54 protein-coding genes, 1 pseudogene and 2 riboswitches (2 of these 57 cut by a window edge) are annotated in these 54759 nt (G+C 66.1%); of the genes and pseudogenes, 27 read left to right on the forward strand and 28 right to left on the reverse strand.

The features are described 5' to 3' along the window. The 5 genes from ACYJP6_RS11415 to ACYJP6_RS11435 form a co-directional block, all read right to left on the reverse strand. Nucleotides 1-69: the 5' portion of an ATP-binding protein gene (locus tag ACYJP6_RS11415; RefSeq protein WP_459475091.1), read on the reverse strand. It extends 1278 nt beyond the left edge of the window; only the first 69 of its 1347 coding nucleotides appear in the window; it begins with the start codon at nucleotides 67-69; its stop codon lies off the left edge, out of view. After that, on the reverse strand, nucleotides 66-731 hold the full coding sequence (locus ACYJP6_RS11420) for a response regulator transcription factor (protein ID WP_459475093.1): 666 nt from the start codon (nucleotides 729-731) through the stop codon (nucleotides 66-68). The genes ACYJP6_RS11415 and ACYJP6_RS11420 overlap by 4 nt, the downstream gene beginning before the upstream one ends. Further along, on the reverse strand, nucleotides 732-1088 hold the full coding sequence (locus ACYJP6_RS11425; RefSeq protein ID WP_459475094.1) for a PepSY domain-containing protein: 357 nt from the start codon (nucleotides 1086-1088) through the stop codon (nucleotides 732-734). It abuts the gene before it with no gap. Next, nucleotides 1028-1336, reverse strand: a complete 309-nt coding sequence (locus tag ACYJP6_RS11430; protein WP_145003166.1) for a PepSY domain-containing protein — start codon at nucleotides 1334-1336, stop codon at nucleotides 1028-1030. The genes ACYJP6_RS11425 and ACYJP6_RS11430 overlap by 61 nt, the downstream gene beginning before the upstream one ends. 74 nt (nucleotides 1337-1410) lie before the next feature. After that, nucleotides 1411-1668 carry a DUF3253 domain-containing protein gene (locus ACYJP6_RS11435; protein ID WP_459475095.1) on the reverse strand — a complete coding sequence of 86 codons (258 nt, stop codon included), beginning with the start codon at nucleotides 1666-1668 and terminating at the stop codon, nucleotides 1411-1413. A gap of 81 nt (nucleotides 1669-1749) precedes the next feature. Between ACYJP6_RS11435 and ACYJP6_RS11440 the strand changes: the two genes are divergently transcribed. From ACYJP6_RS11440 to ACYJP6_RS11455, 4 genes are all read left to right on the forward strand, one after another. Then, the gene (locus ACYJP6_RS11440; protein WP_459475364.1) at nucleotides 1750-2847 is read left to right on the forward strand and encodes a DNA topoisomerase IB; all 1098 of its coding nucleotides are present in this window, start codon (nucleotides 1750-1752) and stop codon (nucleotides 2845-2847) included. A gap of 273 nt (nucleotides 2848-3120) precedes the next feature. Then, nucleotides 3121-3855, forward strand: coding sequence for a zinc ABC transporter ATP-binding protein AztA (aztA, locus tag ACYJP6_RS11445; RefSeq protein WP_459475096.1), 735 nt, complete (start codon nucleotides 3121-3123; stop codon nucleotides 3853-3855). Beyond that, a complete protein-coding gene (locus tag ACYJP6_RS11450; RefSeq protein WP_459475097.1) occupies nucleotides 3852-4721 on the forward strand; it encodes a metal ABC transporter permease in 870 nt (289 codons plus the stop codon). The genes aztA and ACYJP6_RS11450 overlap by 4 nt, the downstream gene beginning before the upstream one ends. Nucleotides 4722-4732: 11 nt before the next feature. Then, nucleotides 4733-5647, forward strand: a complete 915-nt coding sequence (locus tag ACYJP6_RS11455) for a metal ABC transporter substrate-binding protein (RefSeq protein ID WP_459475098.1) — start codon at nucleotides 4733-4735, stop codon at nucleotides 5645-5647. 235 nt (nucleotides 5648-5882) lie between these two features. On the opposite strand, the gene ACYJP6_RS11460 is transcribed toward ACYJP6_RS11455, so the two are convergent. The 4 genes from ACYJP6_RS11460 to cobW form a co-directional block, all read right to left on the reverse strand. After that, nucleotides 5883-6464: a vWA domain-containing protein gene (locus ACYJP6_RS11460; RefSeq protein ID WP_459475099.1), complete on the reverse strand. Its 582-nt coding sequence runs from the start codon at nucleotides 6462-6464 to the stop codon at nucleotides 5883-5885. Nucleotides 6465-6547: 83 nt separating this feature from the next. After that, complete coding sequence (locus ACYJP6_RS11465) at nucleotides 6548-7591, reverse strand: ATP-binding protein (protein WP_459475100.1); 1044 nt, start codon at nucleotides 7589-7591, stop codon at nucleotides 6548-6550. A gap of 1 nt (nucleotide 7592) precedes the next feature. Further along, nucleotides 7593-11342, reverse strand: a complete 3750-nt coding sequence (gene cobN, locus ACYJP6_RS11470; RefSeq protein WP_459475101.1) for a cobaltochelatase subunit CobN — start codon at nucleotides 11340-11342, stop codon at nucleotides 7593-7595. Between the two features lie 5 nt (nucleotides 11343-11347). Then, on the reverse strand, nucleotides 11348-12400 hold the full coding sequence (gene cobW / locus ACYJP6_RS11475; protein ID WP_459475102.1) for a cobalamin biosynthesis protein CobW: 1053 nt from the start codon (nucleotides 12398-12400) through the stop codon (nucleotides 11348-11350). Nucleotides 12401-12502: 102 nt separating this feature from the next. Continuing rightward, nucleotides 12503-12685, reverse strand: a riboswitch (cobalamin riboswitch). A 58-nt stretch (nucleotides 12686-12743) separates the two neighbouring features. Then, nucleotides 12744-12952, forward strand: a riboswitch (cobalamin riboswitch). An 86-nt stretch (nucleotides 12953-13038) separates the two neighbouring features. Between cobW and ACYJP6_RS11480 the strand changes: the two genes are divergently transcribed. The 3 genes from ACYJP6_RS11480 to ACYJP6_RS11490 are packed head-to-tail and all read left to right on the forward strand — an operon-like array spanning nucleotide 13039 to nucleotide 14284. Continuing rightward, entirely contained in the window at nucleotides 13039-13224 is a 186-nt protein-coding gene (locus ACYJP6_RS11480; RefSeq protein WP_459475103.1) for a CbtB domain-containing protein, read from the forward strand. 11 nt (nucleotides 13225-13235) lie between these two features. Next, entirely contained in the window at nucleotides 13236-13910 is a 675-nt protein-coding gene (locus ACYJP6_RS11485) for a CbtA family protein (RefSeq protein ID WP_459475104.1), read from the forward strand. Continuing rightward, nucleotides 13910-14284, forward strand: coding sequence for a cobalamin biosynthesis protein (locus ACYJP6_RS11490; protein WP_459475105.1), 375 nt, complete (start codon nucleotides 13910-13912; stop codon nucleotides 14282-14284). The genes ACYJP6_RS11485 and ACYJP6_RS11490 overlap by 1 nt, the downstream gene beginning before the upstream one ends. On the opposite strand, the gene ACYJP6_RS11495 is transcribed toward ACYJP6_RS11490, so the two are convergent. The 3 genes from ACYJP6_RS11495 to ACYJP6_RS11505 all read right to left on the reverse strand — a co-directional run bounded on the left by ACYJP6_RS11495 (nucleotide 14275) and on the right by ACYJP6_RS11505 (nucleotide 16612). Next, nucleotides 14275-15003, reverse strand: coding sequence for a segregation and condensation protein A (locus ACYJP6_RS11495; protein WP_459475365.1), 729 nt, complete (start codon nucleotides 15001-15003; stop codon nucleotides 14275-14277). The two genes, ACYJP6_RS11490 and ACYJP6_RS11495, sit on opposite strands and share 10 nt — an antisense overlap. A 110-nt stretch (nucleotides 15004-15113) precedes the next feature. Then, nucleotides 15114-15743, reverse strand: a complete 630-nt coding sequence (locus ACYJP6_RS11500; protein ID WP_459475106.1) for an L-threonylcarbamoyladenylate synthase — start codon at nucleotides 15741-15743, stop codon at nucleotides 15114-15116. Beyond that, entirely contained in the window at nucleotides 15740-16612 is an 873-nt protein-coding gene (locus ACYJP6_RS11505; RefSeq protein WP_459475107.1) for a PHP domain-containing protein, read from the reverse strand. The genes ACYJP6_RS11500 and ACYJP6_RS11505 overlap by 4 nt, the downstream gene beginning before the upstream one ends. A gap of 61 nt (nucleotides 16613-16673) precedes the next feature. Between ACYJP6_RS11505 and ACYJP6_RS11510 the strand changes: the two genes are divergently transcribed. The 4 genes from ACYJP6_RS11510 to ACYJP6_RS11525 all read left to right on the forward strand — a co-directional run bounded on the left by ACYJP6_RS11510 (nucleotide 16674) and on the right by ACYJP6_RS11525 (nucleotide 19912). Continuing rightward, complete coding sequence (locus tag ACYJP6_RS11510) at nucleotides 16674-17258, forward strand: septation protein A (protein WP_459475108.1); 585 nt, start codon at nucleotides 16674-16676, stop codon at nucleotides 17256-17258. A 4-nt stretch (nucleotides 17259-17262) separates the two neighbouring features. Then, nucleotides 17263-17940, forward strand: coding sequence for a response regulator transcription factor (locus ACYJP6_RS11515; RefSeq protein WP_459475109.1), 678 nt, complete (start codon nucleotides 17263-17265; stop codon nucleotides 17938-17940). 112 nt (nucleotides 17941-18052) lie between these two features. After that, entirely contained in the window at nucleotides 18053-18484 is a 432-nt protein-coding gene (locus ACYJP6_RS11520) for a Spy/CpxP family protein refolding chaperone (protein WP_459475110.1), read from the forward strand. A gap of 54 nt (nucleotides 18485-18538) precedes the next feature. After that, nucleotides 18539-19912 (forward strand): sensor histidine kinase, encoded by a 1374-nt coding sequence (locus tag ACYJP6_RS11525; protein ID WP_459475111.1) that lies wholly within the window; start codon nucleotides 18539-18541, stop codon nucleotides 19910-19912. Here the strand turns inward: ACYJP6_RS11525 and ACYJP6_RS11530 are convergent. Then, a complete protein-coding gene (locus tag ACYJP6_RS11530) occupies nucleotides 19875-20453 on the reverse strand; it encodes a nitroreductase family protein (RefSeq protein WP_459475112.1) in 579 nt (192 codons plus the stop codon). The genes ACYJP6_RS11525 and ACYJP6_RS11530 overlap by 38 nt on opposite strands. A gap of 200 nt (nucleotides 20454-20653) precedes the next feature. Here ACYJP6_RS11530 and ACYJP6_RS11535 point away from each other — a divergent pair, with 200 nt between their 5' ends. Further along, nucleotides 20654-22036, forward strand: coding sequence for an adenylate/guanylate cyclase domain-containing protein (locus ACYJP6_RS11535; protein WP_459475113.1), 1383 nt, complete (start codon nucleotides 20654-20656; stop codon nucleotides 22034-22036). Between the two features lie 72 nt (nucleotides 22037-22108). Here the strand turns inward: ACYJP6_RS11535 and ACYJP6_RS11540 are convergent, their stop codons facing one another. Both ACYJP6_RS11540 and ACYJP6_RS11545 read right to left on the reverse strand, forming a co-directional pair. Beyond that, the gene (locus ACYJP6_RS11540) at nucleotides 22109-23803 is read right to left on the reverse strand and encodes a DEAD/DEAH box helicase (RefSeq protein WP_459475114.1); all 1695 of its coding nucleotides are present in this window, start codon (nucleotides 23801-23803) and stop codon (nucleotides 22109-22111) included. A 280-nt stretch (nucleotides 23804-24083) separates the two neighbouring features. Then, nucleotides 24084-24833 (reverse strand): spermidine synthase, encoded by a 750-nt coding sequence (locus tag ACYJP6_RS11545; protein WP_459475115.1) that lies wholly within the window; start codon nucleotides 24831-24833, stop codon nucleotides 24084-24086. A 112-nt stretch (nucleotides 24834-24945) separates the two neighbouring features. Here ACYJP6_RS11545 and ACYJP6_RS11550 point away from each other — a divergent pair, with 112 nt between their 5' ends. Continuing rightward, entirely contained in the window at nucleotides 24946-26292 is a 1347-nt protein-coding gene (locus ACYJP6_RS11550) for a class II 3-deoxy-7-phosphoheptulonate synthase (RefSeq protein ID WP_459475116.1), read from the forward strand. A 32-nt stretch (nucleotides 26293-26324) separates the two neighbouring features. On the opposite strand, the gene ACYJP6_RS11555 is transcribed toward ACYJP6_RS11550, so the two are convergent. Together ACYJP6_RS11555 and ACYJP6_RS11560 are read right to left on the reverse strand one after the other, a co-directional pair. Next, the gene (locus ACYJP6_RS11555) at nucleotides 26325-27524 is read right to left on the reverse strand and encodes a winged helix-turn-helix domain-containing protein (protein WP_459475117.1); all 1200 of its coding nucleotides are present in this window, start codon (nucleotides 27522-27524) and stop codon (nucleotides 26325-26327) included. A 32-nt stretch (nucleotides 27525-27556) separates the two neighbouring features. Further along, nucleotides 27557-27796, reverse strand: coding sequence for a DUF1127 domain-containing protein (locus ACYJP6_RS11560; RefSeq protein WP_459475118.1), 240 nt, complete (start codon nucleotides 27794-27796; stop codon nucleotides 27557-27559). Nucleotides 27797-27897: 101 nt separating this feature from the next. Here ACYJP6_RS11560 and ACYJP6_RS11565 point away from each other — a divergent pair, with 101 nt between their 5' ends. Then, nucleotides 27898-28749, forward strand: a complete 852-nt coding sequence (locus ACYJP6_RS11565; protein WP_459475366.1) for a LysR family transcriptional regulator — start codon at nucleotides 27898-27900, stop codon at nucleotides 28747-28749. Here the strand turns inward: ACYJP6_RS11565 and ACYJP6_RS11570 are convergent, their stop codons facing one another. The 3 genes and pseudogenes from ACYJP6_RS11570 to earP form a co-directional block, all read right to left on the reverse strand. Beyond that, nucleotides 28750-29490: a sulfite exporter TauE/SafE family protein gene (locus ACYJP6_RS11570; protein ID WP_459475367.1), complete on the reverse strand. Its 741-nt coding sequence runs from the start codon at nucleotides 29488-29490 to the stop codon at nucleotides 28750-28752. Nucleotides 29491-29749: 259 nt separating this feature from the next. Continuing rightward, nucleotides 29750-30316, reverse strand: coding sequence for an elongation factor P (gene efp / locus ACYJP6_RS11575; protein ID WP_167509287.1), 567 nt, complete (start codon nucleotides 30314-30316; stop codon nucleotides 29750-29752). A gap of 48 nt (nucleotides 30317-30364) precedes the next feature. Next, a pseudogene (gene earP / locus ACYJP6_RS11580) lies at nucleotides 30365-31492 on the reverse strand (elongation factor P maturation arginine rhamnosyltransferase EarP); the annotation flags it as partial. A 139-nt stretch (nucleotides 31493-31631) separates the two neighbouring features. Between earP and ACYJP6_RS11585 the strand changes: the two are divergent. After that, entirely contained in the window at nucleotides 31632-32324 is a 693-nt protein-coding gene (locus ACYJP6_RS11585; RefSeq protein ID WP_459475119.1) for an endonuclease, read from the forward strand. Nucleotides 32325-32330: 6 nt separating this feature from the next. On the opposite strand, the gene ACYJP6_RS11590 is transcribed toward ACYJP6_RS11585, so the two are convergent. The 3 genes from ACYJP6_RS11590 to ACYJP6_RS11600 all read right to left on the reverse strand — a co-directional run bounded on the left by ACYJP6_RS11590 (nucleotide 32331) and on the right by ACYJP6_RS11600 (nucleotide 35034). Further along, entirely contained in the window at nucleotides 32331-32942 is a 612-nt protein-coding gene (locus ACYJP6_RS11590; RefSeq protein WP_459475368.1) for a MiaE family protein, read from the reverse strand. A gap of 73 nt (nucleotides 32943-33015) precedes the next feature. Then, on the reverse strand, nucleotides 33016-33492 hold the full coding sequence (locus ACYJP6_RS11595) for a DUF1289 domain-containing protein (RefSeq protein ID WP_459475120.1): 477 nt from the start codon (nucleotides 33490-33492) through the stop codon (nucleotides 33016-33018). A gap of 96 nt (nucleotides 33493-33588) precedes the next feature. After that, nucleotides 33589-35034 carry an NCS1 family nucleobase:cation symporter-1 gene (locus ACYJP6_RS11600; protein ID WP_459475121.1) on the reverse strand — a complete coding sequence of 482 codons (1446 nt, stop codon included), beginning with the start codon at nucleotides 35032-35034 and terminating at the stop codon, nucleotides 33589-33591. A gap of 297 nt (nucleotides 35035-35331) precedes the next feature. Between ACYJP6_RS11600 and ACYJP6_RS11605 the strand changes: the two genes are divergently transcribed. The 12 genes from ACYJP6_RS11605 (at nucleotide 35332) to ACYJP6_RS11660 (ending at nucleotide 49610) form a co-directional block, all read left to right on the forward strand. After that, on the forward strand, nucleotides 35332-36036 hold the full coding sequence (locus tag ACYJP6_RS11605) for a GntR family transcriptional regulator (RefSeq protein WP_459475122.1): 705 nt from the start codon (nucleotides 35332-35334) through the stop codon (nucleotides 36034-36036). A gap of 8 nt (nucleotides 36037-36044) precedes the next feature. After that, complete coding sequence (locus ACYJP6_RS11610; protein ID WP_459475123.1) at nucleotides 36045-36776, forward strand: aspartate/glutamate racemase family protein; 732 nt, start codon at nucleotides 36045-36047, stop codon at nucleotides 36774-36776. Nucleotides 36777-37132: 356 nt separating this feature from the next. Beyond that, on the forward strand, nucleotides 37133-39733 hold the full coding sequence (acnB, locus tag ACYJP6_RS11615; RefSeq protein ID WP_459475124.1) for a bifunctional aconitate hydratase 2/2-methylisocitrate dehydratase: 2601 nt from the start codon (nucleotides 37133-37135) through the stop codon (nucleotides 39731-39733). Between the two features lie 238 nt (nucleotides 39734-39971). Next, a complete protein-coding gene (locus ACYJP6_RS11620; protein ID WP_459475125.1) occupies nucleotides 39972-40184 on the forward strand; it encodes a hypothetical protein in 213 nt (70 codons plus the stop codon). 77 nt (nucleotides 40185-40261) lie between these two features. Next, nucleotides 40262-41344, forward strand: a complete 1083-nt coding sequence (locus ACYJP6_RS11625) for an endo-1,4-beta-xylanase (protein ID WP_459475126.1) — start codon at nucleotides 40262-40264, stop codon at nucleotides 41342-41344. Nucleotides 41345-41471: 127 nt separating this feature from the next. Continuing rightward, on the forward strand, nucleotides 41472-41690 hold the full coding sequence (locus ACYJP6_RS11630) for a hypothetical protein (protein ID WP_459475127.1): 219 nt from the start codon (nucleotides 41472-41474) through the stop codon (nucleotides 41688-41690). A gap of 157 nt (nucleotides 41691-41847) precedes the next feature. After that, nucleotides 41848-41937 (forward strand): potassium-transporting ATPase subunit F, encoded by a 90-nt coding sequence (locus tag ACYJP6_RS11635; RefSeq protein WP_145003275.1) that lies wholly within the window; start codon nucleotides 41848-41850, stop codon nucleotides 41935-41937. Nucleotides 41938-41946: 9 nt separating this feature from the next. Beyond that, nucleotides 41947-43644: a potassium-transporting ATPase subunit KdpA gene (gene kdpA, locus ACYJP6_RS11640; RefSeq protein WP_459475128.1), complete on the forward strand. Its 1698-nt coding sequence runs from the start codon at nucleotides 41947-41949 to the stop codon at nucleotides 43642-43644. Between the two features lies 1 nt (nucleotide 43645). Then, entirely contained in the window at nucleotides 43646-45676 is a 2031-nt protein-coding gene (kdpB, locus tag ACYJP6_RS11645; protein ID WP_459475129.1) for a potassium-transporting ATPase subunit KdpB, read from the forward strand. A gap of 10 nt (nucleotides 45677-45686) precedes the next feature. Further along, nucleotides 45687-46238 carry a potassium-transporting ATPase subunit KdpC gene (gene kdpC, locus ACYJP6_RS11650; protein ID WP_459475130.1) on the forward strand — a complete coding sequence of 184 codons (552 nt, stop codon included), beginning with the start codon at nucleotides 45687-45689 and terminating at the stop codon, nucleotides 46236-46238. Beyond that, nucleotides 46235-48868, forward strand: a complete 2634-nt coding sequence (locus ACYJP6_RS11655; protein WP_459475131.1) for an ATP-binding protein — start codon at nucleotides 46235-46237, stop codon at nucleotides 48866-48868. The genes kdpC and ACYJP6_RS11655 overlap by 4 nt, the downstream gene beginning before the upstream one ends. Before the next feature lie 52 nt (nucleotides 48869-48920). Beyond that, nucleotides 48921-49610 (forward strand): response regulator, encoded by a 690-nt coding sequence (locus ACYJP6_RS11660; RefSeq protein ID WP_459475132.1) that lies wholly within the window; start codon nucleotides 48921-48923, stop codon nucleotides 49608-49610. Nucleotides 49611-49905: 295 nt separating this feature from the next. Here ACYJP6_RS11660 and ACYJP6_RS11665 read toward each other — a convergent pair whose 3' ends face one another. The 5 genes from ACYJP6_RS11665 to ACYJP6_RS11685 all read right to left on the reverse strand — a co-directional run. Then, the gene (locus tag ACYJP6_RS11665) at nucleotides 49906-50280 is read right to left on the reverse strand and encodes a histone-like nucleoid-structuring protein, MvaT/MvaU family (protein WP_459475133.1); all 375 of its coding nucleotides are present in this window, start codon (nucleotides 50278-50280) and stop codon (nucleotides 49906-49908) included. A 319-nt stretch (nucleotides 50281-50599) separates the two neighbouring features. Continuing rightward, nucleotides 50600-51457: a PfkB family carbohydrate kinase gene (locus tag ACYJP6_RS11670; protein WP_459475134.1), complete on the reverse strand. Its 858-nt coding sequence runs from the start codon at nucleotides 51455-51457 to the stop codon at nucleotides 50600-50602. Between the two features lie 2 nt (nucleotides 51458-51459). After that, nucleotides 51460-52317: a MurR/RpiR family transcriptional regulator gene (locus ACYJP6_RS11675; protein ID WP_459475135.1), complete on the reverse strand. Its 858-nt coding sequence runs from the start codon at nucleotides 52315-52317 to the stop codon at nucleotides 51460-51462. Next, a complete protein-coding gene (locus tag ACYJP6_RS11680; protein WP_459475136.1) occupies nucleotides 52317-53288 on the reverse strand; it encodes an ABC transporter permease in 972 nt (323 codons plus the stop codon). The genes ACYJP6_RS11675 and ACYJP6_RS11680 overlap by 1 nt, the downstream gene beginning before the upstream one ends. A gap of 35 nt (nucleotides 53289-53323) precedes the next feature. Beyond that, nucleotides 53324-54759, reverse strand: the 3' portion of a protein-coding gene (locus ACYJP6_RS11685) for a sugar ABC transporter ATP-binding protein (protein WP_459475137.1). The gene runs 64 nt beyond the window's last position; only the last 1436 of its 1500 coding nucleotides appear in the window; its start codon lies off the right edge, out of view — the gene reads right to left on this strand; the stop codon is at nucleotides 53324-53326.

The raw sequence follows: 54759 nt of genomic DNA on the forward strand, positions 1-54759 counted from the left end.
CAGCAGCAGGCCAGCCACCAGCAGCGCGGCGCCGAGGCCGACCCGCAGGCGGGCCTGGAGCGACCTCAATCGACACCCGCCAGGCGATAGCCCTGGCCACGGCGCGTCTCGATGACCTCGCGGCCCAGCTTCCGCCGGAGGTGATTGACGTGCACCTCGATGACGTTGGAATCGCGCTCGCTCTCGCCGTCGTAGAGATGGTCATTCAACCGGGTCTTGGACAGGATCTGGCCGGGATGCAGCAGGAAGCAGCGCAGCAGGCGGAACTCGGCGGCGCTCAGCTCGATGGTCTCGCTGCCGCGGACGACGCATTGGCGCGCCTCGTCCAGGGCCAATCCGGCAGCCCGTAACAGTGGCTGGTTGGCCACGCCCTTGACTCGCCGCAGCAAGGCGGCGATGCGCAGGCCGAGCTCCTCGGGATGGAAGGGCTTGGTCAGGTAGTCGTCCGCGCCCGCCTTGAGTCCGTCGATACGTTCCGCCCAGCTGTCGCGCGCGGTCAGGACCAGCACCGGCGTCGCCAGGGCCGCCGCACGCCATTCGCCGAGCACTTCCAGGCCGGGGCGTCCCGGCAGGCCGAGATCCAGCACGATGAGGTCATAGGGTTCCTGGGCGCCCTGCCAGGCCGCGTCGCGGCCATCGGCGAGCCAATCCACGGCATAGCCCTGGCGCGAGAGGAACGCCGAGATCTCGTCGGCCAGGGCTACATCGTCTTCCACCAGCAGCAGGCGCATCTAGTCGTCCACCTCGTCCTTCATGATGGCGCCGTCCATGGCGCCGATTTCCAGTTCGCGGACCCCGTCGCCGACGAGGATCTCGATCTCGTAGCGATACTGGCCGTCTTCCTCCTCCAGCTCGGCTTCCAGTAGCCGGGCATTGGGATAGCGTTCGTTGACCCGTTGTAGGAGGGTCTCCAGCGGCCTGATCACGCCTTCCTTGCGTAGCTTGAGGGCTTCGTCCTGGTCCAGGTCACGGGCCTGGACCAGGGAGGTCGCGTTGCCGAGCAGGAGCAGCCCGGCCAGCGCCACACTCAATCGTCGCGCTGGTTTTTCAGGACTTCGCCAGTGGTGGCGTCGAGTTCCAGATCCCATTTCACACCTTTGGGGTCACGCAGTTCCAGTTGGTAGATGTAGCGGCCGTATTCTTCCTCCAGCTCGGTCTCGTGGGTGGTCGAGCCGGGATGCTTGGCGATGGCGGCCTGGTTGAGCACCTCGAAGCTCTTGATCTTGCCGCTGTCGCGCAACTTGAGGGCTTCGTCGGGACCGAGGTCACGCGCCTGGGCGACGCCCAGACCGGTGAGCAGGAAGGCGGCAGTGGCGATGGCGGTCAGCGTTTTCATGGTGATTCCTCTGGCTTGCTGTCTATTCGGAATCCAGAGTAGCCATCCGCCATTAATCGAAACTTAATCGCTCATTAAGCCAAACTTAATCGGATCGGACCATGCCAGGGCGCGGCGGGATGCAGGGCTTCCCCCTTCTGGGTCACCTGCAGGCGACCCTCGCGCGCCAGTTCGCGGGCCGCCCCACGCAACGGCTCCATCAGCGGTCGCCAATCCGTCGCCAGCTCACGGGCGACCTCCGAAGGGCAGAAGGTGGTCCCTGGGCGGCGCGTGCGCGCCTTGGCGAGCAAGGCCTCGCGGAGCTGTGCGTCGGTCGGCTTGAAAGGGGTCATGAGAACCTGGTCCGGTTTCCTGGAGTCCACCGTTTCGACCAGGAAATCGTCGGTGCAGTCATGACCTCTCGTTCGAAAGTAATGCAACGCCTCGCCCAGACCGATCTACCCATCCCCGCCGATGAGCGTGACGACACCGGCACCGCGCTCTGCACGCCCTTGCCACCGGACCTCAACTACGTCGACGACAGCCAAGTCGGTCTCAGTCGGCGCAAGCTGCGCGGCAAGTGGGCCTATTTCACCGCGGACGGCGAGCGCCTTCGCGACCAGGCCGAAATCGACCGGATCAACAAGCTGGCCATCCCGCCGGCCTATACCGACGTCTGGATCTGTCCGGATGCCAATGGCCATCTGCAGGCCACCGGGCGGGATGCCCGGGGTCGCAAGCAGTACCGCTACCATCCCCGCTGGCGCGAGATCCGCGACACCGACAAGTACGAGCGGATGCTTGCCTTCGGCCAGGCGCTGCCCAAATTGCGGCAGCGGGTGGAAGAAGACCTCTCCCGCCGGGGCCTGAGTCGCGAGAAGGTCATGGCCACGGTGATCAGCCTGCTCGACGCGACCCTGATCCGGGTCGGTAACGCTCAGTACGCCAAGAGCAACAAGTCCTACGGGCTTACCACCCTGCGCAATCGCCATGCCGAGGTGCACGGCAACACCATCGCCTTCCACTTCCGCGGCAAGAGCGGCGTGGAGCATGACATCAAGGTCAGCGACCCGCGCCTGGCGCGCACCGTGAAGAAGTGCCTGGAGCTACCGGGGCAGCACCTGTTCCAGTACGTGGACGCTGACGGCGAGCGCCATACCGTGACCTCCTCCGACGTCAACGCCTACCTGCATGAGCTGACCGGTGCCGATTTCACCGCCAAGGATTATCGCACCTGGGCGGGCAGCGCCCTGGCCCTCGAAGCGCTGCGCGAATTGCGCTGCGAAACCCAGACCGATGCCAAGAAGGAGCTGGTGGACATGGTCAAGGCCGTCTCGCGCACTCTGGGCAACACCCCGGCGGTCTGCCGCAAGTGCTACATCCACCCGGGCGTGCTCGATGCCTTTCTCGCGGGTGACCTCTGCACCCTGCCCAAACCGCGCAAGCGAAAAGGACTCAAGGAAGAAGAGGTGCTGCTGCTCAACTTCCTGCAACGCCTGGAGCAGCGCATGGCGGAGACCCAGGCCGCCTGACCGACCCGGGGCGACTCGGGTCGCTCCTTCCCATTTGCGGAGAGCCCGTCGACCCGGCCGCTGGCGGGCTAGCTGATCCCAGCGCAAGTAAGACCACGCCCTGGATGACTGCGCAGAATTGTTATGTTATAACTTTTGCCAGCTAATCCAAGGTTTCGTCATGGCGTCCCATCGCTCTTCCCTGCTGCTGCTCTCCGTTCCTACTCGCCTGCTCCTGGCCTGCCTGCCCCTGGTACTCCTGTGGCTCGCCGTGGGCTGGGCGGTCTCCCTCCCATGAGTGCCGCCATCGAGTTGCAGGACCTGACCCTGGCCTACCAGCGTCATCCCGCCATCCATCACCTGAGCGGTCGTTTCCGTACCGGCAGCCTCACCGCCATCGTCGGCCCCAATGGCGCGGGCAAATCCACCCTGCTCAAGGCCATCGCTGGCACCTTGCGACCGGTCAGCGGCCGGGTCCAGCGCGCCGTGCCACAGCGGCGCCTGGGCTACCTGCCGCAAGCAGCCGAGATCGACCGCAGCTTCCCGCTGAGTGTCATGGAAACCGTGGTGCTGGGCGCCTGGCAGGGCCTCGGCAGCTGGCGCGGCGTCACCGCCGCCCAGCTGGACGAGGCTCGCCAGGCCTTGCAGGCGGTAGGTCTGGACGGTCTCGAAGACCGCCTGGTCGGCGCCCTGTCATCCGGCCAGTTCCAACGCGTGCTGTTCGCCCGACTGTTGCTGCAGGATGCCCCGGTACTGCTGCTGGACGAGCCCTTCACCGCCATCGATGCCCGTACAACCGCCGATCTGCTGACCATCGTCCGGCGCTGGCACGGCCAGGGGCGCACGGTAATCGCGGTGCTGCACGATCTGGAGCAGGTCCGCCAGCATTTTCCCGAGACGTTGCTGCTGGCCCGGGAAGCCATCGCCTGGGGCGGCACCGCGGAGGTGCTGGTGGCCGAAAACCTGGCCCGGGCGCGCAATCTGGCCGAACGCTGGGACGCCACCGCGGCGGTGTGTGAGCGCGCATGACCCTCTACCAGCTGTTGTTCGAGCCCTTCGTCGAATTCGGCTTCATGCGCCGGGCGCTGGTGGCTTGCCTGGCCCTGGCGCTGGGCGCCGGTCCGGTGGGCGTCCTGCTGATGCTCAGGCGCATGAGCCTGGTGGGCGACGCCATGAGCCACGCCGTGTTGCCCGGCGCCGCCCTCGGCTTCATGGTCGCCGGTCTCTCGTTGCCCGCGATGGGCATCGGCGGCATGCTCGCCGGGCTGCTGGTGGCCGGACTCGCGGGGCTGGTCAGTCGCTTCACCAATCAGCGCGAGGATGCCAGTTTCGCCAGCTTCTACCTCATCTCCCTGGCGGCCGGGGTACTGATCGTTTCCCTCCACGGCTCCAGCGTCGACCTCCTGCATGTGCTGTTCGGCACCATCCTGGCCATCGATGCCACCGCGCTCTATCTGGTCGCCGGTATCGCCACCCTGTCGCTGGTGGTGCTCGCGGTGATCTATCGCCCCCTGGCGCTGGAATGCTTCGACCCGGGTTTCCTGCGCGCCGTAGGAGGCCGAGGGTCGCTCTACCACCTGCTGTTCCTGCTGCTGGTAGTGCTCAACCTGGTCGCCGGCTTCCAGGCGTTGGGCACCCTGATGGCCGTGGGCCTGATGATGCTCCCGGCGACGGCGGCGCGCTTCTGGGCCAACAGCCTGCCCGGCCTGATGGCGGTGGCAAGCCTGATCGCCAGCCTGAGCGGCCTGGTCGGCCTGGTGCTCTCCTACCACCTGGGCTATGCCTCGGGGCCGGCGATCGTCCTCACCGCGGGCGCCTGCTACCTCTTCTCCCTGCTGTTCGGGCGCCTGGGTCTGTACCGGCGCCTGCGTCCTCGTCCCCACCTCACCCACTGAAAGGAGTCACCATGAAATCCCTGTTCTCGCTGGGCGCCGCCCTGCTGCTCGCCGTCGCCGGCCAGGCGCAGGCGGCCGAACCCATCAAGGCCGTCGCCACCTTCACCGTGATCGCCGATGTGGTCAAGCAGGTGGGCGGCGACCATGTCCAGGTCACCTCCCTGGTCGGCCCCAATGGCGATCCCCACGCCTATGAGCCTACCCCCGCCGATGCCCAGGCGCTCAAGCAGGCCGACGTGGTATTCATGAGCGGCCTGCACATGGAAGGCTGGATGGATCGGCTGATCAAGGCCTCCGGGCAGGCGCGGCCGCCAGTGATCCTCAGCGAAGGCATCAAGACCCGGGAGATGGCGGAAGATGAAGACGGTCATGACGACCACGATCATGAGCACGGTGTCGACCCGCACGTCTGGAACAACCCGCTGAACGTGATCGTATACACCCGCAATGTGGTGAAGGCGCTGTCCCAGATCGACCCGGCCGATGCCGCTGTCTACAAAGCAAATGGCGATCGTTACATCGCCAAGCTCGAAGCCTTGGATCGCTACGCCCGCGAGCAGATCGCCCAGGTGCCCAAGGCGCGGCGCAAGGTCCTGACCTCTCATGATGCCTTCGGTTACTTCGGCGACGCCTACGGGGTGCAGTTCATCTCGCCGCTGGGCATCTCCACCGAAGCCGAAGCCTCGGCCCAGGACGTCGGCAAGCTGATCCGCCAGATCAAGAAAGAGCACGTCGCGGTCTACTTCTTCGAGAACTCCAACGACCCGCGCCTGGTAGAGCAGATCGCTAAGGCCAGCGGCGCCCAGCCCGGCGGCGAACTTTACGTGGAAGCCCTGTCCCCGGCCAACGGCCCCGCGCCGACCTATGCCGACATGTTCCGCTACAACGTGGATACCCTGGTGAAGGCGATGAAAGCGGGGCATTGAGATCCGCTTTCAGCAGGCCATTGCCTCGGGGTACGGCAATGTTGGGCTTCGACGATGGAGCCGTCTCAACCCAACCTACGCGGTCCCGTAGGTTGGGTTGAGCGCAGCGAAGCCCAACATGGCCAAGGCTGAACATCCTTGTTGGGCTTCGACGATGGAGCCGTCTCAGCCCAACCTACGCGGTCCCATAGGTTGGGCTGAGCGCAGCGAGGCCCAAAATAGCCCAACAGCCTGGCTAGATCTCCGGCACCTCTTCCAGGTGTCGGTACTCCGCTCCCAGACGATGAGCGAGTTCTACCGCTCGCCCCAGGCGAACAGGTCCCAACTCGATGTCCAAGACTAGCGTCCGACATTCGAAAATAGCCAGGTTTTCTAAGCTGCGCAGCCGGCCATCGGTGACCAGCAGCAGTTGGCACTCCTCCCCCGGCTGCCGACGTCGGCGTCGCTCAAGCCACATCCGGGCCTCCTCCAGCCCGGCCAGCAATGGAGTCCCTCCGCCCGCCCCCAAGTTGTCCAGCCAAGCCTGTAGCGCCCGGCCACTGCGCTGCCCCTGGAAAGACCATTCCGGTCGCTCGCCAGCGGTCTGGAGTACCGCCACCCTCACCCGCTGCCGGTAGGCCTGCTCGAACCAGTCGGCCAGCAGTCCCTTGGCCTGGGCCAGGGCGCCGTGCCGGCGGGTGGAGGCGGAATGATCGAGGAGCACCAGCCAGAGCTGGGCCGGACGGCGGCTGCGCGGCTGACGGACCAAATCGGCAGGCCGCCGCGGACGACCACGTAACAGGGTCGGCAGCCAGGCAATGGCGCCCTCTTCGCCCAAGCTACGGGCACCCTGACGGCCACCCGAGGTCCTGCCCACCCCGTTCCGGGCATCACGATCCGCGGTGTGGGTGGATCGGATGCCTAGGGCTTTTTTGCCACGTCCAACCGGCGCCGCGGACCGCTCGCCATGGGTTCGGGCGCCAGTGAGCCCCAGGCATCGCCTGCACCGCCGCGACGTTCAGGCTCGTCCCTGCCCTGTTGATTACCTGTCTCCTGCTCCGGTGTGGAGGAAGGAGACTCATTCTTTAGGGGTGGTATTACTGGCGGAGTAGCGGTTGCATCCCGGCGGCGATGGCGCAGGGCGAAGTCGGCCACGGCGGCGATGTCGGCGTTTTCGATGGCAGCACCACCGCGCCAGGCGGCATGGGCACGGGCCGCGCGCAGCCAGACGAGGTCGGCGCGCAGACCATCGACCCCGGCCTGGTGGCAGCCCTCGGTGATGGCGTCCAGCGCGGCATCATCCAGGGGAATATTGCTGAGCCGCGCGCGCGCCTGGGCGCAGCGCTGGCGCAACTCCGCCTGGGCCGTCTCCCACTGGGCGACGAAAGCCGCGGGATCGCTATCGAAGGCCAGCCGTCGGCGCAGGATCTCGGCCCGTTCCCGCGGCGCCGGACGACTGTCCAGCGCCAAGGCGAAGCCGAAGCGGTCGAGCAACTGCGGGCGCAACTCGCCCTCTTCCGGATTCATGGTGCCCACCAACAGGAAACGGGCAGCGTGCTCGTGGGAGATGCCATCGCGCTCCACCCGGTTGACGCCGCTGGCGGCCACGTCCAGCAGCAGGTCCACCAAGTGATCCGGCAGCAGGTTGACCTCGTCGACATAGAGCACCCCGCCGTCGGCGGCGGCCAGTACCCCTGGGGCGAAGCGCGCGCGACCCTCGCCGAGAGCAGCGTCCAGGTCCAGGGTGCCGACGATGCGCTCCTCGCTGGCGCCCAGCGGCAGGGTGACGAAGGGACCACCGCCGAGCAGATCGGCCAGGCCCCGGGCCAGGGTCGACTTGGCCATGCCGCGCGGTCCCTCGATCAGCACCCCGCCGATACGGGGGTCGATGGCATTCAGGCACAGCGCCAGCTTCAAGGGCTCCGCGCCAACCACGGCGGCCAGGGGAAAGACGGGGGCGGTCATCTCAGGCTTCATCCATATCCATCAGTAGCTGCTCAAGGGCCTCGCGATAACCGCCGGGCTCCTGCCAGAGGCCGCGCTGCTGGGCCTCCAGCAGGCGTTCGGTCATGTCGCGCAGCGCCTCTGGATTGTGGCGCTCGACGAAGCTGCGGGTGTCGACATCCATCAGGTAGGCATCGGCCAGTTGCTGGTATTGGTGATCCTCCACCAGTTCGGTGGTGGCGCCAAAGCCGAACAGGTAGTCCACGGTGGCAGCCATCTCGAAGGCGCCCTTGTAGCCATGGCGCTTCATACCGGCGATCCACTTGGGATTGGCCGCCCGAGACCGTACCACTCGGCCCAGCTCTTCCTTGAGGGTACGAATGCGTGGGAGGTCGGCCTGGGCATGATCGCCGAAGTAGCTGGCGCGGCGCTCCCCGCTCAGGGTCTCGGCGGCGGCCAGCATGCCGCCCTGGAACTGGTAGTAGTCATTGGAATCGAGCAGGTCGTGCTCGCGGTTGTCCTGGTTCTGCAGTACCGCCTGCAGGCGACCGAGGCGGCGGGAGAAGTCATCGCGGGCGGCGGTGCCGTCGTCCTCGGCGCCGTAGGCATAGCCGCCCCAGTTGAGATAGGCGGTGGCCAGCTCGCTGCGGTCCTGCCACTGACGCTCTTCGACCGCGCCCTGGACCCCGGCGCCATAGGCACCGGGCTGCGCGCCGAAGATGCGCCAGCCAGCCTGGCGCCGCGCCTGGTCGGGTGCTGTGCCGCTCGCCTCCAGCACGGCGCGCTCGCGACGGACCTGGGCGGCCAAGGGGTTGAGCTCGTCCGGTTCGTCCAGCGCCGCGACCGCCTGGACGGCCGCATCGAACAGCCGCACCAGTCCCCCAAAGGCATCGCGGAAGAAACCGGAAATGCGTAGGGTGACATCCACCCGCGGACGATCCAGCAGCGACAGGGGCAGGATCTCGAAATCCTCGACCCGGGCGCTGCCGGTCTGCCATACCGGGCGCACGCCCAGCAGGGCCATAGCCTGGGCAATGTCGTCGCCGCCGGTCCTCATGGTGGCCGTGCCCCAGACCGAAAGTCCGAGTTGGCGCAGGTGATCGCCCTCCTCCTGCAGATGCCGCTCCAGCAACAGGTTGGCCGACTGCCAACCCAGGCGCCAGGCGGTCATGCTTGGCAGGTTGCGCACATCCACGGAGAAGAAATTGCGCCCGGTGGGCAGCACATCCAGTCGGCCGCGACTGGGCGCGCCACTGGGACCAGCCGGGACGAAGCGGCCCTCCAGCGCCGCCAGCAGTCCACCGAGTTCGGCGGCACCGCAGCTGTCCAGCGCCGGCGCGACCTGGGCCGTGAGGTGCTCCAGCACTGGACGCGTCAGGGGGAGATCGTCCAGGGCCACGGGCAGCGGCTCGCCATCCACCGTCGCGGCCACCAGGGCAAGGGCCAGCAACTCCAGCCGCTCGCGGGTATCGCCCAGGGTGCGCCAGGCTTCGGCGGAAAGCCTGGCAAGGCACGCCGGGCGTGCGCCTTGCCAGAGCTCACCCAGATCGGCGGCCAGGGGATCGATGTCCAGCTGCAGGTCCTTGGCCAGCGCCCGCAAGAGACTGGCATTGCCGCCTTGGGCATCGCCGCGCGGAATGCGCAGCAGGGCCACCAGGGTATCGCGGCGCAGCTGTCCGGTCGGCGATTCGCCGAACACGTGCAAGCCATCGCGGATCTGGGATTCCTTGAGATCGCAGAGATAGGCGTCCAGCTGCGGCAGCCAGCTGTCCGGATCCTCGGTGATCACCAGGCCCAGCTCGCGGTCCAGAGAGGTTTCGCGCACCAGTCGCAGGATCTCGCCACGCAGCTCGCTGGCGCGACGCAGGTCAAGCAGGCTGGCGTCATAGTATTCGTCGGCCAGGCGCTCCAGATCGCGCAGCGGACCGTAGCTCTCGGCGCGGGTCAGCGGCGGCATCAGATGATCGATGATCACCGCCTGGGTTCGTCGCTTGGCCTGGGCACCCTCACCCGGGTCGTTGACGATGAAGGGATAGACGTTGGGCAGCGGTCCGAGGATGGCGTCTGGCCAACACTCCGCGGACATGCCCACGCCCTTGCCCGGCAACCATTCCAGGTTGCCGTGCTTGCCCAGGTGGACCGCCGCCTGGGCGCCATAGACTTCGCGCAGCCAGAAGTAGAACGCCAGGTAGCCATGGGGCGGCACCAGCGACGGATCGTGGTAGACCGCAGCGGGATCGACCTCATAGCCACGGGCCGGCTGGATGCCGACGAAGGTCAGGCCGAAGCGCACCCCGGCCACCATGAGACGACCGCGACGGTGCATGGGATCGGCCTCGGGCGCGCCCCAACGCTCGGTCACCGCCTGCTGCAGGCTGTGCGGCAGCTGGGCGAACAAGGCTTGGTAGTCGTCCAGGCTCAGACTCTGCAAGGCCGGTCGCAGATCGCGCAGGGCACTGTCGTTGGTTACGCCACCGAGCAGGCGCTCGATCAGGGCGGTCCCGCCCTCCGGCAGATTGGCCACCGGATAACCCGCGGCCTGCAAGGCCTGCAGCACCTTGAGCGCCGCCGCCGGCGTATCCAGGCCGACGCCATTACCGATGCGGCCATCGCGGGTCGGGTAGTTGGCGAGGATCAGGGCGATGCGTTTATCCGCTGCCGGGCGGCGCGCCAATTCGATCCAGTTGCGCGCCAGGCGCGCGACGAAGGCCATGCGCTCGCCATCGGCCTGGTAGTTGACCACGTCGCTCTGGCTGCGCTCGCAGCGCCAGGCGAGGCCCTTAAAACTCACCGGCCGGGTGATGATGCGCCCGTCCAGCTCTGGCAGGGCGATATGCATGGCCAGGTCGCGGGCGCCCAGGCCCTGGGGATTCTCCAGCCAGCGCTCGCGATTGTCCTGGGCGCAGATGGCCTGCAGCACCGGCACCGGCCGGCGGAAGGGCGCCAGATTCGGTCGCTCCGGACTGGACTGGGCGAAACCCGTGGTATTGAGGATCACGGCCGCCTCGGTCTCATCCAGCAGCCGCTCCACCTCGGCCAGGCAAACCGGCTCCTTGAGACTGGCCACGGCGATGGGCAGCGGATTCAGGCCCTGGGCCTGCAGTTGCTGGCAGAAGACCTCGACGAAGGCGGTGTTGGCCGCCTGCAGATGGGTGCGATAGAACAGCAGCGCCGCCGTCGGCCAATCCGGGCGCCACGTCGCACGCCAGCCGTCGAGGCCCAGGCCTTCCGCCTGGTAGACCGCGACTCGCGGCAATTCCCGTGGCGGTTCATGGGCATAGTCAGCGCCCAGGCATTCGGCCGCCAGGCAGTGCAGGAAATCCCGCGCATTGGCCAGGCCACCCTGGCGCAGATAGCGCCACAACCGTTCGGCCAACTCGGGCGCCACCGTACCCAGGGCCATCAGCTCCGGATCGGGCCGGTCGCAACCGGGCACCGCGATCAGGGTCAGCCCCCGGGCGGCCAATTCCGCCAGCCGCTCCATGCCATAGCGCCAGTACCCCTGGCCACCATGCAGCGAGATGAACACCACCCGCGCCTGGCTAAGCACCTCCTCAACATAGAGATCCACCGAGGCGTGGTTCTGCAGCTGCATGGGATTGGCCAGACGCAGACTGGGATAGCCGGCGTCGAGGGTGCGGGTGGCCTCGGCCAGTAGCGCCAGATGCGAGTCACCACTGCAGAGGACGACGATTTCACCCGGCGTCTGCGCCAGGTGGGCGATGCCGTCGTCCGGGACGAAGCCGCCCGGCTGGGTACGCAACAGATGCATCTAGCTCAGGCCACCGCGGCGCGCAGCTGGGCGGTGATGGCCGCCTGGTCCAGCTCCTGGCCGATCAGCACCAGCTGGGTAGTGCGAGCCTCACCCGCCTGCCAGGCGCGATCGAAATGCTTGTCGAAGCGAGTGCCGACCCCCTGTACCAGCAGACGCAACGGCTTGCCGGCAATGGCGGCGAAGCCCTTCACACGCAGCACGCCATGGGTCTTGACCACCTCGCCCAGGGCCGCCAGCAAGGTCGCCTCGGCCACCTCGGGCAGCTCGACACCGAAGGAATCGAATTCATCGTGATCGTGATCCTCGTGCCCTTCGAGGTCGTGATGGGTCGGACGGCTGTCGATATGGGCCTCGGACTCGGCCTGCAGGCCCAGCAGGACCGACAAGGGGAGCACGCCACGACTGGCCTCCACCACCTTGACCGCGGCTGGCAACTCTTCGCTCACCTCGGCACGTACCCGCGTCAGGGCCTCGGCGTCCAGACCGTCGGCCTTGTTGAGGATCACGAGATCGGCGCTGGCCAACTGGTCTTCGAACAATTCGTGCAGCGGCGATTCATGGTCCAGGTTGGGGTCCTGGCGGCGCTGGACATCCACCTGCTCGGGATGAGCAGCGAAGGTGCCAGCCGCTACCGCCGGGCTGTCGACCACGGTGATCACCGCGTCCACGGTGCAGGCGTTGCGGATCTCCGGCCACTGGAAGGCTTGCACCAGGGGCTTGGGCAGGGCCAGGCCGCTGGTCTCGATGAGGATGTGGTCGATGTCGCCACGGCGTGCCACCAGCTCCTTCATCACCGGGAAGAATTCCTCCTGAACGGTGCAGCACAGGCAGCCGTTGGCCAACTCGAAAACGCGGCCCTGGGCCTCTTCTTCGCTGCAGCCGATGCTGCACTGGCGCAGGATTTCGCCATCGATGCCCAGCTCGCCGAATTCGTTGACGATCACTGCGATGCGACGCCCTTCGGCGTGATCGAGCATGTGGCGCAGCAGGGTGGTCTTGCCGGCACCGAGGAAGCCGGTGACGATGGTGACGGGGGTCTTGGCCAGGGTTTTCATGGGCTGCCCTTAGATGGAAAGCGAAAGAAGACGGGCAGGCATGCCGGACGCTCGCCCAACGGCGAGGCCCTGATGGCAGCCCGGATCACCCCGCCCGGTTGCGTATGGGAAACTGGCGAGGCAGGTCTCCTGGCTCGCGGCGCCTGGCTCCGGCCTTCCCGCGTGAGCAGTGGCCTAGTGGAGAGGTTCTGGATGCCGCTTACAGTTGCGGGGGCAGCCGCGGTATCGCACCGCGTTCCCTTTCAAGCTCTTGCAGACAAGAGCACCTCGGAACGCGACAGGCTACGAGTGCCCCGCCGGGGTGTCAATCGAACAGGCTTGACCGGCGGACGACGCCCATGGTCTGCTGAACCTTGCTTCAGGTGTCGCGACTCCGCCATGGGTCGCGGTGAAACGGGAAGCCGGTCCGAGTCCGGCACTGCCCCCGCAACGGTAGACGAGCGCAGGATCACGATGCCACCCGGCCGGCAAGTCTGGGGAAGGCGATTCTGGTAGTTGCATAGGTATGCGACCCTCGTAAGTCCGGAGACCGGCCTGTCGCTTTCAAGCAACCCGCGGTGGGCGGTCGTGCTGGACGGCGGCCGCCTGCGGCTCGCTGCCTAGGCGCGTCCCTGCCGCTTCGACTCCGAGGCCTTGCCATGACCGTCGCCCGCTCCGCCACCGCCCTGTCCCAGACCAATACCCGTGCCCAACGCCTGACCGCCACCCTGCTCGCCTGCTTCCTCGGCCTGAGCCTGGTGTTCCTGGCCGGTTTCTCCCACGTCGAGGCGTTGCACAATGGCGCCCACGACACCCGTCACAGCGAAGGCTTCCCCTGCCACTGAAGGAGCTCGACATGTTCCAGCGTATCGCCTTCAGTGCCGCCCTGGCCGGCCTGCTCGCCGCCCTGCTCCTGAGCGTCCTGCAGGGCCTCTGGATGACCCCGCTCATCCTCCAGGCGGAAACCTACGAGGTCCAGGCCGAGGCACCGGCAGTGGCCGAACACCATGAGCATGGTGAGGAAGCCTGGACACCCGCGGACGGCTGGCCGCGCACCCTGTCGACCTTCGGCGGCAACCTGGTGGTGGCGGTGGGCTTCGGCCTCTTGCTCACCGGCCTGTTCAACCTGCGCGCCCCGACGCGCGTTCATCAGGGGTTGCTCTGGGGGCTGGCCGGCTATGCCACCTTCTGCCTTGCCCCCAGCCTCGGCCTGCCGCCGGAATTGCCGGGCACCGCCGCCGCCGATCTGACCCTGCGCCAGCTCTGGTGGATCGGCACCGCTGGCGCTACTGCCGGCGCCCTAGCTCTGCTGGTCTTCGCGCGCCATCCCGGCTTCAAGATCGCGGCCTTGGGCCTGTTGGTCCTGCCGCACCTGCTCGGCGCCCCGCAACCGGTCGAACACGCCAGCCTGGCGCCGGAGGACCTGCAGCGGCACTTCCAGATCGCCGTGCTGGCGAGCAACCTGCCGTTCTGGCTGTTGCTTGGACTGGCCTGCAGCTGGCTCTTCCAGCGCCAGAGCAGCCGCGCCTGATGAGGCTGATACTGGGCCTGGGTTGCCGCCGAGGGTGTTCGGTTGACGAACTGGCCGAGCTTGCCCAGGCGGTGTTGAACGAAGCGGGCTGCGAGATCGACCAACTTGCGGCGCTCGCCACCCTGGATGCGCGGCTGGAAGAGCCCGGCCTGCAGGAACTCGCGCGTCTCTGGCAACTGCCCCTGCGAGGCTTTCCAGCGGACAACCTGGCCACGCGACCCGGCACCACCGCTGCCAGCGCTGTCGCGCTGCAGCACACCGGCAGCCCAAGCATCGCCGAAGCCGCCGCCCTGCTGGCGGCCGGTGCAGACGCGCGATTGCTGGTGAGCAAGCGCAAGAGCGCCGCGGCCACCGCGGCACTGGCCTATGCCTGAGGTTCTTCTTCCGCGTCGGCGCCACTCACCCGGGCGCGGACGTGGATGGGGCTGAAGGGCTCGTTCTGCACCAGCTCCACCAGGGACTCCTTGACCAGTTCGAGGATGGCCATGAAGGTCACCACCACGCCCAGCCGCCCCTCCTCCAGGGTAAACAGCGCGACGAAGGGTACGAAGGCGCCATCCTTCAGTCGCTCCAGCACCTGACTCATGCGCTCGCGGGTGGACAGGATCTCGCGGGTCACCTGGTGACTCTCGAACAGGTCCGCACGGCGCAGCACCTCGCCCATGGCCAGCAGCAATTCGCTCAGGTCAACCTCGGGCAACAGCTTGCGCGCCCGGGCGTCAGGCGCCGGCAGGGTCGGCACCACGAAGTTGCGCCCTTCGCGCGGAAGGTCATCGAGATCCTCCGCCGCCTTCTTGAAACGCTCGTATTCCTGCAGGCGCCGGATCAACTCGGCACGAGGATCTTCTTCTTCGTCAGCGAGGCCCTCCGCGCGCGGCAGCAGCATGCGCGACTTGATCTCCGCCAGCATGGCCGCCATCAGCAGGTACTCCGCCGCCAGCTCCAGCTGCACCGCCTTCATCAGCTCGACATAGCTCATGTACTGCCGGGTGATCTCGGCGACCGGGATGTCGAGGATGTCGATGTTCTGCTTGCGGATCAGGTAGAGCAGCAGGTCGAGCGGCCCCTCGAAGGCTTCGAGGAACACCTCCAGGGCGTCTGGCGGGATATAGAGGTCCTGGGGCAGTTCGGTGAAGGCCTCACCGTAGACCAGTGCCAGCCGCAGTTGCTCGGGCTCGAGCAGCTGGGCATCCAGGACCTCGCTCATGCTTCGATCATGAAGGGCTTGGGATCCCCGGCCCCGACCCGGATCACTTCCGGTTCGTCCTCGGCCAGGCTGATGACGGTGGAAGGCTGCAGTCCACCCGGTCCGCCCTCGATCACCAGATCGACGAAGTGTTCGAGGCGTTCGCGGATCTCCCAGGCGTCGCCCAGGGCCTCGTCATCCCCCGGCAGGATGAGGCTCACGCTCATCAGCGGCTCACCCAGCGCCTCCAGCAGCGCCAGGGTGATGGGGTGCTGGGGGACCCGCACGCCGATGGTGCGGCGCTTGGGATGCAGCAGCATCCGCGGCACTTCGCGGGTGGCGTTCAGAATGAAGGTGTAGGGCCCCGGGGTGTAGGCCTTGAGCAGGCGGAAGGCACTGGTATCCACCTTGGCATAGATCCCCAGCTCGGACAGATCACAGCACACCAGGGTGAAGTTGTGCTTGTCATCGAGCTGGCGGATACGGCGGATACGCTCGACCGCGCTCTTCTCGCCGATGCGACAGCCCAGGGCATAGGACGAGTCGGTGGGATAGGCGATCACGCCACCGGACTGGATGACTTCCACGGCCTGACGGATCAGCCGCGGCTGGGGATTCTGCGGATGAATCTCGATGAACTGGCTCATTGGGGTTCTCGATCCTGAGGGTAGAGCGGTTGGCTGAAACGCGCCCAGAGGGGCGGCAGATCTTCGGGCAACGGCCGGTACATGCCCAGGTCCGACCAGTCGGCCGGCGCGTGGAAATCGCTGCCCGCGCTCACCATCAGACCGAATTCCCGCGCCAGAATTGCCAAGGTACCCACCTGCTCGGCCGGCTGGACGCCGTTGACCACCTCGATGGCATGGCCACCGCCGCCGACGAATTCTCCGATCAGCTTGCGCAACTTGGTGCGGGTGAAACCGTAGGCCAGCGGATGTGCCAGGCTGATCCAGGCCTTGGCCGCCTTGAGGGTGACCAGGGTCTCGGCGAGGGTCGGCCAATGCTGCTTGACGTCGCCCAGCTTGCCGCCACCCAGCCACTTGCGAAAAGCCTCGCCGCGGTCGGCCACGTAGCCGGCCTGCACCAGGTGTTCGGCGAAATGTGGCCGTGCGGGGGCGTTGCGGCTGTCGCCCAGGGCGAGCTGGACCGCGCGGGCACCGTCCAGGGTGCCGGGCATGCCCTTGGCCGCCAGCCGCCGATCGATTTCCCGGGCCCGCTCCCAGCGCCCCTCGTGCAGCGCTGCCAGCGCCGCTTCGAGCTCCGGGGCCCCGGGGGCGAAGGCGTAGCCCAGCACGTGCAAGGTGGCGCCCCCCCAGGTGCAGGACATCTCGATCCCCGGCAATAGCCGTACGCCCAGGTTCGCCGCGGCATCCATCGCCTCGGCGTAGCCGTCCAGCGTATCGTGATCGGTGATCGCCAGCAGTTGCACCCCGCGCTCATGGGCCCGCCGGACCAGCTCGGCGGGCGCGAACGCGCCGTCGGACGCGGTGGTATGACAGTGCAGGTCGACACGCATGGGCTTTCTCCTCCGGCTTCATCGGGTATTATGCCGCGATGCACTGCTATCGGCTGCGGTAATGAAACAATTCATCGACTTCATCCCTCTCCTGCTGTTCTTCCTCGTCTACAAGCTCGATCCGCGTCCGGTGGAGGTCGCCGGCCACGCCTTCACCCTGGGCGGCATCTTCAGTGCCACCGCGGTGTTGATCGTCGCTTCGCTGGTGGTCTACGGCGCGATCTACCTCACCCAACGCCGGCTCGAGAAGAGTCAGTGGCTGACGCTGATCGCCTGCCTGGTGTTCGGTGGCATGACCCTGGCATTCCACAGCGAGACCTTCCTCAAGTGGAAGGCGCCGGTGGTCAACTGGCTGTTCGCCCTGGCTTTCCTCGGTAGCCATTTCATCGGCGACAAGCCGCTGATCCAGCGCATGCTGGGGCACGCCGTGCGGCTCCCGGCACCGATCTGGACGCGCCTGAACATCGCCTGGATCATCTTCTTCATCGTCTGCGGCTGCGCGAATCTCTACGTGGCCTTCACCTACGAAAGCTTCTGGGTCGACTTCAAGGTCTTCGGCAGCCTGGCGATGACCCTGGTCTTCATGCTCGGCCAGGGCCTCTATCTGGCGCGCCATCTGCAACCCATGGATGAACCGCGAGACTGATGCCATGAGCCAGATTCTGCTGATCGACGATGACCAGGAACTGTGCGACCTGCTCGGCGCCTGGCTGAAACAGGAAGGCTTCGAGGTGACCGCCTGCCACGCCGGCAGCGATGCCCGCGCCCAGCTGCGCGAGGCCACCCCGGACGTGGTGGTGCTGGACGTGATGCTGCCCGACGGCAGTGGCCTGGAAGTGCTCAAGCAGCTGCGCAGCGATCATCCGCAACTGCCGGTGCTCATGCTTTCCGGCCGCGGCGAGCCCCTGGACCGGATCCTCGGCCTGGAGCTGGGCGCCGACGACTACCTGGCCAAGCCCTGCGATCCCCGCGAACTCACCGCCCGCCTGAGGGCCATCCTCAGGCGCAGTCACCCGGCGCAGCCGGCGGCCCGCCTGCAACTGGGCGACCTGGCGCTGAGTCTGGCCCGGGGCGTGGCCAACATCGGCGAGACCGAGATCACCCTTACCCTCACCGAGAGCCGCATCCTCGAAGCCCTGCTGCGCCAGCCCGGCGAGCCGCTGGAAAAGCAGGCGCTGGCCCAGGCGGCACTGGGCCGCAAGCTGACCCTCTATGATCGCAGCCTGGACATGCACGTCAGCAACCTGCGGCGCAAGCTGGGCAACCACGCCGATGGGCGCGCGCGCATCCTCGCCCTGCGTGGACGTGGCTACTACTACAGTGTCTAGCGCCGCAGCGCGGCCTTTACCCCCTCTTTACCTCCGCTGACCGCTCCTGACTCCCCCGCTCCTAGACTGGGCCCATCCGGTGTCGCACCGGTCAACCCAAGGAGATTTCCCGATGCGCAAACTCATGCCCGCCGTGCTGTTCGCCGCCCTGCTGCCGACCCTCACCCTGGCCGCCACCCAGGACGCCACCGACGTCACGCCGCCGCCCCACCGGATGATGGACGGCGGCCCGCACGGCGACGGCCCCCTGCGCGGCCTCAAGCTGACCCCCGAACAGCGCGAGCAGGTCGGCAAGCTGATGGGTGCCGAGCGCCAGCAGCAGCGCGAGATCGTCAAGAGCTACCTGGACAAGCTCCCCGAAGACCAGCGCAAGGCGCTGCACGACCAGCTCGACGGCAATCGTGACAAGACCCGGCAGTCCATTCGCGCCCTGCTCAAGCCCGACCAGCAGAAGCGCTTCGACGAAATGGAGAAGAAGCGGGAGGATCACGCCAAGGAGTGGGCCGAATTCCAGCAGTGGAAACACGACCACAAATCCTCGTAATCCCCGAACGCTGCGCCGGGGGCCCTCGGCGCAGCGTCTGACCAAGGCCCGTGCATGGTTTTTCGCTCCCTCTTCTGGCGCATCTTCGCCACCTTCTGGCTGGCCATCCTGTCCGCCGTCGGCCTGACCATGCTGCTCGGCCACCTGGCCGACCAGGATTCCTGGATCCTCGCGCAGCATCCGGGCCTACGTGATCTACCGGAACAATGGGTACAACGCTATGAGAACGAAGGCCCCGCCGCCGCCCAGGGATTGCTCGAACAGCGCAAGGGCCGCTACGGCATCGATGTGCTGGTGCTGGGCGAGAACGGCGCGCCCCTGGTGCGCGGCACCCTGCCACCGCGAGTCTTCGACCAGGATCTCGACCAGCCGCAGCGTCTGCAACGCCCCGGCCCCGGCGCCCGCGATCCCAATCGCCCGTTGCCCTGGCGACGCCTGACCGACGAATACACCAGCGATAGTGGTCAGAACTACCTGTTCATCTACCACCTGCCCACGCCCGAGCTGGGCGCCTGGCGCCGGGAAAGCCTGTTCTGGCCCATGGGCATGCTGGCCATCGCCACCGTGGTCCTCACCCTCTTCAGCCTGCTGCTGACCCTGAGCCTGACCCGACCGCTCAATCACCTGCGCCGCGCCGTGCACGATCTCGGCCAGACCGCCTACCAGCAGGACACCCTGGCGCGCCTTGCCCGCCGCAAGGACGAACTGGGTGTGCTCGCGGAGGACTTCAACCGCATGGGTGCCCATCTGCAGCGGCTGATCGACAGCCAACGCCAGCTGCTGCGGGATGTCTCCCACGAATTGCGCTCACCCCTGGCCCGGCTGCGTATCGCCTTGGCGCTGGCGGAGCGCTCGAATCCCCATGACCTCGGCAACATGTGGCCGCGACTGACCCTGGAATGCGATCGCCTGGAGACGCTGATCGGCGAGATCCTCGCCCTCGCCCGCCAGGAAGCGGATCCCGGTCCGCCGGAGCAGGTGGAACTGCACCCCCTGCTGATCGGGCTGGTCGAGGATGCCCAGCTGACCGCCCCGCAGCAGCGGGTCGAGTTGCAGGTGCCTATGGCCCTGCGGCTGGACGGCTGGCCCGACGTGCTGGAACGGGCGCTGGACAACTTGCTGCGCAACGCCCTGAGGTTCAACCCACCCGCGCAGCCCATCGTCATCGCCGCAGCTGCCGCGGGCGGCGAAGTCACCATCCAGGTGCGCGACCACGGCCCCGGGGTCAAGGCCGACGACCTGCCGCGCCTGGGCGAGCCCTTCTTTCGTTCCGACCAGCAGCAGGCCACCGGCTATGGCCTGGGCCTGGCCATCGCCCGGCGCGCGGTGCAGCGCCATGGCGGCGAGCTGCAGCTGAGCAATCACCCGGATGGCGGCTTCCTGGCCACCGTCACCCTGCCGCTACGGCCGGTCCTGGCCAATGGCTGAAACGGTCGCCGAGGTCGCGCGGCGCCGGCACCCGGGGTGCCACTTCCGGCGTGCCCAGGTAGATGTAGCCGACCAGCTGTTCGTTGCCCGTCAACCCCAGGCCCTGCAGGACCCAGGGATCGTAGCTGAACTCCCCGGAACGCCAGACCGCACCCAGGCCGAGGGCGAAGGCCGCGTTGACCAGACCGTGGGCGACGCAGCCGGCGGTGATGATCTGTTCCTGCACGGGCACCTTGGGATGCTCCTGGGGCGTCGCCACGACGGCGATGACCAGGGGCGCGCGCAGCGGCATGCGCCGAGCCTTGTCCAGGGCCGCGGCATCGGCAGCCGGATCGCGACGGCGCAGGGCCTCGGCATAGAGTTCGCCGAGGGCCTCGCGACTCTCGCCGGAGACCAGGATCAGCCGCCAGGGGCGCAGCAGCTTGTGGTCCGGGGCGCGATCCGCGGCACGCAGCAGCGTCTCCAATTGCGCGGGACTGGGACCGGGTTCGGTCAGCCGGCCGACCGATACGCGGTTGCACAGAGCGTCGAGGGCATCCATAGCTTCTCTCCTGGAAAGATACGGCAGTGTACCCCAGGGACGACTGCCGAAATTTGCTGTCACAGCAGCGGATTGGTTGCCGATGTTGGCCGCCGCCCAGGCGGTCGGCTAAGATCGCTACAGCTTGAAAACCCGGCCGCTTTCATCGTCGCGAACGGAGTTATCCCGACCTCTCGCCCTTCTCGAAACGGACCCGACAGATGAAGTTTGCGCTCAACCGGTTCCTCGCTGCGTCCGGTGACAGCCTGGGCGTGTACTACGCCCGGGTGTTCGCCTATCTGATCGCCGCCGCCACGGTCACCGCGGGTTACTACACCCAGGCCGACGCCGTGGGCCTCTGGCTGATCCCCTATGCCCTCATCTATCCGCACCTCGCCCAGACCCTGAGCCTGAAACTCAGGCGCGACCGCGGTGCCCAGACCGACATCCTGCTCGCCGCCGTCGACGCCATCCACGTGGGCATGGCCGCAGTCGTGCTGCGCTTTCCGCTGATGCCGACCCTGATGCTGCTGTTCATGCTCGGCTACACCAGCATGCTGCGCGGCGGCCCGCGCCTGCTCGGCCTGTGCCTGCTGTTCGCCACCAGTGCCGCGGCGCTGGGCAGCGCCACCTTCTTCCAGGGCGTCGACCTCACCAGCCCGCTGCTGGTGGCCGTCACCAGCGTGGTGGGTACCATGCTGCACCTCTGGGGCACCGGCTACTTCCTGCACCGGCAGCGCAAGCGCCTCATCCAGATCAACGACGACCTCAAGCGCGAGCAGGAGAAGTCGTCGATCCTGGCGCACAACCTGGCCAAGTACCTCTCGCCCCAGGTGTGGGAGTCCATCTTCACCGGCAAGCAGCACATCGCCTTGGGCACCCAGCGCAAGAAGATCACGGTGTTCTTCTCCGACATCAAGGGCTTCACCGAGCTGTCCGAGGAACTGGAGGCCGAAGCCCTCACCGACATGCTTAACAACTACCTCAACGAAATGTCGAAGATCGCCGTGAAATACGGCGGCACCATCGACAAGTTCGTCGGTGACTGCGTCATGGTGTTTTTCGGCGACGCCAACAGCCAGGGCGCCAAGAAAGATGCCGTTGCCGCGGTGTCCATGGCCATCGCCATGCGCAAGCACATGAAGGTGCTGCGCCAGCAATGGCGCAGCCAGGGCATCAACAAACCCCTGGAAATCCGCATGGGCTTGAACACCGGCTACTGCACGGTCGGCAACTTCGGCTCAAGCACGCGCATGGACTACACCATCATTGGCCGCGAAGTGAACCTCGCCAGCCGCCTGGAAAACGCCGCCGATGCCGGTGAAATCCTGATCAGCCACGAGACCTACTCGCTGATCAAGGAAACCATCATGTGCCGGGACAAGAGCTGGATCACCGTCAAGGGCTTCAGCAAGCCGGTGCAGATCTACCAGGTGGTGGACTTCCGTCGCGACCTGGGCGCGTCGCCCAGCTACGTCGAACACGAACTGCCCGGCTTCTCCATGTACCTGGACACCAACAACATCCAGAACTACGACAAGGAGCGCGTCATCCAGGCCCTGCAGCTGGCGGCGGAAAAATTGAAGGACAAGGTGATCCTCTAGCCCCTGCCCCACCTTTCTCGCAGGCAGAAAAAAGCCCCGGTCATCCGGGGCTTTTTCGTATCACCGCGGGGATCAATCCTCGCGATAGCGACGCAGGCGCAGGGCCTTGCCGGCGACGCGGGTGTCCTTGAGCTTGGTCAGCAGGCGCTCGAGACCGTCCTCGGGTAGCTCTACCAGGCTGAAGGAGTCACGGATCTGGATGCGGCCAATGGCCTCGCGATCCATGCCGCCTTCATTGATGATGGCGCCGAGCAGGTTCTTGGCGGCGATGCCGTCGCGAGCGCCCAGGGCGGTACGGCAACGGACGCGGCCTTCGGGCAGCGGCTGCATCGGGCGACGTTCGCCGCGATCCGGACGCTCACCGCGCTCGCCACGCTCAGGACGGTCGCCACGCTCGGTACGCGGACGATCGCTGCGGCCGGCGCCGGGGGTCAGCGGCTGCTCACGGCGCACGGACTCGAGGTCCAGGGCACGACCGGAGGTCAGCTTGGCCAGCAACGCGGCGGCCAGGGTCGAAGGATCGCACTGCAGACGCTCGCACAGCTCCTGGCGCAGGGCGCCATGGGTGGCATCGGCATCGGCCAGCAGCGAGCCCACGCCATCGGCCAGGCGGGATATACGGGCTTCCAGCACGGCTTCGGCATCGGGCAGGCGAATCTCGCCCACGCGCTGACCGGTAACGCGCTCGATGACCTGCAGCATGCGACGCTCACGCGGCGTCACCAGCAGCAGGGCGCGGCCTTCGCGACCGGCACGGCCGGTACGGCCGATCCGGTGGACGTAGGACTCGGGATCGTAGGGCATGTCCACGTTCAGCACGTGGGTGATGCGCGCCACGTCGAGGCCGCGGGCGGCCACGTCGGTGGCGACCACGATATCCAGCGAACCGTCCTTCAGCGACTCGATGGTCTTCTCACGCTGGGCCTGGGGCATGTCGCCGTTCAGGGCGCTGACGCGATAGCCCTGGCGCTCGAGCAGCTCGGCCAGGTCCAGGGTCGCCTGCTTGGTGCGGACGAAGGCGATCAGGGCGTCGAAGTTCTCCACTTCCAGCAGGCGCAGCACGGAGGCCGGCTTCTGGTCGGCATGGACCATCAGGTGCGCCTGCTCGATGCGGGCGACGGTCTGGGTCTTGGCCGCGATGCGGACGTGCTGCGGCTCCTTGAGGTGACGCTCGGCGATGGCGCGGATCGACGGCGGCAGGGTCGCCGAGAACAGCACGGTCTGGCGGGATTCCGGCATGGCTTCGAAGATGAATTCGAGGTCATCCATGAAGCCCAGCTTGAGCATCTCGTCGGCTTCGTCGAGCACCAGGTGCTGGACGGTGGCCAGCAGGTTGTCGTCGCGACGCAGGTGGTCGCACAGACGACCGGGGGTGGCGACGAGGACCTGGGCACCCATGCGCAGGGATTTCAGCTGCGGGCCCATGGGCGCACCACCGTAGAGGGCCACGACCTTCACGCCGGGCATCTCGGTGGAATAGGTTTCGCAGGCGGTAGCGACCTGCAGGGCAAGTTCCCGGGTAGGAACCAGCACCAGAATCTGGGGCTCGCGGCGGGACGGGTCGAGCTTGGAAAGCAGCGGCAGGGCGAAGGCCGCGGTCTTGCCGGTACCGGTCTGCGCCTGGCCGATCATATCGTGGCCGGAGAGGATCACCGGAATCGACTGGGATTGGATCGGCGACGGCTCTTCGTAGCCGACGGCCTTGATGGCGGCGAGGATGGCGGGATTGAGATTGAGCGCAGCGAAACCGCTGGTGTCCTGGGTCATTGTCTTGCCTCGTGTGCTTCGCAAAGACCCCAAAGCCAAGAGCTGCGCTTATCCGAATGACCGAAGTCGCCCAGGCAGCCAAGGTGTGAGCTTTTTGCGAAATAGCGATGAAAAGGGGTGAAGCGTCTAGGATTGTTCGCCGTCGGGCGAACGCACGACCGGGGTGGCCATGGCGGCGGACCGGGAAAATGCAGTTCCTGAACGGAAGGTCAAAAAGACCGGGGCGAATAATACCCGAACCCTGGACATTTCTCCAGAGAACCTTTGTCTATCGTTGCGGTCAGGTTGCCGCACGCAGATTGTCCAGATAAGGCTCCAGGTCGAACCCCGCGCGCGCCGCCAGCTCCCCTATCCGCTGCCGCGTGCCAGACTCGTCCAGCACCTGTTCCAGGCTCGCCGGCACCAGCAGGATGACATTGCCCTCCACCACCGGGCATTCCCAATAGTGATGGCGGAACAGTCCACGCAGCAAGGCGGCCCCCAGCGGCTTGCCATCGGTGGCGCTCCACTGGTTGATCATCAGCCAGCCACCGGGATTGAGCTTGGCCTGGCAGTCTTCCAGGAAGCGCCAGGCCAGGTGGGCGCTGGACGGACCGACATCGGTATAGAGGTCGACGAAGATCAGATCCGTCGGCTCAGCGCTGGCGAGCAGCTCGAGGGCATCGCCAATGCGGATGGTCAATCGCGGATCGTCACCCAGGCCCAGATGCTGGCGCGCCAGGCGTGGCACCTCCGGCCGCAACTCCAACGCCTCCACGGCCTCCAGCGTCAGCCACTTGAGGCAGGCCTGGGTCAGGGTGCCGGCCCCCAGCCCGAGGAACAGTGCGCGGCGCGGCGCCGGATGGCAGAGCGCCCCCAGCAGCATGGCGCGGTTGTAGTCGTATTCAAGCCACGCCGGATCCCGGGTGAAGACACAGCTCTGCTCAACCTCTTCGCCGAACTCGAGAAAGCGATAGGGACCGACCTCGACCACCCGAATCCGTCCATGGTCGTCGATGACCTCTTCCAGCAATACTTCCGTCTCGGCCATGGCCACTCTCCTTCATTGATCTCCATGGTAGCCGCGATGGGCACTGTCTATCGAGCGATGCCCGCTCCTTCGGTTACCATGGAAGGCTTCGTCGATCCGTTCAGAGAGAATCATGTCCGCGCCCTGGAGTCCTACCAGCTGGAGAGGCCTGCCCATCCAGCAGCAGCCCGAATACCCCGATCAAGCCCGCCTCGCCGAGGTTGAGCGCACCCTCGCCGGTTATCCGCCGCTGGTGTTCGCGGGCGAAGCCCGAGAATTGCGGCGGCAATTCGCCGAGGTCACCCAGGGTCGGGCCTTCCTGTTGCAGGGCGGTGACTGCGCGGAAAGCTTCTTCGAATTCTCCGCCGGCAAGATTCGCGACACCTTCAAGGTGCTGCTGCAGATGGCGGTGGTCATGACCTTCGCCGCCGGTTGCCCGGTGGTCAAGGTCGGCCGCATGGCCGGCCAGTTCGCCAAGCCGCGCTCCTCCGGCGCGGAAGTCCAGGACGGCGTGTCCCTGCCGGCCTACCGTGGCGACATCGTCAATGGCATCGACTTCACCGAGGGCAGCCGCATCCCGGATCCGCAGCGGCTGATCCAGGCCTACAACCAGTCCACCGCGACTCTCAACCTGCTGCGCGCCTTCGCCCAGGGCGGCTTCGCCGACCTGCACCAGGTGCATCGCTGGAATCTGGACTTCATCGCCAACTCGGCGCTGGCCGACCGCTACCACCAGCTGGCGGATCGCATCGACGAGACCCTCGCCTTCATGCGCGCCTGCGGCCTGGACACCGCGCCCCAGGTCAAGGAAACCAACTTCTTCACCGCCCACGAGGCGCTGCTGCTGAACTACGAGGAAGCCTTCGTCCGCCGCGACAGCCTGACCGGCGACTGGTACGACTGCTCTGCGCACATGCTCTGGATCGGCGACCGCACCCGCCAGCCCGAGGGCGCCCACGTCGAATTCCTGCGCGGCGTGAACAACCCCATCGGCGTCAAGGTCGGCCCTTCCACCACCAGCGAAGACCTGATCCGCCTGATCGATACCTTGAACCCAGAGAACGATCCGGGTCGCCTCAACCTGATCGTGCGCATGGGCGTGGGCAAGGTCGGCGATCACCTGCCGCGCCTGATCCAGACCGTGGAACGCGAGGGTCGCCAGGTGCTGTGGAGTTCGGACCCCATGCACGGCAACACCATCAAGGCCTCCACCGGCTACAAGACCCGGGACTTCGCCAGCGTACTAGGCGAGGTCAAGGAATTCTTCGGTGTGCACAAGGCAGAAGGCACCTATGCCGGCGGTATCCATATCGAGATGACCGGGCAGAACGTCACCGAATGCATCGGCGGCGCCCGCCCTGTGACCGAGGACGCCCTCTCCGACCGCTACCATACCCATTGCGATCCACGCCTGAATGCCGACCAATCCCTGGAGCTGGCCTTCATGATCGCCGAGACCCTCAAGGGCATCCGCCGCTGAGTGACCCAGGTGGTCGCCGGCGTGGCGACCACCTAGCGCTGCGCCAGCGCCTCCTGCAATAAGCTGGCCGGCCCGTGCAATTGCACCTGGGCGAGGCCGAGCCAGTCGGCTAGGTTGCGCAACTGCCCGGCCAGGGCATCCAGCCCCGCCTCGTCCAGTCCCGCCGGCTCCAGATGCACCGCATGCACCGCCAGGCGCGAGGCGGCCCGCTCCGCGCGCAGGTCCACCCGCGCCGCGAGCCGCTCCCCATAGAGAAAAGGCAGTACGTAGTAGCCATAGATGCGCTTCGCCGCGGGGGTATAGAGCTCCAGGCGATAGCGGAAGGCGAACAGCTGCTCGGCGCGGTCCCTTTCCCAGACCAGGGAATCGAAGGGCGACAGCAGCGCCGCCGCTCGGACCGGTCGCTCGGGCGTCGGCTGCGCCGTGACATAGGCAGGCTTCGCCCAGCCTTCCACGCCGACCCGCTGCAGGCTGCCCTCCTCCTGTAGCTCGGCGATACCCTGGCGCGCCTGCGCCGGACTGAGGCGGAAATAGTCGCGCAGCTGGACCTCGGTCGCCACGCCCAGGGCCTTGGCGCTGCGCAGCAACAGGGCGCGCCGCGCGGCGTCCGGCGTCGGCGCGGGAGCCGCGAGGATCGCCGCCGGCAGGACCCGCTCCGGTAGGTCGTAGAGCCGCTCGAAGCCCCGGCGACTGGCGACGGTCACCTCGCCGGCGGCGAACAGCCACTCCAGTGCCAGCTTGCTCGGGCTCCAGTCCCACCAGGGACCGGCCGTATCCACCCGCTTTGCCAGGCTGCCGGCACCCAGGGCGCCGCGCTGCACCACCGCCTCCAGGGTCTGGGCCACCAGGTGCGGCTGCTCGGCCGCGAAGCTGGCCAGTTGGCGATAGATACCGATGCCCTGGCGCGCCAGGTCCCGCCGCCAACGCAACTCGGCCCAGACTTCGGCCGGCACCAGCGAGGCCTCATGCGCCCAGCACTCGTAAAGCTGGCGCCGCCGGCCCTGCCCCCAGGCCAGGCCATCGAAGTCGGTAAAGTCGTAGCGACCCAGGCGACTGAACAGTGGCAGGTAGTGGGAGCGTACCAGGGCATTGACCGAGTCGATCTGCAGCACCCCGAGGCGCGCCGCCTGGCGATACAGCGCCGCCGGGCCGGCACTGGCCTTGGGCGAGGCACCGAAGCCCTGGGCCCGGAGGGCCAGACGCCGGGCCTGATGCAGGGAAAGACTGTCCATCCGAGATCCTTCGGCAAGAGCGACGCCCTACCCTAGCAGGATCGGCGCTCGCACTCCTGCGCCGGTTGCGCCCAGAACGGCTTATCGGCCTCCTGCCAGGCGTCGGCGCGGCTCAGGCCGAGGTCGCTCAAGGCGGCGTCGTCCAGCCGATAGAGCGCACGGCGCTGGCGCGAGATCTCCACCGCCCGTTTCAGCCAACCGAGCAGCTGCAGGGCGCGCGATTGACCATAGGCACTGACAGTGGAACCAGAACGAACGAGGAGCTGAGCCATGATGATCTTCCTGCGACGAGGGTGATGGCTCAACTATTGGTTCTGGCTTAACATCAATCCAACGAATCTTTCTGATGCAACCCATTCAGCGGGCTGATGCCATGAATTACCCGAGCATAGACACCGACCTGTTGCGCACCTTCGTCGCCATCGCCGACCAGGGCGGCTTCACCCGTGCGGCCGAGGTGGTCAATCGCACCCAGTCGGCGGTCAGCATGCAGATGCGCAAGCTGGAGGACGATGTACTGGAGCGCCGCCTGTTCGAGCGCGACGGGCGCCAGGTACGCCTCACGGCGGAAGGTCAGATCCTGCTGGGCTATGCGCGGCGCATTCTCAAGCTGCACGGGGAGGTGATGACCACCCTACGCGAGCCGCACATGGTGGGTATCGTCCGCATCGGCACTCCCGACGACTATGTCATGAGGTTCATCCCGGGGATCCTGGCGGGCTTCGCCAAGGCCTATCCGCTGGTGCAGGTGGACGTCCACTGCGAGACCACAGCCGGCCTGCTGCAGCGCCAGGACCTGGATCTCACCATCGTTACCCGCGAGCCGGGCAACGAGATCGGCCTGCCGCTGCGCCGCGAGCGCTTCGTCTGGGCCGAGGCGCCGGGCTTCGACGTACACCAGCGCGATACCCTACCGCTGGCGATGTTCAACACCTCCTGCTTTCTCAGCGAATGGGCGCGCCGGGCGCTGGACAACCGCCAGCGGGGTTATCGCCTGGCCTACAGCAGCCCGAGCCTGGCGGCGCTGCTGGGGATCGTCAAGGCGGGCCTGGCGGTCACCGCGCAACTGGAGAGCCTGCTGCCTGCTGACTTGCGGCGGCTGGGGGAAGCGGAAGGCATGCCGGACCTGCCCGCCTGCTCCATCGAATTGCTGCGCAATCCGCGCAGCGCCTCGCCCATCATCGATACCCTCGCCGAGCATATCGCCGAGGGCTTCCGGCAGTAGTCAGCGTAGCGCCAGCAAGACCGCGCAGAGCAGCAGGAAGCCGCAGAACAGCAGGCGCAGCAGCCGTTCGGGAAGCTGATGGGCCAGCTTCACGCCCCAGCTCACGCTGAGCAGGCCGCCAATGGCCAGGGGAATGCCGACGCGCCAAGCCACTTCGCCATGCCAGGCGTAACTGGCCAGGGTGACGCCGGTGGTGGGCAGTGCCATGGCCAGGGACATGCCCTGGGCAGCGACCTGAGTCAGCCCCATCACCCCAGCGAGGATCGGCGTGGCGATCACCGCGCCGCCCACACCGAACAGCCCGCCCACCAAGCCGGCCACCAGCCCCAGCAGGCCGAGCCCGGCGCGACTCGGCGTGGTCAGCGGTGGCTGGCCACGGCGATAGAGCTGCCAGAGGTTGTAGAGCACCAGCAGCAACAGAAAGCCGACGAAGCCATGACGCATGGAACGGGCATCCAGGGACACCGCCAGGGCGGTCCCCAGCAGGGCGGAGGCCATGCCCGCACCCGCCAGCAAGGCCGCCCGCTGCCAGTCGATGCGATTGCGCTGGTTGTACTTGTAGACCGACAGCAGCACGTTGGGCACCACCATCACCAGCGCCGTCCCCTGCGCCAGTTGCTGGTCGAGCCCGAACAGCAGCGCCAGCACCGGAATGGCGATCAGCCCGCCACCGATACCGAACAGCCCACCCACTACACCCAGCACCGCCCCGAGGACGACATCGATCAACAAGGTAAACAGCGATTCCACGGCGGCACTATCCAGAAGCGAAGGAATATCGAAACACCAGTCGAGCCTGGCAGATGCCCAGACAGCAAAAAGCCCGGCGAGCCGGGCTTTCTATCGAGACGCCTGGTTTAGAGCCTGTTCAAAGTCTCGCGAGCTAGAGCCAAACAAGGCGAAAATGGCTGAGGAAGCGGAGTTTACGAGTGGTAAATGAGCATTCCGAAGCCATTTTCAACGCCGTTTGGCCGACGCGCAGCAGACTTTGAATAGGTTCTTAGACCTTGGCGCGCGACTTGTACTCATTGGTACGGGTGTCGATCTCAATGTGGTCACCGATGTCGCAGAACTCGGATACCTTCAGCTCGTAGCCGTTGTTCAGGCGAGCGGTCTTCATGACCTTGCCCGAGGTATCGCCGCGAACGGCCGGCTCGGTGTAGGCGATCTGGCGCACGATGGTGGTGGGCAGTTCGATGGAGATGACGCGCTCGTTGTAGAACACGGCTTCGCAGACGTCGGTCATGCCGTCTTCGATGAAGGCGATGGCTTCGCCCAGGTCGTCTTTCTCGACTTCGTACTGGTTGTAGTCGGCATCGACGAAGACGTACAGCGGATCGGCGAAGTAGGAGTAGGTGACTTCCTTGCGATCCAGGATGACCGGCTCCAGCTTGTCGTCGGCGCGGAAGACGGTTTCCGTCGCGCTACCGGACAGCAGGCTCTTCAGCTTCATCTTGACCACTGCAGCGTTACGGCCGGACTTGTTGTATTCAGCTTTCTGGATGACCCAGGGAGCGTTGTCGATCATGGCCACTTGGCCGGCACGGAACTCTTGTGCGGTTTTCATGCGGTTATCCGTATGGATGGAAGAACGGGATTTCGAGGCGCCATATGATAGCCAATCTGTATGAAATTGCACCAGGCTGGCGGCAAGATCGCTGTAAGACCCTTGCAACTGGCTCCAGTCACGCGCCAGGAGGCGCCAATCCGTGACCTGGGCGTCGAGCGCGGACCAGGCGGCGGCCAGGTCTCCACGACCATTCCAGGCCAGCCAGAAAGCGCTCACGGCGGCGGCGAGCGCCGGGGTGGCGGTCTCGACATAGCGCGCGAGGAAGGCCTCGAGCTTGACGAAATGGGCGTCTTCTTCCTGCGGATAGATGTGCCACACGAAGGGATGGGCCGCCCATTGCGCCCGGACGAAGGAATCCTCGCCGCGAATCGCGTTGAACTCGCAGCACCATAGCAGGCGGTCGTAATCCTGCTGGGCGACGAAAGGCAGCACCTGGACCCGCAGTGCGCCACGGCGATGACTGTCCCCCGCCTTGAGCCAGTCGACGCCCAGCCAGGCCGCCACGTTGGCCAGCACCCGCCCCTCGGGCACCAGGAGACAAGTGGGCTGCGCACCGGCGCTGAGCGCATCCAGCCAGTCGATCAGCGCCGGATTCTCGTAGGCGAACAGGGAGAACAGTCGCTCCCCCGGTTGCTGCTGAACCCCCAGGCCGGCGAGGAACCTGGTACGCGCGTCGGCACTCGCCAGGAACCTGTCCCGCTGGGCGAGCAGGCCCTGTTCGCGCAACAGGCCACCCACCTTGGGCGTGAAGCCGGGAAAGAAGAAGTACTTGTTCAGGCCGGTCGGCTGCAGCGAGGGCAAGGCGTGGCAGCCCTCGATCCACTCCTCGGCGCTGAGATATTCCAGATTGAGCCACAGCGGGCGCTGGCTGCGTCGCGCCATGGCCGCGACGAAGCCCTCCGGCAACTGGCAGGCGAAGGCTTCCACCACTACGTCGCCCGATTCCACCGCCGCCCAGTCGGCGTGCCAGCGCCGGATTTCCACGCCCTTGTGGCTTTGCTCCTCGGCGGTCCCATCCACTCCCGGCTGGATGCGCGCCAGGGGATAGAGGTCGTCGATCCAGAGCCGTACCTGCTGGTCATGCTCGGCGACCAGCTGATGGGCGAGACGCCAGGTGATACCCGCGTCGCCGTAGTTGTCGACCACCGTGCAGAAGATGTCCCAGGCTGCCATGCCTTACCTCTAAGTCATTGATATCGAATCGGGTTCCGCTTCGCAAGCGGCAGCGGAGAGCGACGACTGCCAGTGAACCCGGTCACACCGCCACCCCGTACGGGTCGGTAGTATCCGCGCTTTTTCGGACGGATTCTCCATGTCGTTGCGCCCCGCCCTGCTGCTTTGCCTGACTCTGGCCTCCCTGAGCGCCCTGGCGACGCCGGAACCGCCCCGCACCTTCACCGAGGCCAAGCGGGTCGCGACCAAGGTCTATGCCAAGCAGGGCGTGGACTTCTACTGTGGCTGCCACTACAGCGGCAAGACCGTCGACCTGAAGAGCTGCGGCTACGTCCCGCGCAAGAGCGCCCAGCGCGCCAGTCGCATCGAGTGGGAACACATCGTGCCGGCCTGGGTCATCGGCCATCAGCGCCAGTGCTGGCAAAAGGGCGGCCGCAAGAATTGCACCGCCAACGACCCGGTGTACCAGAAGGCCGAGGCCGATCTCTTCAACCTGGTACCGGTGGTCGGCGAGGTCAACGGCGACCGCAGCAATTTCGCCTTCGGCTGGCTGCCGCAGAAGGCGACCCAGTATGGCGCCTGCCAGATGGTGGTGGACTTCAAGGCCAAGACCGCTATGCCACGCCCGGAAATCCGCGGCATGGTGGCGCGCACCTACTTCTACATGAGCGATCGCTACGGCCTGCGCCTGTCCAAGCAGGATCGCCAGCTCTACACCGCCTGGACCAAGCAGTACCCGCCGGAGGCCTGGGAGCGCCAGCGCAACCAGCGCCTGGCCTGCATCATGGGCCGTGGCAATCCCTACGTCGGCGAAACCAAGGCCTGCAAGTGAGGCGGTTCACGCCACCTGCGGGATCCCGCTGTGGAATCTCAGCTCCCGGTCGCTGGAGGTGATCAGCTCCACTTCCAGGGCGCGCACCTCGGCGATCTTGGCGTCGACATCGTCGCGCTCGCCATACAGATAGGCCAGCTTGAGATAATCCTGGAAGTGCCGCGCCTCCGAGGCCAGCAGACCGCCGTAGAACTTGGCCAGCTCCTCGTCGAGGTGAGGCGCCACCGCGCCGAAACGCTCGCAGGAGCGGCATTCGATGAAGGCGCCGACCACCAGGCTGTCGGTCAGCTTGAGCGGCTCGTGGTTGCGGCAAAGTTTGCGCAGGGCACCCGCATAGCGCGCCGAGCTGACGTTGCGATGCTCGATGCCGCGCCGCTTCATGATCTGCAGCACCTGCTCGAAGTGCCGCAATTCCTCGCGGGCGATCCGTGACATCTTCCAGGACAGCTCGGCGCGATTGGAATAGGTGAACAGATAGTGGAAGGCGGCGCCGGCAGCCTTCTTCTCGTTGTTGGCATGATCCTGCAGCAACGTCGGCAGATCCTGCAGCGCGGCCTCGACCCAGGCATCCGGCGTGCGGCAACCGAGGAATTCGTGCATCTCGGGCAAGGACATCAGCGTAATCCCGTGCAAAAGCCGCGCATTATAAAGAAAGAGACGGCCACGGGCAGTGCCGCTCGATCCTGAGGATTCAGACCCGGCTGTCGATGCCCTCGAGCAGGAAGCGCGGGGCGATATAGCGGTCATAGTGAGCTTCGGACAGCAGGAAGAATTCCCGGTCGATGGCATCGCGCAACTCGGCCAGCGGCCGCTCGCGGAATTCGGGCAGCAGCCGCAAGCCATAGGCGTCCAATTGCTGGATGTGGCGCGCGCCGCGCGCCAGCAACTGGTAGGCCCAGCAGTACTCGGACTGGTCCGGGCGGAAGCGGATGCTGCGCTGCTGCAACTGCTGGCGCAGCAAGGCCGGATCGAAGACGTCGACCTTGGCCGACACCACCTGCACCAGCAGCACTTCCAGCCGCGCCCAGACGGCGCGGCGCTCGTCTTCGTTGTAGAGATTCCAGTTCACCACCTCGTGGTGGAATCTCTTGCAGCCACGGCAGACGTGGTCGCCGAACATCGTCGAGCACAGGCCGACGCAGGGCGTCTTGATGACGGGAGCGGACATGGGCGAAATGCCTTGGAGCAAAACGCCTAGTCTAGCCGGAAACGCCAGCGGCCGGAGCGGGTAGTCCGCTCCGGCCGCACCGGATCACCGGGTCGGTCACACCGCGGCGGCGCCGCTGGCCGGCAGCGGATTGGCGCTGCGACGGCTCAGCACGTGGAAGAACAGGCCGCCCAGGAAGCAGCCGGTGAACCAGGCGAAGTTGGCGATGGGCTTGAACCAGGGCACGAAGGTGAAGCACAGCCCGATCAGCGCGGCGGCGACCAGCGCCTGCACCGCCACCCAGTTGACCCCGCCGTTGTACCAGTAGGTACCGCCCGGGGTGGCGTCGAACAGGGCGTCGACCTCGATCCGGCCCTTGCGCAGCAGGTAGTAGTCCACCAGCAGGATGCCGAACAGCGGACCGATGCAGGCGGCCAACACATCCAGGGTGTAATGGATCACCTCGGGGTTGTTGAACAGATTCCAGGGGGTGATGAAGATCGAGGCCACGGCCGCGATCATGCCGCCGGCGCGCCAGCTGATCTTGCTCGGTGCCACGTTGGCGAAGTCGAAGGCCGGCGAGACGAAGTTGGCGACGATGTTGATGCCGATGGTGGCGGTGACGAAGGTGAAGGCGCCGAGCAGCACGGCGGTGGTGTTGTCGATGCGGGCGACGGTGGCGATGGGGTCGTGGATCATCTCGCCGAACACCGGCAGGGTGCCGGAGACGATCACCACGGTGACCAGGGAGAACGCCAGGAAGTTGATCGGCAGGCCCCAGAAGTTGCCGCGGCGGACGTCCTGCATGGAACGGCAGTAACGGCTGAAGTCACCGAAGTTGAGCGTGGGTCCGGAGAAATAGGACACCACCAGGGCGATGGCCATGATCACCTGACCGAAGGCGGCCCAGCCGGTCAGCTGCTTTTCCGCCAGGGTGAAGCTGATGTTGCTCCAGCCGGCGCGCCAGACGATCCAGGCAGCCAGCAGGAACATCACCGCATAGACCGCGGGCCCGGCCCAGTCGATGAAGCGGCGGATGGACTCCATGCCGGCCCAGAACACGCAGGCCTGCAGCACCCAGAGGGTCAGGAAACCCATCCAGCCGAGATAGGAGAGTCCGAGGAAACTGGTGTCACCGTACACGGCCAGCGCCGGGAAGAAGCGGAGCACGACGATGACCAGGGCGCTGGAGGCGAGATAGGTCTGGATACCATACCAGGCCACCGCGATCAGGCCGCGGATCACCGCGGGGATGTTCGCGCCGAACACGCCGAAGGCCAGGCGACAGATGACCGGATAGGGCACTCCCGCCTGCTGGCTCGGGCGGGCAACGAGGTTGGCGATCACCTGGATGATGCAGATACCCACCAACAGCGCGATCAGCACCTGCCAACTGGCCAGGCCCAGGGCGAAGAGACTGGCGGCGAAGACATAGCCACCCACGCTGTGCACGTCGCTCATCCAGAAGGCGAAGATGTTGTACCAGCTCCATTTCTGCTCGACCGGGCCGAGGTCTTCGTTGTACAGGCGTGGGCTGTAGCCCGGGGGAATCTGCTGGGTCATGAATCGCCTCCTCCGTGGTGGCGGGCACCTGCGTACGATGCCTGCCTGATTTTGTATACAATCCATCAGGCAGGGAACGTGCCAGTTACTCAGGAATCTAGTTAACTGGCTGGCTCAGCAAAGGAATTTAGCGGCAAACCGCTCTGGCACAACGGTAAGACCCGGCGCAAATGTGCACTTCTCTGGGGCATTTGGTATCAGTGAAGCGCTACCTTGGCGCATAACCGCTCGGCCCTTTTCTCGTCGTCGCCAACCCTATTTTTGTATACAATTCACGCAAATCGCCGGAGCACGCTCATGAGTGCAGTACCTTCGCCACTCGCCGTTGCCGCCTCTCCCCGGGACGAGCGGATCTATCAGGACATCCTCGAAGCCATCGTCGAACACCGGCTGGCACCGGGTACCCGGCTGCCGGAAGACACCCTGGCGGAGACCTTCGGCGTCAGTCGCACCGGCATCCGCAAGGTACTGCAGCGCCTGGCCCTGGAGCGCCTGGTCTCCCTGCGCGCCAACCGCGGCGCCCAGGTCGCCCAGCCCAGCGCCAAGGAAGCCCAGGACATCCTCGCCGCGCGGCAACTGATCGAGCCGGCCTTGATGCCCCTGGTCGCCGCCCGGGTCGACGCGGCGCAACTGGCCCCGCTGCGCCAGCTCTGTATAGAGGAGCACGAGGCCCAGCACAGTGGACGCCACAGCCTGGCGATTCAGCTGTCCGCCCGCTTCCACGTCGAGCTTGCGGCGCTGGCCGACAACCAGGTGCTGACCGAGCAGGTCGCGCAGCTGGCCAGCCGCTCCTCGCTGCTCATCGCCATCTATGGCTCGCGCCACAGCCTGGGCTGCGATTGCGGCCAGCACGGCGAGCTGCTGGACCTGCTCGCCAAGGGCGACGGCGTGGCGGCCAGCGACTGGATGGCGCGGCATCTGCGGCTGATCCGCGAATCCCTGAGAATCGACCAGCCCACCCCGGCCGAGCCCGATTTCCGCAGCATCTTCAAACGCAGTTGAGGCACCCCATGCAGATCCAGGTCATCAATCCCAACACCAGCGCTGCCATGACCGCCAAGATCGGTCGTGCGGCCCAGGCCATCGCCCGCCCGGGCACCACCATTCTCGCCAGCAATCCGGACGCCGGCCCGGTGTCCATCGAAAGTCATTATGACGAGGCGGTCGCCGCGGTCGGGGTGATCGAGGAGATGCGCAAGGGCGTCGAGGCCGGCTGCGCGGCCCATGTCATCGCCTGCTTCGGCGATCCGGGGCTGCTGGCGGCACGGGAGATGGCCCAGGGGCCGGTACTGGGTATCGCCGAAGCCGGCTTCCACCTGGCCAGCCTGCTGGCGACCCGTTTCGCCGTGGTCACCACCCTCACCCGCACCCGCATCATCGCCGAGCACCTGTTGCAGCGTTACGGCTTCGCCGAGCTGTGCACCTCGGTACGCTGCATCGACCTGCCGGTGCTCGCCCTGGAAGCGGCCGATGACAGCCTGATCGAGCTGATCGCCGCCGAGGGCCGTCGCGCGCGCGACGAGGAAGGCGCCGGCGCCATCGTGCTCGGCTGTGGCGGCATGGCCGATCTGCGCGAAGCCCTGAGCGAGGCCATCGGCATCCCGGTGATCGAAGGCGTGAGTGCCGCGGTCAAGCTAGCCGAGTCCCTGGTCGACCTGGGCCTGGGGACCAGCAAGCACGGGGACCTGGCCTATCCCCTCGCCAAGCCCTTCACCGGCCGCTTCGCCCACCTGGGCCGCTAGGCCCTCTACCGCCAAGGTCCAAGACGGCGAAGTGGGGTTGCGACAACGCAACGCTTAACTTCGCCGCAGGCTTGGCGTAGAATTGGGCAGCCTTATAGGCGCAATGTCCGATACGAAGCTGTTTTCAAAGCGTCACGAGCAAAGTTTCCGGCACCCGGGCTGCGGCGGCCTCATCAACCGCCCTGCCGCCCGATCTGCACAGCAGCGGCCGGCGTAAAACTTTGAAAACAGCTTCTAGCGGAATGCGTCCGGCGCGACGGCGGTCCTGCCCGCAGCCTCCCCCGTCACCCCTGCCGGATACATTTCGGGGCGCCAGCCCCCGGACGCAATATTGGACCACTGATGAGGGTCAACCTGTGCTAGAAGCCTATCGTAATCACGTACAAGAGCGTGCCGCCCAGGGCATCGTGCCCCAGCCGCTGAACGCCGAACAAACGGCCGGTCTGGTCGAGCTGCTGAAGAATCCTCCCGCCGGTGAGGAAGACTTCCTCGTCGATCTCATCACCAACCGCGTTCCGCCGGGCGTCGACGAAGCCGCCTACGTCAAGGCCGGTTTCCTCTCCGCCATCGCCAAGGGCGAAGCCCAGTCCCCGCTTATCACCAAGCAGCGCGCCACCGAGCTGCTGGGCACCATGCAGGGCGGCTACAACATCGCCACCCTGGTCGAGCTGCTGGACGACGCCGAGCTGGGCGCCGTGGCCGCCGAGCAACTCAAGCACACCCTGCTGATGTTCGACGCCTTCCACGACGTGGCCGAGAAGGCCAAGGCCGGCAATACCCACGCCAAGGCCGTCATGCAGTCCTGGGCCGAAGGCGAGTGGTACCAGAAGCGTCCGGAAATCGCCGAGAAGTACACCCTGACCGTGTTCAAGGTGCCGGGCGAAACCAACACCGACGACCTCTCCCCCGCCCCCGACGCCTGGTCGCGCCCGGACATCCCGCTGCACGCCCTGGCCATGCTGAAGATGGCTCGCGACGGCATCGTGCCCGAGCAGCAAGGCAGCATCGGTCCGCTGAAGCAGATCGAGGAAGTGCGCGCCAAGGGCTTCCCGGTCGCCTACGTCGGTGACGTGGTCGGCACCGGCTCGTCCCGCAAGTCCGCCACCAACTCGGTGCTGTGGTTCTTCGGTGACGACATCCCCTACGTGCCCAACAAGCGCGCCGGCGGCTTCTGCTTCGGCTCCAAGATCGCCCCGATCTTCTACAACACCATGGAAGACGCCGGCGCCCTGCCGATCGAATTCGACGTGTCAGAGCTGGAAATGGGCGACGTCATCGACGTCTATCCCAAGGCCGGCAAGGTTACCCGCCACGGCAGCGACGAGGTGCTCGCCACCTTCGAACTCAAGACCCCCGTGCTGCTGGACGAAGTCCGCGCCGGCGGCCGTATCCCGTTGATCGTCGGCCGTGGCCTGACTGAAAAAGCGCGTGCCGAACTGGGCATGGGCCCGTCGGACCTGTTCAACAAGCCGGACCAGCCGGCCGAGAGCAGCAAGGGCTACACCCTGGCGCAGAAGATGGTCGGCAAGGCCTGTGGCGTCGCGGGCGTGCGCCCCGGCACCTACTGCGAGCCGAAGATGACCACCGTCGGCTCCCAGGACACCACCGGTCCGATGACCCGCGACGAGCTGAAAGACCTGGCCTGCCTGGGCTTCTCCGCCGACCTGGTGATGCAGTCCTTCTGCCACACCGCGGCCTATCCCAAGCCCATCGACGTCAAGACCCACCACACCCTGCCGGATTTCATCCGCACCCGTGGCGGCGTCTCCCTGCGTCCAGGCGACGGCATCATCCACAGCTGGCTGAACCGCATGCTGCTGCCCGACACCGTCGGCACCGGTGGCGATTCCCACACCCGCTTCCCGATCGGCATCTCCTTCCCGGCCGGTTCCGGCCTGGTCGCCTTCGCCGCCGCCACCGGCGTCATGCCGCTGGACATGCCGGAGTCGGTCCTGGTGCGCTTCAAGGGCAAGATGCAGCCCGGGATCACCCTGCGTGACCTGGTGCATGCCATCCCCTACTACGCCATCCAGAAAGGCCTGTTGACCGTCGAGAAGAAGGGCAAGAAGAACATCTTCTCCGGCCGCATCCTCGAGATCGAAGGCCTGGAAGACCTGACCGTGGAGCAGGCGTTCGAGCTGTCCGATGCCTCCGCCGAGCGTTCCGCTGCCGGTTGCACCATCAAGCTGTCGCCCGAGTCCATCACCGAGTACCTGCAGTCCAACATCACCCTGCTGCGCTGGATGATCGAGGAAGGCTACGGTGACCCGCGCACCCTGGAGCGCCGCGCGCGCGCCATGGAAGCCTGGATCGCCAACCCGGAACTGCTCGCCGCCGATGCCGACGCCGAATACAGCGAAGTCATCGAGATCGACCTGGCCGAGGTCAACGAGCCGGTACTGTGCGCCCCGAACGATCCGGACGACGCCCGCCTGCTGTCGCAGGTGGCCGGCGACAAGATCGACGAGGTGTTCATCGGTTCCTGCATGACCAACATCGGTCACTTCCGCGCCGCCGGCAAGCTGCTGGACAAGGTCAAGGGTTCGATCCCGACCCGTCTGTGGCTGTCGCCGCCGACCAAGATGGACCAGCACCAGCTGACCGAGGAAGGCTACTACGGTATCTACGGCAAGGCCGGTGCGCGCATGGAAATGCCGGGCTGCTCGCTGTGCATGGGCAACCAGGCCCGTGTGGCCGCCAACGCCACCGTGGTCTCCACCTCCACCCGTAACTTCCCCAATCGCCTGGGCGACGGCGCCAACGTCTACCTGGCGTCGGCGGAGTTGGCGGCGGTGGCCTCGATCCTGGGCAAGCTGCCCACCGTCGAGGAGTACATGGAATACGCGAAGAGCATCGACAGCATGGCCGCGGACGTCTACCGCTACCTGAGCTTCGACCAGATCGCGGAATTCCGTGAAAGCGCCGAAAAGGCCCGTATCGCCGCCGTCGAAGTCTGACGCCAGCGTTCGGTACTGAAAAACCGCCCTTCGGGGCGGTTTTTTTGTGCCCTTGCAGTAGGGTGGACAACGCGAAGCTTGTCCACGCGGGAGGCCAAGCGATGTGCTGTTGGCTATCGGTGGAAAAGACTGCGCCGTTTTCCACGCTACGCGGGTCGCGGCATAGGTGCTGGTCTTAAGCGCCCGTTAACCCGAGTGCCGTTACCTTCGACGCTCCATCACGCCTCGGGTACCTGCCATGAAACGTCTTGCGGTCATCATCCTGTCGGTCTCCCTGCTCGGCCTCAGCCAGGCGAGCCTGGCGGCGGGTTGCATCAAGGGCGCCGTGGTCGGCGGCGTGGCCGGGCATGTGGCCGGACACCATGCCATTGCCGGCGCGGTCGCTGGGTGCGTGGTCGGCCATCACTTGGCGGAGAAGGCCAAGGAAGAGCAACTACACAAAGCTTCCTGACGCCAGACCTCATCGGGGACCTGGCTCGTGCGGGATTCACCGCTGCGCGCCCGAAGGCAGACCGAGGATTTCGACAGATGTCACGTTGGCTCTTTCTCGCGTTATCGGCGCTCGGCCTGTGCAGCGCCACCACCTGCCTGCTTGCCGCGGACGCGAGCCAGGCATCCGCCACCCGCTCGCTCGCCGCGGCCTATGCCCCTCGCCTGAAGATCGGCGCCGCCATCGAGCCGGATCAACTGGCGGGTCCCGATGGTGCCCTGCTGGCGGCGCAGTTCAGCAGCCTGGTGGCCGAGAACGCCATGAAACCGTTGCAGATCCATCCGCAGGAGGACCGCTATGTCTTCGGGCCGGCCGATGCCATCGTCGCCTTCGCCGAACGCCACGGCCTGGCGGTGCGCGGTCACACCCTGCTCTGGGGCAGCCATACGCCAGACTGGTTCTGGCAAGGCAAAAATGGCCAGCCGGAGTCGCGCGAGCAGGTGCTACAACGGCTGCGCCAGCACATCGCGACCGTGGTAGGGCACTACCGCGGGCAGGTCTATGCCTGGGACGTGGTCAATGAAGCCATCGACGCCACCCAATCCAGCTGCCTGCGCAATGATCGCTGGCTGCAGGTAGCCGGCCCCGACTATCTCGCCGAGGCCTTTCGCGCCGCTCATGCCGCCGATCCCCAGGCGCGGCTGTTCATCAACGACTTCAACACCCAGGAACCCGCCAAGCGCGACTGCCTGGCGCGCGTAGTGAAGGGTTTGTTGGCCGCAGGGGTACCGGTGCAGGGCATTGGTCACCAGACCCATATCAGTATCTACTGGCCGAGTCTGGCGGCCATTGATCAATCCCTGTCCACCTTCGCCCGGCTAGGGCTGGAGAACCAGATCACCGAGCTGGACATGAGCCTCTACCAGCACCACGACTACCACCCCGCACTCGGCCTGCCGCAGCGTCTGGACCTTCAGGCCGAACGCTATCGCGACCTGATGGCCATGGTCCTGAGGCATCCCGAGGTGAGCGCCGTGACTTGGTGGGGCGTGGCCGACGACCACAGCTACCTGAACAACACGCCGGGCGTACCAGGAGACGACCAGCCGCTCCTGTTCGACCGCCAGCAACGGCCGAAACCAGCCTACTGGGCCGTCCTGCATCAGGCGTCCTACCCGTAGCCTGGAGGCTGGCAGGCTCTGGCATGCAGCTTATCCACGGAAGATTTGCACAAGGCGGCGAACCCCCGAAGCCTCGCCAGGTCAATTGTTACAGGACATTACTTCGCACCCACGAGAGGTCGCTACCATGAAACTCCTGCCTACCCTTGCCCTTTCCGCAATGCTGCTCGGCGCCAGCCAAGCCTCCTTCGCTGCCGGCTGCGTCAAGGGCGCCGTCGTCGGGGGCGCCGCTGGTCATGTCGCCGGGGGTCACGGCGTAGCTGGGGCCGCCGCTGGCTGTGCCATCGGTCACCACGAGGCCAACAAGAAGGCCAAGCAGGAACAGCAGAACGCCCCGCAGCAATGATTGCCAGGCCCCGTCCCTCCTGGAGGGCGGGGCCGATTTAACGCTTTCTTTACGCCCCCGCACCTGAGCGCGCCTCGCTTCTTTACAGCCCTCCTCCCGACAATTTCTCCACGCGGCATCTGCCGTTCGAGGAGCTTTGATTCGTGGAGAGCGCGCAATGAACCCCTGGAATCTTCTGGCCCTGCTGCTGGCACTGGGCCTGTTCGTCTATCTGCTGGCGGCGCTGCTACGCGCCGGCCGCAACTAGGGAGGCGGCATGGACAGCCAAGCCGCGTTCCTGATCCTGGCCTTCCTGGCCCTGACCTTCCTGCCCGCACCCTTCCTCGGGCGCTTCTACTACCGCGCCCTCGAAGGCGAGCGGACCTGGCTGACCTTCCTCGGTGCACCGCTCGAGCGCCTGACGCTCAAGCTGGTCGGCACCGATGGCCGCGGCCAGGACTGGCGCACCTACGCCATCGCCCTGGTGCTGTTCAACCTGCTGGGCATCGCTCTGCTGTTCGCCATCCTGCTGCTGCAGGGCGAATTGCCGCTGAATCCCCAGCATCTGCCGGGCCTGGAATGGACCCTGGCACTGAACACCGCCATCAGCTTCGTCACCAATACCAACTGGCAGGCCTACAGCGGCGAAGCCTCGCTGAGCTATCTCAGCCAGATGGTCGGCCTGGGCGTGCAGAACTTCGTCAGCGCGGCCGTGGGCGTGGCGGTGCTGGCCGCGCTGGCCCGCGGCATCGCCCGGCGTAGCGCCCGGGAGATCGGCAACTTCTGGGTCGACCTGTTCCGCGCCACCTTTTACGTGCTGCTGCCGCTGTGCGTTCCCCTGGCGCTGTTGCTGATCTGGCAGGGCGTACCCCAGACCTTTGCGGCCTACGTGGATGCCACTACCGTACAGGGCGCCAGCCAGAGTCTGCCGCTCGGCCCGGCCGCCAGCCAGATCGCCATCAAGCAGCTCGGCACCAACGGTGGCGGCTTCTTCGGCGTCAATTCGGCCCACCCCTTCGAGAACCCCACCGCGCTGAGCGACCTGCTGGAGCTGGCCGCCATCCTGCTGATCCCGGCGGCCCTGGTGTTCAGCTACGGCGACTACGTCAAGGACCGGCGGCAGAGCTGGGCGATCTTCGCCGCCATGTTCGGCCTGCTGGTGGTCGGGGCCGTGGTCGCCATTGGCGCCCAGGACCATGCCAACCCGGCGCTCGCCAACCTGGCGATCACCCAGGGCGCTTCGCTGGAGGGCCTGGAAACCCGCTTCGGCGCCGTGGCGTCGGCGCTCTGGGCCACGGTGACCACCGCCGCTTCCAACGGCTCGGTCAATGCCATGCACGACAGCCTGTCGCCCCTTACCGGGTTGGTGGCGCTGTTCAACATGATGCTCGGCGAGGTGATCTTCGGCGGGGTCGGTGCCGGCCTCTACGGCATGTTGCTCAATGTGCTCATCGCCGTCTTCATCGCCGGCCTGATGGTTGGCCGCACCCCCGAATACCTGGGCAAGAAGCTGGAGGCCCCCGAGGTGCGTCTGCTGGTAGCGACCCTGCTGGTGATGCCGCTGGGCGTGCTCGTGCTGGGTGCCATCGCCGCCAGCGTACCAGCCGGCGTGGCCGGCATTGGCGCCAGCGGCCCCCATGGCTTCAGCCAGCTGCTCTATGCCTATACCTCGGCCACCGCCAACAACGGCTCGGCCTTCGGCGGCTTCACCGCCAACACGCCCTTCCACAACCTGATGCTGAGTCTGGCGCTGCTGATTGGCCGCTTCGGCTACATCCTGCCGATCCTGGCCATCGCCGGCAGCCTGGCGGCCAAGCGCGCCGTCCCGGTGGGGCCCAACAGCTTTCCGACCCACGGCCCCCTGTTCGTCACCCTGCTGGTCGTCACCATCCTGCTGGTGGGTGGCCTGACCTTCCTGCCGACGCTCGCCCTGGGGCCGATCGCCGACCATCTGCAACTGTTCGGAGTCCGCTGAAATGGATGCCCAGACCCACACCCTGCCCACCCCTACCGCCGGCACCCTCTGGCGCCAGGCGCTGCGGCAGGCCTTTGTCAAGCTCGACCCGCGCCAGCAGATCCGCTCGCCGGTGATGTTCGTGGTGGAGATCACCGCGCTGTTCTCCACCCTGTTGTGCCTGGCGCCCAACAATGGCGTGAGCACCGGGGTGGCGGTGCAGATCACGCTCTGGCTGTGGTTCACCCTGCTCTTCGCCAACTTCGCCGAAGCACTCGCGGAAGGCCGCGGCAAGGCCCGCGCCGACAGTCTCAAGGGTATTGGCCAGAACCTCGCCGCCCGCCTGGAAGAAAACAGCAGCTACCGTATGGTGCCTGCCAGCTCCCTACGCAAGGGCCAGGTGGTACGGGTGGAAGCCGGCGAACTGATCCCCGGTGACGGCGAGATCATCGAGGGCGTCGCCGCGGTCAACGAGGCGGCCATCACCGGGGAATCCGCCCCGGTGATCCGCGAGTCCGGCGGCGATCGCTCGGCGGTCACCGGCAACACCCGGGTGGTGTCGGACTGGATCCGGGTGCGCATCACCGCCAACCCGGGCGAATCGACCCTGGACCGGATGATCGCCCTGGTGGAAGGCGCCAAGCGCCAGAAGACGCCCAACGAGATCGCCCTGGACATCCTGCTGATCGGCCTGACGCTGATCTTCCTGCTGGTGGTGGTCACGCTGCAGCCCTTCGCCGCCCTGGCCGGCGGCCAATTGCCGCTGCTGTTTCTAGTGGCCCTATTGGTCACATTGATCCCCACCACCATCGGCGGCCTGCTCTCGGCCATCGGCATCGCCGGCATGGACCGCCTGGTACGGCTGAATGTGATCGCCACCTCGGGGCGCGCCGTGGAGGCCGCCGGTGACGTCCATACCCTGCTGCTGGACAAGACCGGCACCATCACCTTCGGCAACCGCCGCTGCAGCGCCCTCTATGCCACCCCCGGCGTCACGCCCAAGGCGCTGGCCGAAGGCGCACTCTACGCCTCGCTGGCCGACGAGACCCCGGAGGGTCGCTCGGTGGTCGAGTACCTGCGCAACCTGCACCCGCTGGAAGAGCCGCCGCGCGCCCAGGTCACGGCCATTCCCTTCAGCGCCGAGACCCGCCTGTCCGGGATCGACTGGCAGGGCCGCGAATTCCGCAAGGGTGCGGTGGACGCCGTACTGGCCTTTCTCGGCCAGACCCGCGCCGACGTGCCGGAGGTACTCGCCCGCGAGATCGAGACCATCGCCAAGAGTGGCGGCACCCCGCTGCTGGTCTGTGGCGAGGGCCAGCTGCTCGGTGCCATCCACCTCAAGGACGTGGTCAAGCCCGGCATCCGCGAGCGCTTCGCCGAGCTGCGCACCCTGGGCATCCGTACCGTCATGGTGACCGGCGACAACCCCCTGACCGCCACCGCCATCGCCGCCGAGGCCGGGGTGGATGACGTCATCGCCGAAGCCACCCCGGAGAAGAAGCTGGAGCGCATCCGCAGCGAGCAGGCCGAGGGCAAGCTGGTGGCCATGTGCGGCGACGGCGCCAACGACGCCCCGGCACTGGCCCAGGCCGATGTCGGCATGGCCATGAACGACGGTACCCAGGCCGCCCGTGAGGCCGCCAACCTGGTGGACCTCGACTCCGATCCCACCAAGCTGCTGGACGTGGTCCAGGTGGGCAAGGAATTGCTGGTGACCCGCGGCGCCCTGACCACTTTCTCGGTGGCCAACGACGTGGCCAAGTACTTCGCCATCCTGCCCGCGCTGTTCGCCGGCATCTATCCGCAGCTCAATGTGCTCAACGTGATGCACCTGACCAGCCCGCAGAGCGCCATCCTCTCGGCCATCGTCTTCAACGCCCTGATCATCGTCGCGCTGATCCCCCTGGCGCTACGCGGGGTGCGGGTGAAGGCCGCCAGCGCCGCCGCCCTGCTGCGCCGCAACCTGCTGATCTACGGCCTGGGCGGCATCGCCGTGCCCTTCATCGGTATCAAAGTCATCGACCTGGTGCTCGGCGCCCTGGGTCTGGTCTGAGGAGACCGCCATGCTCATGCAACTTCGTTCCGCCGCGCTGATGCTCCTGCTGCTCAGCGTCCTCACGGGCGGCGCCTATCCGCTGCTGGTGACGGTGCTCGGCCAGGTGCTGTTCGCCGACCAGGCCGGTGGCAGCCTCATCCAGCGCACTGACGGCAGTGTCGTCGGCTCGCGCCTGATCGCGCAGAAATTCACCGGTGCCGAGTGGTTCCAGCCGCGCCCCTCGGCGGGTGACTATGCCACCGTCTCCAGCAGCGCCAGCAACCTGGCACAAGCGGCACCGGCCCTGCGCGAGCGGATCGAGAAGGCCCTGCCCGACGTCCTGGTGGCCGACCAGGGACCGGTGCCCCAGGAGCTGCTGACCACGTCCGCCAGCGGCCTCGACCCCGATATCACCCCGGCCGGCGCCCGCTACCAGATCGCCCGCATCGCCGCGGCCCGTGGCCTGGCGCCGGAGCGCCTGGAGGCCCTGGTACGCGAGCAGACGCACACCTCGCTCTTCGGCCCGGCAACGGTTAATGTCCTGCTTCTCAATCTGGCCCTGGCGGACCTGAGTAAATGACCGACAGCACCGGGCGCGCCGAAGCGCTGCTCGCCGAACACCGCGAAGGGCGCGGCCGTCTCAAGGTGTTCCTGGGTGCGGCTCCCGGCGTGGGCAAGACCTACGCCATGCTGCAGGCGGCCCAGACCGCGCTGCGCCAAGGCCGCCGGGTGCGGGCCGGGATCGTGGAAACCCATGGGCGGCGGGAAACCGCGGCCCTGCTCGCCGGCCTGCCGCAACAACCGCTGCGGCGGGTCGAGCACCGGGGCCTGAAGCTCACCGAACTGGACCTGGAAGGGCTGCTCGCCGAACCGGCCGACCTGGTACTGGTGGACGAGCTGGCCCACAGCAACGCCCCGGGCAGCCGCCACGCCAAGCGCTGGCAGGACGTCGAGGACCTGCTCGCCGCCGGCATCCACGTCTACACCACGGTCAACGTCCAGCACCTGGAAAGCCTCAACGACGAGGTGCGCGACATCACCGGGGTGCAGGTACGGGAAACGGTGCCGGACCAGGTGCTCCTGGACGCCGACGAACTAGTGCTCATCGACCTGCCGCCGCGGGAACTGCTGGAGCGGCTGCGCGAGGGCAAGGTCTATGTGCCCGAACAGGCACGCGCCGCCATCGATGCCTTTTTCAGCCAGACCAACCTGACCGCCCTGCGCGAGCTGGCCATGCGTACCGCCGCTGCCCAGGTCGACTCCGCCCTGACGCTACGCTATCGCCAGCAGGGCCAGGCCGCGCCGCCGCTGCTGGGGCGGCTCATCGTCGGGGCCGGTACCTCGCCTTCGGCGGAGCGCCTGGTGCGCCAGGCCAGTCGCCTGGCCGAACAACGCCACCTGCCCTGGACCCTGGTGCACGTCGACACCGGCCAACCCCTGGACGATGCCGCACGCAGCCATCTGCAGGCCAGCCAACGCCTGGCCGAGCGACTCGGCGGCGAGGTCCTGACCCTGCGCGACAGCGATCCGGCCCGCGCCCTGGTGCGCCACGCCCGCGATCAGCGAGCCAGCGTGCTGCTGATCGGCCGCGGCCGCCCTCGCGGCTTCAGTCTCCGACGCCGGCTGGCCAGCCGCCTGCTACGCCTGGCCCAGGGCCTGGAGATCGCCATCCTCGACCTGGATCGCGACACCCCGCCCACCGCGCGCTCCCGGCGTCCGCTGCGCCCCGGCCCCTATGGTGCCGCCATCCTGGCGACCGCCCTGGCCGCCACGGTGGCCGAAGGCGTCTCGGGCCTGCTGGAATTGCCCAACATCTCGCTGATCTTTCTCGCCGCCGTGCTACTGGTGGCGGTACGCAGCAGCCGCGGACCGGCGCTGTTCTGCGCCCTGCTCGGCTTTCTCGCCTACGACTTCCTGTTCATTCCGCCCGCCTTCTCGCTGACCATCAATCGCGAGCAGGATGTGCTCACCCTGGCGTTCTTCCTGCTGATGGCGCTGCTCACCGGCGACCTGGCCGCCCGCCAGCGGCGCCAGCTGCAAGCGCTGCGCCTGACCCAGCGCGAGACCCTGGCGCTGCTGGACTTCACCCGGCAACTGAGCGCGGCCAGCGATCGCCAGGCGGTGGTCAGTGTCACCCTCAAGCATCTCGGCGATAGGGACCAGCACATCTGCCTGCTCCTTCCCGACGCCGACGCGCGCCTGGCGACCCAGCCGCCGGATCTGACCCTGGCCGACAACGAGCGCATCGCCGCCGAATGGGCCTGCAAGCAGGAAAAACCGGCTGGCTGCGGTACCGACACCCTGCCCTCCGGCCGCTGGTGGTGGTGGCCGTTGCTGGCCGAAGGCGGCAGTCTCGCGGTCCTGGGCGTACGCCGCGAGGATGCGCGGCCCCTGGACCACAGCGAGCGTCGCCAATTGGCCAGCCTCGGCCAGCCGCTGGCGCAAGCCCTGGCCCGGGTACGCCTCAGCGAGGACCTGGAGGCCGCACGCCTGCATGGGGAAACCGAACAGCTGCGCAGCGCGCTGCTGGCCTCGGTATCCCATGACCTGCGCACGCCCCTAACGGTCATGCGCGGCTCCATCGATGCCCTCGCAACCCTGGGCGACGTCATCCCGGCCGCCGATCGCCAGGACCTGTTGGACGCTACCCGACAGGAGGCCGAGCGTCTCGATCGCTACATCCAGAACCTGCTGGACATGACCCGCCTCGGCCACGGCAGCCTGCAACTGGCCCGCGACTGGGTCGATCCCGGTGACATCCTGGCCAGCGCCCTGCAGCGTCTCCAACCTCTGCTGGCTGGTTTGCAGGTCACCACCCGCGTGGAAGAAGGCTTGCCGTTACTTTGGGTTCACCCTGCCCTGATCGAGCAGGCCCTGGTCAACGTGCTGGAAAACGCCATCCGCTTTTCCGCCCCCGGGGGACGCCTGGAGATCAGCCTGACGCGCCAGGGCGGGGAACTGCAGATCGCCGTCGCCGACGAAGGCCCCGGCATTCCGCTGGAGGATCGCAGCCGGATCTTCGACATGTTCTATACCGCGGCGCGTGGTGATCGCGGTGGCCAGGGTACCGGCCTGGGACTGGCGATCTGCCAGGGCATGGTGGGTGCCCACGGCGGCCGGGTCAGCGTGGACGATGGCCTCGACGGCCGCGGTACCACGATGCGCATGCACCTGCCGCTGCCGACGCCTCCTGCGGACTCGCTCAGGTAATAGGCGTCGCGGTAGACGCTATGATGTTGCCCTTTGCTGTGGAAGCCTGCCGATGTCCGCTCATGTCCTCGTCATCGACGACGAACCCCAGATCCGCAAGTTCCTGCGCATCAGCCTCGCCGCCCAGGGCTATCGGGTGAGCGAGGCCGCCACCGGCACCGATGGCCTGGCCCAGGCCGCTGTCGGCCAGCCGGACATGGTCATCCTCGACCTCGGCCTGCCGGACCGGGATGGCCAGGAGGTGCTGGCCGAGTTGCGCGAGTGGTCGGCGGTGCCGGTGCTGGTGCTCTCGGTCCGGGCGGACGAGCGCGAGAAGGTCCGCGCCCTGGATGCCGGCGCCAATGACTATGTCACCAAGCCCTTCGGCATCCAGGAATTCCTCGCCCGGGTCCGCGCCCTGCTCCGCCAGGCACCAGGCAACGCCACGGCCCAGGTCGCCGCCCTGGAGGTAGGCGAATTGCGGGTGGACTTCGCCTATCGGCGGGTGACCCTGTCAGGTACCGAGATCGCGCTGACGCGCAAGGAATACGCGGTCCTGGCCGCCCTCGCCCAGCACCCCGGACGGGTAGTGACGCAACGACAGTTGCTGATCGATATCTGGGGCCCGACCCATGCCCAGGACACCCACTACCTACGGATCGTGATCGGTCATTTGCGCCAGAAGTTGGCCGATGATCCGGTAACACCTCGCTATATAGTGACCGAACCCGGGGTCGGCTATCGCTTGCGCGCGGATAGCTGATTAGTTCGACGGGGGGTTCTTGGGGGTCGTTGGCAACAAGACAGCGGCTATCCAGAGCGCTTCATGAGTTCGACACTTCGATAAACGCTACCCGGACCACTTTGCGGCACTATCGAGCGATCTGTTTCAAAGGCAAATAATGAAAATAACGCCTGGTGATTGAGGCGAAGCGACGAGTTTTTAGCCATTGCGGCTAGAGGATCTGGCAGGCACCCAAGTGCCTAGGCGGGAGGGTGAGAAAGCTCCGGCCGATAGACGCGCTCGATACTGTCATCGACCGGAACAAGGGCAACTATTACTGCAGCCAACCTTCGACGGTATCGGCGCCGTGTTCGGCTTTCCAAGCCTTCAGCAACTTGTGGTTGCCGCCCTTGGTTTCGATGACCTCGCCGGTCTTGGGGTGCTGGTAGCGTTTGGTGCTGCGCGGACGACGCTTGCCCACGGGCTTTTCCGGATGCGGCGTCTGCGCCTTGTGCTTGGGGGCAGCGTTGGGATCCAGGATGCCAATGATATCACCCAGATTCATCTGGTATTCGTCCATCAGCCCTTGCAGCTTGCTTTCAAATTCGATTTCTTTCTGCAGGGAACTGTCCTGCTTGAGATCTTCGAGCAATTGCAGTTGGGCGCGAAGTTGTTCTTCGGCGGCACGGAATTCGGCGAGACGGGACATGGGCGCTCCTGATGAAAGTGGAATGTACGGTAGCTGAGACTACGACATCCCGTGAAAGTTGGCGCAGACAATAGAGCATCCCGCAAGGAGACGCCAGGGGCAAATAGAAGTGCCCCGTGAATTTATAGGAACGCTATCCAGCCGACCGCCTCCGAAGTCCTCTAATCTGCTTTCGAAGTTGTATGGAATCAAGCCACGGAGCGCTTTGACGAGAGGTCAAGCTTAAGAAACGGCGAGAGGAAGTCAGCTCGAACGACGCGTGGCTAATATCGAGTGCGCGCTCAGCGACTCGAACGAACTCGGAGGCGGAATGAAAAATTCAGGCGACGCGCGATACGTGTTCCGCCGCGGCCTGATTTGCCATCGCCACGGCTTCCAACAGTTCCTCGCCTTCAGCCAGCGCCCGACTCAGCACGCCGACGAAACAATCCCCGGCGCCATGGGTGCTAACCAACTCGACTTCTATCGCGGGCAACACCCCGCTCTGCCCTCTCTCACTGAAAGCCACGCCATGTTCGCCAGCAGTCACCACCACCCGGGGGAAGCTCGCCGAGAGCGCCTCGGCTGCCGCCCGGGCGCCCACCAGATCTTCTACCGGAAGACCGCTCATGTCGCGCGCCTCCACGGCGTTGACCACCAGAACGTCGATACAGGCCGCGAATTCGGGGGGTAGGACACGCGCTGGCGCGGCGTTGAGGCATACCCTCACCCCCTGGGCCCGGGCTGCACGGGCGATCTCGAGATTGAGCGCAGGGGCTACTTCGTTCTGCAGCACCAGCATGGCCACGTCGTCCCAGAAGCCAGGTGCCTGGAACGCCGAGGGAGCAATATGAAGATTGGCATTGGAGACCACCACCGCCCCGTAGTCGCCTTCGGCGTCGGTGATCGCCACGCTCATTCCCGAAGGACTGTCCGCCGTGACCTGGACACCGGACGCATCGACACCGGCCGCGACGAGATGCCTGAGCAGGAAGCGGCCTTGTTCGTCGTCACCCACGGCCCCGATGAATCTGACCCGGGCGCCAGCCTGCGCGGCCGCTATCGCCTGGTTGCCGCCCTTCCCACCAAACTTGTAATCGCAAGCTGTACCCAGGACCGTTTCGCCCTTGCGCGGACGATGGTCGGCATCCAGCATGATGTCGTAGTGCAGACTGCCGGCAACCAGAATGTTTTTCATCGTTAGAGTTCTCGCAGGTCCTGGACCGCACGCTGGGTTTTCATCAGATTCTTCTCCGCCCGCTGCAAATCCTTCTTCGCGATCGCGACGAACAGTGCGTCGAGGATATTGAGCTGGGCGATTCGCGAAGCAGCGTTTTCACCGAGCAGGTGCGATCCCTGGGACGTTGAATTGAGCACCACATGGGCATGGCGCGCGATGGGTGATTCGGCATAGTTGGTGATGGCGATAACCCGCGCGCCGTTACGGGCCGCGAGTACCACCGGATCATTGACTGCGCGGGTAGCCCCGGAATGGCTGATCGCGATGACCACATCGTCGTCGGACAAGACGGCGGCCGACATCAGCATGATGTGCGCATCGTCGTACGCGGTGGATTTGATCCCGATCTTGAGCATCTTGTGGGACAGATCCCGGGCGACCGCAGCGGAACCACCCACCGCATAGAGATCGATATGCCGCGCCTTGAAGATGATATCCGCGGCCCGATTGAACTCCGATATATCCAGGATGGACATCGTTTCTTCGATGGCTTGAATGGACGTCCTGAACACCTTGGCCAGCAATTGCTCCGAGGAATCGCCGGGCTCGATTTCCGCATGCAGTCCGGCCACTTCGGAGGCATTGTAGTAGATCAAACTACTGCGGAAATCCCGGAAACCCGCGAAACTAAGTTTCTTGGTGATCTTGACAATCATGGCTTCGGAGACGCCGTTTTCCTGGGCGATCTCCTTCAGCGAAGTTTGTTCACTGATATCGGAACGGGCGATAACGGCTTCAATGACACGTCGCTCCAGCGGCGTCAACTGCGGCAGACGCATGCGAATTTGTGCGCCGATGGCTCGTGGATCCTGCTTCATTACTTGCCTCGAGTGGCCCGATCTATCAACATCGCCAAGATAATAATAAGGCCTATGGCGAGCAACTGATAAAAGGCCTGGATATTGAGGAGCGTCAGGCCATTGCGCAGGGCACCGAGGATGACCACCCCGACCAGGGTGCCGAAGATGCTGCCCTTGCCTCCCATCAGGGAAGCGCCGCCGATGGCGGCCGCCGCGATCGCATCCAGCTCCCATAGGTTGCCGATGGTAGGCTCCGCCGCGCCGAGACGGCCGATCAGGATCAAGGACGCGAGGGCGGCCAAGCTGCCCGAAATCACGTAGACGACGACCTTGGTCCTTTTCACTGGCACACCTGCCACTCGGGCGGCCTCTTCGTTGCCACCGATGGCCAGGATGTATTCGCCCAACGGGGTCTTGTTCATCACCGTCCACAGCACCAGGGCGATGACCGCGACCACCAGGATGGGTACTGGAATGCCGAGCAGGCTACCGTTGACCAGGCTGCGAAACTCCATGGGAATGCCGAATACCGGGTTGCCGCCGGTATAGATCAGGGCGATGGCGCGAAACAACGAGAGCCCGCCCAGGGTGACGATGAACGGCTGCAATCCCGCATAGGCGATCAGTGTCCCGCTGAAGACGCCGCTCGCTACCCCGACGGCGAGCGTCGCCAGGATCGCCAGGGGCACGGGGACGCCCGCCACCATCAGCGTCGCACCCAGCACGGCCGCGAGGGCGGCGGTAGGACCGACGGAAAGATCGATCCCGCCGGAGATGATCACCAGGGTCATGCCCAGGGCGATCAGCGCACTGATCGACGACTGCTGCAGGATGTTCAATACGTTTGGCAGCGTGAAAAAGACCGGCGAAAGTAGCGAAAACGTTACCACGATGATCAACAAGCCGATCAGCGTGCCGGCATCACGCAAGTTGAATTTCAGGCGTGCGACAGAGCGACCCGCTTGCAGGGAATCCAGGTGCGTCATCATGTTATTTGCCTTTTAGCTGAATAAAGGGAGCGGCGTCAGGCCACTTCCAGATCCTTTATCGCGAAGCGCGCGATATTCTCTTCGGTAATGGCATCACCGGATAATTCTTTGGTGATTCGGCCTTCTCGCATGACCAACACACGATCCGCTATCCGCAAGATCTCGGTCATTTCCGAAGAGACGACGACTATGGCTTTACCGGCCTGCGCCAGGCGTTCGATCAGATTGTAAATTTCCGCCTTGGCGCCGATATCTATTCCTCGCGTTGGCTCGTCGAAGAGAAACACCTTGGTATCCGCAGCCACCCAGCGACCGATGATCACCTTTTGCTGATTGCCACCGCTGAGCGTGCCTATGGTCTTATCGATATCCAGCGGCCGCAGTTTCAGGTCGCTCATGACCTCGAGGGCGACGCGATCGAGCTTTGCTCGCTTGATGATCCCGCCGAAGGTGAACCGCGCCATGGAGGGCAAGGCCAGATTGGTCTTCACGGCACGCGCCTTGACGATGCCTTCCTTCTTGCGATCCTCGGGCACCAGGCCGATGCCGGCCCGGATGGCGGCCCGGACATCGTGATTGCGCACGGGCTGACCATCCACCCAGACTTCACCGCCACTGCGCCTGTCCAGGCCGGCGATGAGCTTGAGCAATTCGGTGCGCCCGGCCCCCACCAGACCGGCGATGCCCAGTACTTCCCCGGCGCGCACGCTGAAAGTGGCCGGCAACACGGCCCGATCACGGCTGACATTGCTCACCTGCAGTCTTTCCCGGTCGGTGACGTAGCTGTTGTGCTCGAGCTTTTCCAGCTCCCGTCCTACCATCTTGGCGACGATGCTTTCCTCGGTCTCGTCGGGGATGTCGACGACGCCGACCTGGCGCCCATCGCGCATGATGGTGGCCCGATCGCAGACCTTGAAGATCTCGTTCATCTTGTGGGACACGTAGATGAGCGATACCCCCATCGCCTTCAATGCCCCGATCAACTCGGCCAGGCGCTCGAACTCTCGCGGTGTGAGACTGGAGGTGGGCTCATCCATGGCGATGATCTTGGCATCGTCCAGCAGGGCACGGGCTATCTCCACGATCTGCTGCTGGGACACCTTGAGGTGCTTGATGGCGGTGTCGGGATCTATGCCTGGATCGAGCTGCTGGAGGATCGCCCGGGCCCTGGTCAGTTGCGCCTGTTTGTCGACCCAGCACCCGTGCGCCTTGGTCAAGGGACGGCCGAGGAACATGTTCTGGGCGACGGAAAGCTCAGGAACAAGCTGCAGTTCCTGATGAATCATCGCGATCCCCACCCGCCTGGCGCTGAGCGGCCCCTTCATCTGTACCGGCTGGCCGTTGACGCTGATTTCACCCGCGTCCGCTTCACGGACACCGGAGAGGATGTTCAGCAGTGTCGATTTACCGGCGCCGTTCTCCCCAATCAGGCCATGCACCTCGCCTGGCTTCACAAGAAAATCGACTTCTT

The sequence above is a fragment of the Pseudomonas sp. No.117 genome (genome assembly GCF_054558395.1).

What these genes read in the sequence shown, in the direction of transcription:
- ACYJP6_RS11420 (WP_459475093.1), bottom strand. Translation starts at nt 731, where the DNA reads ATGCGCCTGCTGCTGGTGGAAGACGATGTAGCCCTGGCCGACGAGATC.
- ACYJP6_RS11425 (WP_459475094.1), bottom strand. Translation starts at nt 1,088, where the DNA reads ATGGGATCTGGAACTCGACGCCACCACTGGCGAAGTCCTGAAAAACCA.
- ACYJP6_RS11430 (WP_145003166.1), bottom strand. Translation starts at nt 1,336, where the DNA reads ATGAAAACGCTGACCGCCATCGCCACTGCCGCCTTCCTGCTCACCGGT.
- ACYJP6_RS11435 (WP_459475095.1), bottom strand. Translation starts at nt 1,668, where the DNA reads ATGACCCCTTTCAAGCCGACCGACGCACAGCTCCGCGAGGCCTTGCTC.
- ACYJP6_RS11440 (WP_459475364.1), top strand. Translation starts at nt 1,750, where the DNA reads ATGCAACGCCTCGCCCAGACCGATCTACCCATCCCCGCCGATGAGCGT.
- aztA (WP_459475096.1), top strand. Translation starts at nt 3,121, where the DNA reads ATGAGTGCCGCCATCGAGTTGCAGGACCTGACCCTGGCCTACCAGCGT.
- ACYJP6_RS11450 (WP_459475097.1), top strand. Translation starts at nt 3,852, where the DNA reads ATGACCCTCTACCAGCTGTTGTTCGAGCCCTTCGTCGAATTCGGCTTC.
- ACYJP6_RS11455 (WP_459475098.1), top strand. Translation starts at nt 4,733, where the DNA reads ATGAAATCCCTGTTCTCGCTGGGCGCCGCCCTGCTGCTCGCCGTCGCC.
- ACYJP6_RS11465 (WP_459475100.1), bottom strand. Translation starts at nt 7,591, where the DNA reads ATGACCGCCCCCGTCTTTCCCCTGGCCGCCGTGGTTGGCGCGGAGCCC.
- cobN (WP_459475101.1), bottom strand. Translation starts at nt 11,342, where the DNA reads ATGCATCTGTTGCGTACCCAGCCGGGCGGCTTCGTCCCGGACGACGGC.
- cobW (WP_459475102.1), bottom strand. Translation starts at nt 12,400, where the DNA reads ATGAAAACCCTGGCCAAGACCCCCGTCACCATCGTCACCGGCTTCCTC.
- ACYJP6_RS11480 (WP_459475103.1), top strand. Translation starts at nt 13,039, where the DNA reads ATGACCGTCGCCCGCTCCGCCACCGCCCTGTCCCAGACCAATACCCGT.
- ACYJP6_RS11485 (WP_459475104.1), top strand. Translation starts at nt 13,236, where the DNA reads ATGTTCCAGCGTATCGCCTTCAGTGCCGCCCTGGCCGGCCTGCTCGCC.
- ACYJP6_RS11490 (WP_459475105.1), top strand. Translation starts at nt 13,910, where the DNA reads ATGAGGCTGATACTGGGCCTGGGTTGCCGCCGAGGGTGTTCGGTTGAC.
- ACYJP6_RS11500 (WP_459475106.1), bottom strand. Translation starts at nt 15,743, where the DNA reads ATGAGCCAGTTCATCGAGATTCATCCGCAGAATCCCCAGCCGCGGCTG.
- ACYJP6_RS11505 (WP_459475107.1), bottom strand. Translation starts at nt 16,612, where the DNA reads ATGCGTGTCGACCTGCACTGTCATACCACCGCGTCCGACGGCGCGTTC.
- ACYJP6_RS11510 (WP_459475108.1), top strand. Translation starts at nt 16,674, where the DNA reads ATGAAACAATTCATCGACTTCATCCCTCTCCTGCTGTTCTTCCTCGTC.
- ACYJP6_RS11515 (WP_459475109.1), top strand. Translation starts at nt 17,263, where the DNA reads ATGAGCCAGATTCTGCTGATCGACGATGACCAGGAACTGTGCGACCTG.
- ACYJP6_RS11520 (WP_459475110.1), top strand. Translation starts at nt 18,053, where the DNA reads ATGCGCAAACTCATGCCCGCCGTGCTGTTCGCCGCCCTGCTGCCGACC.
- ACYJP6_RS11525 (WP_459475111.1), top strand. Translation starts at nt 18,539, where the DNA reads ATGGTTTTTCGCTCCCTCTTCTGGCGCATCTTCGCCACCTTCTGGCTG.
- ACYJP6_RS11530 (WP_459475112.1), bottom strand. Translation starts at nt 20,453, where the DNA reads ATGGATGCCCTCGACGCTCTGTGCAACCGCGTATCGGTCGGCCGGCTG.
- ACYJP6_RS11535 (WP_459475113.1), top strand. Translation starts at nt 20,654, where the DNA reads ATGAAGTTTGCGCTCAACCGGTTCCTCGCTGCGTCCGGTGACAGCCTG.
- ACYJP6_RS11540 (WP_459475114.1), bottom strand. Translation starts at nt 23,803, where the DNA reads ATGACCCAGGACACCAGCGGTTTCGCTGCGCTCAATCTCAATCCCGCC.
- ACYJP6_RS11545 (WP_459475115.1), bottom strand. Translation starts at nt 24,833, where the DNA reads ATGGCCGAGACGGAAGTATTGCTGGAAGAGGTCATCGACGACCATGGA.
- ACYJP6_RS11550 (WP_459475116.1), top strand. Translation starts at nt 24,946, where the DNA reads ATGTCCGCGCCCTGGAGTCCTACCAGCTGGAGAGGCCTGCCCATCCAG.
- ACYJP6_RS11555 (WP_459475117.1), bottom strand. Translation starts at nt 27,524, where the DNA reads ATGGACAGTCTTTCCCTGCATCAGGCCCGGCGTCTGGCCCTCCGGGCC.
- ACYJP6_RS11560 (WP_459475118.1), bottom strand. Translation starts at nt 27,796, where the DNA reads ATGGCTCAGCTCCTCGTTCGTTCTGGTTCCACTGTCAGTGCCTATGGT.
- ACYJP6_RS11565 (WP_459475366.1), top strand. Translation starts at nt 27,898, where the DNA reads ATGAATTACCCGAGCATAGACACCGACCTGTTGCGCACCTTCGTCGCC.
- efp (WP_167509287.1), bottom strand. Translation starts at nt 30,316, where the DNA reads ATGAAAACCGCACAAGAGTTCCGTGCCGGCCAAGTGGCCATGATCGAC.
- ACYJP6_RS11585 (WP_459475119.1), top strand. Translation starts at nt 31,632, where the DNA reads ATGTCGTTGCGCCCCGCCCTGCTGCTTTGCCTGACTCTGGCCTCCCTG.
- ACYJP6_RS11595 (WP_459475120.1), bottom strand. Translation starts at nt 33,492, where the DNA reads ATGTCCGCTCCCGTCATCAAGACGCCCTGCGTCGGCCTGTGCTCGACG.
- ACYJP6_RS11600 (WP_459475121.1), bottom strand. Translation starts at nt 35,034, where the DNA reads ATGACCCAGCAGATTCCCCCGGGCTACAGCCCACGCCTGTACAACGAA.
- ACYJP6_RS11605 (WP_459475122.1), top strand. Translation starts at nt 35,332, where the DNA reads ATGAGTGCAGTACCTTCGCCACTCGCCGTTGCCGCCTCTCCCCGGGAC.
- ACYJP6_RS11610 (WP_459475123.1), top strand. Translation starts at nt 36,045, where the DNA reads ATGCAGATCCAGGTCATCAATCCCAACACCAGCGCTGCCATGACCGCC.
- ACYJP6_RS11620 (WP_459475125.1), top strand. Translation starts at nt 39,972, where the DNA reads ATGAAACGTCTTGCGGTCATCATCCTGTCGGTCTCCCTGCTCGGCCTC.
- ACYJP6_RS11625 (WP_459475126.1), top strand. Translation starts at nt 40,262, where the DNA reads ATGTCACGTTGGCTCTTTCTCGCGTTATCGGCGCTCGGCCTGTGCAGC.
- ACYJP6_RS11630 (WP_459475127.1), top strand. Translation starts at nt 41,472, where the DNA reads ATGAAACTCCTGCCTACCCTTGCCCTTTCCGCAATGCTGCTCGGCGCC.
- ACYJP6_RS11635 (WP_145003275.1), top strand. Translation starts at nt 41,848, where the DNA reads ATGAACCCCTGGAATCTTCTGGCCCTGCTGCTGGCACTGGGCCTGTTC.
- kdpA (WP_459475128.1), top strand. Translation starts at nt 41,947, where the DNA reads ATGGACAGCCAAGCCGCGTTCCTGATCCTGGCCTTCCTGGCCCTGACC.
- kdpB (WP_459475129.1), top strand. Translation starts at nt 43,646, where the DNA reads ATGGATGCCCAGACCCACACCCTGCCCACCCCTACCGCCGGCACCCTC.
- kdpC (WP_459475130.1), top strand. Translation starts at nt 45,687, where the DNA reads ATGCTCATGCAACTTCGTTCCGCCGCGCTGATGCTCCTGCTGCTCAGC.
- ACYJP6_RS11655 (WP_459475131.1), top strand. Translation starts at nt 46,235, where the DNA reads ATGACCGACAGCACCGGGCGCGCCGAAGCGCTGCTCGCCGAACACCGC.
- ACYJP6_RS11660 (WP_459475132.1), top strand. Translation starts at nt 48,921, where the DNA reads ATGTCCGCTCATGTCCTCGTCATCGACGACGAACCCCAGATCCGCAAG.
- ACYJP6_RS11665 (WP_459475133.1), bottom strand. Translation starts at nt 50,280, where the DNA reads ATGTCCCGTCTCGCCGAATTCCGTGCCGCCGAAGAACAACTTCGCGCC.
- ACYJP6_RS11670 (WP_459475134.1), bottom strand. Translation starts at nt 51,457, where the DNA reads ATGAAAAACATTCTGGTTGCCGGCAGTCTGCACTACGACATCATGCTG.
- ACYJP6_RS11675 (WP_459475135.1), bottom strand. Translation starts at nt 52,317, where the DNA reads ATGAAGCAGGATCCACGAGCCATCGGCGCACAAATTCGCATGCGTCTG.
- ACYJP6_RS11680 (WP_459475136.1), bottom strand. Translation starts at nt 53,288, where the DNA reads ATGATGACGCACCTGGATTCCCTGCAAGCGGGTCGCTCTGTCGCACGC.